The sequence below is a fragment of the Janthinobacterium sp. EB271-G4-7A genome (assembly GCF_020858075.1).
GTDB classification, from domain to species: Bacteria; Pseudomonadota; Gammaproteobacteria; order Burkholderiales; family Burkholderiaceae_D; genus Janthinobacterium; species Janthinobacterium lividum.
The window spans coordinates 3052223-3108627 of record NZ_JACYMI010000001.1 but is presented as its reverse complement, the minus strand read 5'-3'; the positions used below and the strand labels follow the sequence as shown (position 1 = coordinate 3108627).

At 62.7% G+C, this 56405-nt stretch carries 54 protein-coding genes and 1 tRNA gene (2 of these 55 running past the window's edge); 30 read left to right on the top strand and 25 right to left on the bottom strand.

The window, feature by feature from the left end:
* Together IGS58_RS14075 and IGS58_RS14070 are read right to left on the bottom strand one after the other, a co-directional pair.
* On the bottom strand, positions 1-171 hold the beginning of the coding sequence (locus IGS58_RS14075; RefSeq protein WP_230521770.1) for a TonB-dependent receptor. Its footprint begins 2160 nt before the window's first position; only the first 171 of its 2331 coding nucleotides appear in the window; the start codon lies at positions 169-171; its stop codon lies off the left edge, out of view.
* Between the two features lie 320 nt (positions 172-491).
* A complete protein-coding gene (locus tag IGS58_RS14070; RefSeq protein ID WP_230521769.1) occupies positions 492-1739 on the bottom strand; it encodes a PepSY-associated TM helix domain-containing protein in 1248 nt (415 codons plus the stop codon).
* Between the two features lie 250 nt (positions 1740-1989).
* Here IGS58_RS14070 and IGS58_RS14065 point away from each other — a divergent pair, with 250 nt between their 5' ends.
* From IGS58_RS14065 to IGS58_RS14025, 9 genes are all read left to right on the top strand, one after another.
* Positions 1990-2820 (top strand): alpha/beta fold hydrolase, encoded by an 831-nt coding sequence (locus IGS58_RS14065; RefSeq protein WP_230521768.1) that lies wholly within the window; start codon positions 1990-1992, stop codon positions 2818-2820.
* 11 nt (positions 2821-2831) lie between these two features.
* A complete protein-coding gene (locus IGS58_RS14060; RefSeq protein WP_230521767.1) occupies positions 2832-4367 on the top strand; it encodes a hybrid sensor histidine kinase/response regulator in 1536 nt (511 codons plus the stop codon).
* Between the two features lie 26 nt (positions 4368-4393).
* Positions 4394-4567, top strand: coding sequence for a hypothetical protein (locus IGS58_RS14055; protein ID WP_230521766.1), 174 nt, complete (start codon positions 4394-4396; stop codon positions 4565-4567).
* 84 nt (positions 4568-4651) lie between these two features.
* Entirely contained in the window at positions 4652-5323 is a 672-nt protein-coding gene (locus IGS58_RS14050) for a hypothetical protein (RefSeq protein WP_230521765.1), read from the top strand.
* Between the two features lie 67 nt (positions 5324-5390).
* A complete protein-coding gene (locus IGS58_RS14045) occupies positions 5391-5909 on the top strand; it encodes a hypothetical protein (protein WP_230521764.1) in 519 nt (172 codons plus the stop codon).
* Positions 5910-5926: 17 nt separating this feature from the next.
* Positions 5927-6412 (top strand): hypothetical protein, encoded by a 486-nt coding sequence (locus IGS58_RS14040; protein WP_230521763.1) that lies wholly within the window; start codon positions 5927-5929, stop codon positions 6410-6412.
* A 15-nt stretch (positions 6413-6427) separates the two neighbouring features.
* Positions 6428-6832: a hypothetical protein gene (locus IGS58_RS14035; RefSeq protein ID WP_230521762.1), complete on the top strand. Its 405-nt coding sequence runs from the start codon at positions 6428-6430 to the stop codon at positions 6830-6832.
* 60 nt (positions 6833-6892) lie between these two features.
* Positions 6893-7336 carry a hypothetical protein gene (locus tag IGS58_RS14030; RefSeq protein ID WP_230521761.1) on the top strand — a complete coding sequence of 148 codons (444 nt, stop codon included), beginning with the start codon at positions 6893-6895 and terminating at the stop codon, positions 7334-7336.
* Between the two features lie 121 nt (positions 7337-7457).
* Positions 7458-8156 (top strand): aspartate/glutamate racemase family protein, encoded by a 699-nt coding sequence (locus tag IGS58_RS14025; RefSeq protein ID WP_230521760.1) that lies wholly within the window; start codon positions 7458-7460, stop codon positions 8154-8156.
* Between the two features lie 47 nt (positions 8157-8203).
* On the opposite strand, the gene IGS58_RS14020 is transcribed toward IGS58_RS14025, so the two are convergent.
* From IGS58_RS14020 to IGS58_RS14010, 3 genes are all read right to left on the bottom strand, one after another.
* On the bottom strand, positions 8204-9421 hold the full coding sequence (locus IGS58_RS14020) for an MFS transporter (RefSeq protein WP_083299622.1): 1218 nt from the start codon (positions 9419-9421) through the stop codon (positions 8204-8206).
* A gap of 294 nt (positions 9422-9715) precedes the next feature.
* Complete coding sequence (locus IGS58_RS14015; RefSeq protein ID WP_230521759.1) at positions 9716-10132, bottom strand: SRPBCC family protein; 417 nt, start codon at positions 10130-10132, stop codon at positions 9716-9718.
* Positions 10133-10151: 19 nt separating this feature from the next.
* Positions 10152-11168, bottom strand: a complete 1017-nt coding sequence (locus IGS58_RS14010) for an aldo/keto reductase (protein ID WP_230521758.1) — start codon at positions 11166-11168, stop codon at positions 10152-10154.
* Between the two features lie 102 nt (positions 11169-11270).
* Between IGS58_RS14010 and IGS58_RS14005 the strand changes: the two genes are divergently transcribed.
* Positions 11271-12173 carry a LysR family transcriptional regulator gene (locus IGS58_RS14005; protein WP_070256201.1) on the top strand — a complete coding sequence of 301 codons (903 nt, stop codon included), beginning with the start codon at positions 11271-11273 and terminating at the stop codon, positions 12171-12173.
* On the opposite strand, the gene IGS58_RS14000 is transcribed toward IGS58_RS14005, so the two are convergent.
* The 3 genes from IGS58_RS14000 to IGS58_RS13990 all read right to left on the bottom strand — a co-directional run bounded on the left by IGS58_RS14000 (position 12170) and on the right by IGS58_RS13990 (position 13767).
* Positions 12170-12643, bottom strand: a complete 474-nt coding sequence (locus tag IGS58_RS14000; protein ID WP_070256198.1) for a DUF6328 family protein — start codon at positions 12641-12643, stop codon at positions 12170-12172. The two genes, IGS58_RS14005 and IGS58_RS14000, sit on opposite strands and share 4 nt — an antisense overlap.
* Positions 12644-12716: 73 nt before the next feature.
* Positions 12717-13445, bottom strand: a complete 729-nt coding sequence (locus IGS58_RS13995) for a hypothetical protein (RefSeq protein ID WP_230521757.1) — start codon at positions 13443-13445, stop codon at positions 12717-12719.
* Positions 13446-13554: 109 nt separating this feature from the next.
* The gene (locus IGS58_RS13990) at positions 13555-13767 is read right to left on the bottom strand and encodes a hypothetical protein (RefSeq protein WP_034751103.1); all 213 of its coding nucleotides are present in this window, start codon (positions 13765-13767) and stop codon (positions 13555-13557) included.
* A gap of 292 nt (positions 13768-14059) precedes the next feature.
* Here IGS58_RS13990 and IGS58_RS13985 point away from each other — a divergent pair, with 292 nt between their 5' ends.
* Positions 14060-14446 carry a YidB family protein gene (locus IGS58_RS13985; RefSeq protein ID WP_051991132.1) on the top strand — a complete coding sequence of 129 codons (387 nt, stop codon included), beginning with the start codon at positions 14060-14062 and terminating at the stop codon, positions 14444-14446.
* Positions 14447-14498: 52 nt separating this feature from the next.
* Here IGS58_RS13985 and IGS58_RS13980 read toward each other — a convergent pair whose 3' ends face one another.
* Together IGS58_RS13980 and IGS58_RS13975 are read right to left on the bottom strand one after the other, a co-directional pair.
* Positions 14499-15524, bottom strand: a complete 1026-nt coding sequence (locus IGS58_RS13980) for a LacI family DNA-binding transcriptional regulator (protein ID WP_230521756.1) — start codon at positions 15522-15524, stop codon at positions 14499-14501.
* 253 nt (positions 15525-15777) lie between these two features.
* Positions 15778-17853, bottom strand: coding sequence for an Ig-like domain-containing protein (locus tag IGS58_RS13975; protein ID WP_230521755.1), 2076 nt, complete (start codon positions 17851-17853; stop codon positions 15778-15780).
* A gap of 179 nt (positions 17854-18032) precedes the next feature.
* Here IGS58_RS13975 and IGS58_RS13970 point away from each other — a divergent pair, with 179 nt between their 5' ends.
* From IGS58_RS13970 to IGS58_RS13945, 5 genes are all read left to right on the top strand, one after another.
* On the top strand, positions 18033-19283 hold the full coding sequence (locus tag IGS58_RS13970) for an Hsp70 family protein (RefSeq protein ID WP_034781446.1): 1251 nt from the start codon (positions 18033-18035) through the stop codon (positions 19281-19283).
* Positions 19284-19402: 119 nt separating this feature from the next.
* Positions 19403-20032, top strand: coding sequence for a 3'-5' exonuclease (locus IGS58_RS13965; RefSeq protein ID WP_230521754.1), 630 nt, complete (start codon positions 19403-19405; stop codon positions 20030-20032).
* 175 nt (positions 20033-20207) lie between these two features.
* A complete protein-coding gene (locus tag IGS58_RS13960; protein WP_070279859.1) occupies positions 20208-21596 on the top strand; it encodes a tetratricopeptide repeat protein in 1389 nt (462 codons plus the stop codon).
* A gap of 101 nt (positions 21597-21697) precedes the next feature.
* The gene (locus IGS58_RS13950; RefSeq protein ID WP_034781444.1) at positions 21698-22174 is read left to right on the top strand and encodes a DUF4262 domain-containing protein; all 477 of its coding nucleotides are present in this window, start codon (positions 21698-21700) and stop codon (positions 22172-22174) included.
* The gene (locus IGS58_RS13945; RefSeq protein ID WP_230521753.1) at positions 22171-22614 is read left to right on the top strand and encodes a DUF6386 family protein; all 444 of its coding nucleotides are present in this window, start codon (positions 22171-22173) and stop codon (positions 22612-22614) included. Before IGS58_RS13950 ends, IGS58_RS13945 begins: the two co-directional genes overlap by 4 nt.
* 45 nt (positions 22615-22659) lie before the next feature.
* On the opposite strand, the gene IGS58_RS13940 is transcribed toward IGS58_RS13945, so the two are convergent.
* The gene (locus IGS58_RS13940; RefSeq protein ID WP_230522233.1) at positions 22660-24447 is read right to left on the bottom strand and encodes a GGDEF domain-containing protein; all 1788 of its coding nucleotides are present in this window, start codon (positions 24445-24447) and stop codon (positions 22660-22662) included.
* 407 nt (positions 24448-24854) lie between these two features.
* Here IGS58_RS13940 and IGS58_RS13935 point away from each other — a divergent pair, with 407 nt between their 5' ends.
* Positions 24855-27050, top strand: a complete 2196-nt coding sequence (locus IGS58_RS13935) for a prolyl oligopeptidase family serine peptidase (RefSeq protein ID WP_230521752.1) — start codon at positions 24855-24857, stop codon at positions 27048-27050.
* A gap of 88 nt (positions 27051-27138) precedes the next feature.
* On the opposite strand, the gene IGS58_RS13930 is transcribed toward IGS58_RS13935, so the two are convergent.
* From IGS58_RS13930 to IGS58_RS13905, 6 genes are all read right to left on the bottom strand, one after another.
* On the bottom strand, positions 27139-28026 hold the full coding sequence (locus IGS58_RS13930; protein WP_230521751.1) for an STM4011 family radical SAM protein: 888 nt from the start codon (positions 28024-28026) through the stop codon (positions 27139-27141).
* The gene (locus IGS58_RS13925; protein ID WP_230521750.1) at positions 28020-29399 is read right to left on the bottom strand and encodes an STM4012 family radical SAM protein; all 1380 of its coding nucleotides are present in this window, start codon (positions 29397-29399) and stop codon (positions 28020-28022) included. Before IGS58_RS13925 ends, IGS58_RS13930 begins: the two co-directional genes overlap by 7 nt.
* Positions 29396-30250 (bottom strand): STM4013/SEN3800 family hydrolase, encoded by an 855-nt coding sequence (locus IGS58_RS13920; protein WP_070256178.1) that lies wholly within the window; start codon positions 30248-30250, stop codon positions 29396-29398. Before IGS58_RS13920 ends, IGS58_RS13925 begins: the two co-directional genes overlap by 4 nt.
* Positions 30243-31313 carry an STM4014 family protein gene (locus IGS58_RS13915; RefSeq protein WP_230521749.1) on the bottom strand — a complete coding sequence of 357 codons (1071 nt, stop codon included), beginning with the start codon at positions 31311-31313 and terminating at the stop codon, positions 30243-30245. The genes IGS58_RS13920 and IGS58_RS13915 overlap by 8 nt, the downstream gene beginning before the upstream one ends.
* Positions 31314-31325: 12 nt before the next feature.
* Complete coding sequence (locus IGS58_RS13910) at positions 31326-32252, bottom strand: STM4015 family protein (protein ID WP_070279495.1); 927 nt, start codon at positions 32250-32252, stop codon at positions 31326-31328.
* Between the two features lie 91 nt (positions 32253-32343).
* Positions 32344-32919 carry a helix-turn-helix domain-containing protein gene (locus IGS58_RS13905; RefSeq protein WP_034781438.1) on the bottom strand — a complete coding sequence of 192 codons (576 nt, stop codon included), beginning with the start codon at positions 32917-32919 and terminating at the stop codon, positions 32344-32346.
* A 221-nt stretch (positions 32920-33140) separates the two neighbouring features.
* Between IGS58_RS13905 and kbl the strand changes: the two genes are divergently transcribed.
* The 3 genes from kbl (at position 33141) to IGS58_RS13890 (ending at position 36912) form a co-directional block, all read left to right on the top strand.
* Entirely contained in the window at positions 33141-34358 is a 1218-nt protein-coding gene (kbl, locus tag IGS58_RS13900; RefSeq protein WP_070279496.1) for a glycine C-acetyltransferase, read from the top strand.
* A 20-nt stretch (positions 34359-34378) separates the two neighbouring features.
* On the top strand, positions 34379-35344 hold the full coding sequence (locus IGS58_RS13895; RefSeq protein ID WP_070256169.1) for an NAD-dependent epimerase/dehydratase family protein: 966 nt from the start codon (positions 34379-34381) through the stop codon (positions 35342-35344).
* 167 nt (positions 35345-35511) lie between these two features.
* Positions 35512-36912 (top strand): L-serine ammonia-lyase, encoded by a 1401-nt coding sequence (locus IGS58_RS13890; RefSeq protein WP_230521748.1) that lies wholly within the window; start codon positions 35512-35514, stop codon positions 36910-36912.
* A 122-nt stretch (positions 36913-37034) separates the two neighbouring features.
* Here IGS58_RS13890 and IGS58_RS13885 read toward each other — a convergent pair whose 3' ends face one another.
* Positions 37035-37775 carry an AAA family ATPase gene (locus tag IGS58_RS13885; RefSeq protein WP_070256164.1) on the bottom strand — a complete coding sequence of 247 codons (741 nt, stop codon included), beginning with the start codon at positions 37773-37775 and terminating at the stop codon, positions 37035-37037.
* A 269-nt stretch (positions 37776-38044) separates the two neighbouring features.
* On the opposite strand from IGS58_RS13885, the gene thrC reads away from it, so the two are divergent.
* The 3 genes from thrC to moaD are packed head-to-tail and all read left to right on the top strand — an operon-like array spanning position 38045 to position 41059.
* Positions 38045-39541: a threonine synthase gene (gene thrC / locus IGS58_RS13880; protein ID WP_070256163.1), complete on the top strand. Its 1497-nt coding sequence runs from the start codon at positions 38045-38047 to the stop codon at positions 39539-39541.
* Between the two features lie 14 nt (positions 39542-39555).
* Positions 39556-40782: a molybdopterin molybdotransferase MoeA gene (locus tag IGS58_RS13875; protein WP_230521747.1), complete on the top strand. Its 1227-nt coding sequence runs from the start codon at positions 39556-39558 to the stop codon at positions 40780-40782.
* Positions 40783-40792: 10 nt separating this feature from the next.
* Positions 40793-41059 (top strand): molybdopterin converting factor subunit 1, encoded by a 267-nt coding sequence (gene moaD, locus IGS58_RS13870; RefSeq protein WP_092604782.1) that lies wholly within the window; start codon positions 40793-40795, stop codon positions 41057-41059.
* Between the two features lie 46 nt (positions 41060-41105).
* Here the strand turns inward: moaD and IGS58_RS13865 are convergent, their stop codons facing one another.
* Positions 41106-41339: a hypothetical protein gene (locus tag IGS58_RS13865; RefSeq protein WP_034781412.1), complete on the bottom strand. Its 234-nt coding sequence runs from the start codon at positions 41337-41339 to the stop codon at positions 41106-41108.
* Positions 41340-41494: 155 nt separating this feature from the next.
* Here IGS58_RS13865 and IGS58_RS13860 point away from each other — a divergent pair, with 155 nt between their 5' ends.
* The gene (locus IGS58_RS13860; protein WP_230521746.1) at positions 41495-42745 is read left to right on the top strand and encodes a TIGR03862 family flavoprotein; all 1251 of its coding nucleotides are present in this window, start codon (positions 41495-41497) and stop codon (positions 42743-42745) included.
* Here IGS58_RS13860 and IGS58_RS13855 read toward each other — a convergent pair.
* From IGS58_RS13855 to hpnC, 6 genes are all read right to left on the bottom strand, one after another.
* Positions 42732-43538, bottom strand: coding sequence for a head GIN domain-containing protein (locus IGS58_RS13855; protein WP_230521745.1), 807 nt, complete (start codon positions 43536-43538; stop codon positions 42732-42734). The two genes, IGS58_RS13860 and IGS58_RS13855, sit on opposite strands and share 14 nt — an antisense overlap.
* Positions 43539-43548: 10 nt before the next feature.
* Positions 43549-44346, bottom strand: coding sequence for a DUF1700 domain-containing protein (locus IGS58_RS13850; protein ID WP_230521744.1), 798 nt, complete (start codon positions 44344-44346; stop codon positions 43549-43551).
* A gap of 19 nt (positions 44347-44365) precedes the next feature.
* Complete coding sequence (locus tag IGS58_RS13845) at positions 44366-44521, bottom strand: hypothetical protein (protein WP_161789615.1); 156 nt, start codon at positions 44519-44521, stop codon at positions 44366-44368.
* A 130-nt stretch (positions 44522-44651) separates the two neighbouring features.
* Positions 44652-46031, bottom strand: coding sequence for a hydroxysqualene dehydroxylase HpnE (gene hpnE / locus IGS58_RS13840; RefSeq protein WP_230521743.1), 1380 nt, complete (start codon positions 46029-46031; stop codon positions 44652-44654).
* Positions 46024-46857, bottom strand: coding sequence for a presqualene diphosphate synthase HpnD (gene hpnD, locus IGS58_RS13835; protein ID WP_034787294.1), 834 nt, complete (start codon positions 46855-46857; stop codon positions 46024-46026). Before hpnD ends, hpnE begins: the two co-directional genes overlap by 8 nt.
* A gap of 46 nt (positions 46858-46903) precedes the next feature.
* Entirely contained in the window at positions 46904-47785 is an 882-nt protein-coding gene (gene hpnC, locus IGS58_RS13830) for a squalene synthase HpnC (protein WP_230521742.1), read from the bottom strand.
* 288 nt (positions 47786-48073) lie between these two features.
* Between hpnC and IGS58_RS13825 the strand changes: the two genes are divergently transcribed.
* From IGS58_RS13825 to clpX, 6 genes are all read left to right on the top strand, one after another.
* On the top strand, positions 48074-49237 hold the full coding sequence (locus tag IGS58_RS13825) for an efflux RND transporter periplasmic adaptor subunit (RefSeq protein ID WP_230521741.1): 1164 nt from the start codon (positions 48074-48076) through the stop codon (positions 49235-49237).
* The gene (locus tag IGS58_RS13820; RefSeq protein ID WP_230521740.1) at positions 49234-52332 is read left to right on the top strand and encodes an efflux RND transporter permease subunit; all 3099 of its coding nucleotides are present in this window, start codon (positions 49234-49236) and stop codon (positions 52330-52332) included. Before IGS58_RS13825 ends, IGS58_RS13820 begins: the two co-directional genes overlap by 4 nt.
* A 175-nt stretch (positions 52333-52507) precedes the next feature.
* A tRNA-Leu gene (locus IGS58_RS13815) sits at positions 52508-52590 on the top strand.
* 726 nt (positions 52591-53316) lie between these two features.
* Entirely contained in the window at positions 53317-54657 is a 1341-nt protein-coding gene (tig, locus tag IGS58_RS13810) for a trigger factor (protein WP_070256539.1), read from the top strand.
* An 85-nt stretch (positions 54658-54742) separates the two neighbouring features.
* Entirely contained in the window at positions 54743-55360 is a 618-nt protein-coding gene (gene clpP, locus IGS58_RS13805; RefSeq protein ID WP_369811567.1) for an ATP-dependent Clp endopeptidase proteolytic subunit ClpP, read from the top strand.
* 200 nt (positions 55361-55560) lie between these two features.
* Positions 55561-56405: the 5' portion of an ATP-dependent Clp protease ATP-binding subunit ClpX gene (gene clpX / locus IGS58_RS13800; RefSeq protein WP_034787303.1), read on the top strand. 424 nt of this gene lie beyond the right edge of the window; only the first 845 of its 1269 coding nucleotides appear in the window; it begins with the start codon at positions 55561-55563; the stop codon falls past the right edge of the window.

Below are 56405 nucleotides of genomic sequence, written 5' to 3'. Positions count from 1 at the left end.
CATGCCGCCCAGGGTCCGGTTCTGGGCTTGCGTATTCTCGACGAGGACGACGCTGTCGATGGTGGAAGGCCGGTCTGCCCGGACCTTGATGGTCTGCAAGGTAACGTCCTCTGCCGCGTAAGCGTTCTGGATACTGGACAGGATGGCGGCTGCAAGTACGTGATGGCGCATATGACTCTCTAAAAAAGGCGGAAGGTGGGGCTGGCGCTGGACGCAGGCGCCGTGCAAATGGTAAATGCAATTGAGTTGCAATAATAACTTGCGCGTAATGCTATTGCAAGTAAACTGCATTTAAGGGCGATGGAAGCAAGGAAGGGGACGTTGCCTGGCTGGCGCACGGAAAGCGCGCAGCGCAGACAGCCGGCATGTGCCGGCTACTGTGGAGCAAAGTGCGGAGGTGCGAAGGCGTTACGCGTTGCGCGTTGCGCGCGTGCGGCGCAGGCTGGATGAGTCCGCCTGCGCCGTTATGGAGTCGCGGCTTCAGGTGACTGTCAACGGCTCCTCGCCTGCAGCCGGCGCGCGCGCCGTTTCCTCTCCCAGATGACGATGCCCGTCACGGAAAGCATGGCCACCATCACGCCCATGAAGGACATCATGATGCGCCCGGGCAAGCCGAGGATGCGGCCCGAATGCAGGGGGAACTGCAGTTGCACGAAGACGTCGGCGGCCGTACCTTCCCACGGCTTGTGCTGGCCGATGATGCTGCCATCCATGCCGTCTACGTACAGGTTCGACAGGCCCATGCCGGCCGCGCCGAATTCGTCGGCGGGGTCGAAGAAGGAGACGTTGTAGAACGAATAGTTGCCGCCATAATAAATGCCGCCGATGGGCGAGGTGATGCCGCGCTGCGCGGCCTGCTTTTTGGCGATCTCCACCGCCTGCTCGAAACCGATCACGGGCGTGATATACGTGCCGTAGGGCGCCGGCGTCTGCGTTTCGTACGGCCCCGGCGTGGTGGTGGAGACCAGCGACATGACGGGATAAAACACTTCACGGTACAGGTTCAGCGAGAACGATGTAAATGCGACGACAATAATGATTATCCACACCCACAGGCCGCCCGCCCGGTGCAGATCGAAATTGAGCTTGTAGCCGCCAGCCGCCCAGCGCACCACCCACGACGGTTTCCACCGTTGCCACCAGCTGGCGGCGTCGCGGTGGCGCGGAGTTTCGTCTTGCGCGCGCGGGCGCAAGCGGCGCGGCGTGGTCAGGTAGAACGCCACCATGCTGTCGAGCAGCCAGATCAGGGCGACGCTCCCCATCAGCCAATAGCCCCAGCGGTCCGTGCCCCAGAAGGCGGGCACGTGCAGGCTGTAGTGCAGATGGCGCAAGAACGGCATCAGGCTGCGGCGCGACAGCGAAATGGCCGTCGAATCGCGCGTGCCCGTGATCTGCGCCGTCACGGGGTCGATGTAGACGGTGTTGTAGTCGAGCACGAACGGCTTGTTCGTCGTCGGATCGGTTAGCGGGCGCACCATGAAGGCGGCCGCGTGGCCTTCTTCCAGGCCCAGGGTCATGTAATTGACTTCCACGCGCGGATCGGCGGCAGCGACTTTTTGCGCCAGCGCAAATGGTTGCTGCAGGGGGCCGCGGCCCGGCGTGTCCATGATGTCGGCGTTGAGCCATTCATCCAGTTCATGGTCCCACGACGTGACGGCGCCCGTGAGGCCGGCAACGATGAGGAAGAGGGCGATGGTAAGACCGGCCCAGCGGTGTATGACAGTCCAGAAAGCGCGCATGCGGTACAAACCTTCAACATAAAACCGGCTTGTTGCCGCCAGCGGGCGCCACCGGGGCGCACAGGGAAAAGCCAAATATGGGCCGAGTGCAGGCCTGACATTTTTGATAATGGGAATCGTTCTCATTATCCGCCGTGGCGCAGCGTTTGTCCAGCGCCAATGGTGTTGCCCAATGTTAAATAGCGCATGCTAAGATGCTAGCAAGAAGTTAATTTACATTCCATGTGGAAATATTCAAGGCTGAAGCGGCATGCGCATAGAAGATAGGAACAATGTCCGCATTAGCGAACGCAGCGGTGCACCGCAGGCGGGCGCGGCAGCTACCATGGTGTTCATGCACGGCTTTGGCTGTGATCAAACCATGTGGCGCTACCTGGAACCGCTGTTTCGTGCGCGCTACCGCACCGTGCTGTTCGACCTGGTCGGCAGCGGCGCTTCGGACCTGGCCGCCTATGATTTCGATACCTATGCGCGGCTCGACGCGCATGGGGCCGATTTGCGCCAAGTCATCCATGCGGTCGGCGGCGGCCCCGTCATTTGCATCGGCCATTCGGTCAGCGCCATGAGCGCCTTGCTGGCGACGATCGCCGAGCCGGATCTGTTCGCCGCGCAAGTCATGCTGGCGCCGTCGCCGTGCTATGTCGACGATGCGGCGGCCGGCTACCGGGGCGGCTTCAGCCGTGCCGATATCGATGACTTGCTCGATGCCATGGAGAGCAATTACCTGGGCTGGTCCGCCGGCATGGCGCCCGCCATCATGGGCGCGCCCGGCCAGCCGGCGCTGGGGCAAGACCTGGTGAACAGTTTTTGCCGCACGGATCCGGCCATCGCCCGGCATTTCGCGCAAACCACTTTTTTGTCCGACCACCGCGCCATCTTGCCGCACAACAGCACACCTGCCCTGATCGTGCAATGCAGCGACGATTTCATCGCGCCGCTGCCCGTGGGCGAGTACTTGCGTGAAATGCTGCCGCACAGCAGCCTGCACGTGATCGAGAATGTCGGCCATTGTCCGCACATGAGCGTGCCCGACGCCAGCTACCGCACCATCCGTCATTTTCTCGATGGCCTGCACCTGTAATGCGCGACACGATGCCTTCCCTTCCTGATACCGGTACCCTGTTCCAGCACGCGGCCTGCGGCTTGCTGCTGTGCATGGCCGATGGCACCATCGTGCAGGCGAACGCCACCTTCTGTGGCTGGCTCGGCTATGGCGCCGGGGAGTTGCTCGGGAAAAAGAAATTACAGGATTTGCTGACCATCGGCGGGCGCGTATTCCACCAGACGCACTGGCTGCCCCTGATGCAGGTGCAGGGCAGCGTGTCTGAAATCTTGCTCGACATGCGCCAGCGCCAGGGGCATTCCATCCCCATGCTGTTCAACGCCGTGCGCCGCGTGCACGAGGGCGTGCGCTATGACGAGATCGCCGTCTTTGTCGCCAGTGACCGGCGCAAATATGAACAGCAGCTGCAGCTGGCGCGCAAGGAGGCCGGCGAGCTCAACGAGCAGCTGGCGGCCGCCGACCGGCGCAAGGACGAGTTCCTGGCCACCCTGGCGCACGAGCTGCGCAACCCGCTGGCGCCCATGCGCAATGTGCTGGAAGTGCTGCGCCTGGCGCAGCTGGACGACCCGCAACTGTGCTGGGCGCGGGACGTGCTGGGCCGGCAAGTGGGGCACATGACGCACCTGGTCGACGATTTGATGGAAGTGTCGCGCATCACGCAGGGCCGTCTGGAACTGCGCCGCGCCAGCGTGGAACTGGCGCCCGTGGTCGAAGCGGCCCTGCACAGCGTGGCGGAGCTGGCCGCGCAATCTGGCCACAAGGTGCTCGTGGAGCAATGGCCGCAGCCTATCTGGCTCGACGCCGATGCCACGCGCCTGGGGCAGATGATCGCCAACCTGCTGACCAATGCCGTCAAGTATACGCCCGCTAATGGTGTCATCGGGCTGGAGGTGGCCTGCACGGCTAACGAAGTACACATTACCGTGCGCGATTCGGGCATCGGCATCGCGCCCGGGCACCTGGACAAGGTGTTCGAGCTGTTTTCGCAGCTGGAGCCGGCCCTGTCGCGGGCCCAGGGCGGCCTGGGCATCGGCCTGTCTCTCGTGCGGGGCCTGGCCGAGTTGCATGGCGGCAGCATCAGCGCGCATAGCGATGGCGTGGGGCAGGGCAGCACGTTCGAACTGCGCCTGCCGCTGCCCGCCGTGCCTTTGCTGGCGCCGCCCGAGCCCAACCGTCGCTTGCTGGCCGGCACGCGCGAAGGCAAGGTGCTGGTGATCGATGACAGCGCCGACGCGGCCGAAAGCCTGGCGCTGGCGCTCGATATCCTCGGCTACGAAGTGCGCACGGCCTACGACGGCACGGCCGGCATGGAGGCGGCGCACAGCTTCATGCCGCAAGTGATATTGCTCGACATCGGCTTGCCGCACATGAATGGCTACGACGTGGCGCGGCTGCTGCGCAGCGAGCCCTGCGGCCAGCACGCCATCCTCGTGGCCGTCACGGGCTGGGGCCAGGACAAGGACCGCCAGATGGCGTCCGATGCGGGCTTTGATTTGCACCTGACCAAGCCCGTGGATTTTTATGAGCTTGATGCGGTGCTGCAAAAGATGCTGCAGGTGGGGTAAGCGATACATGCAGCATAAAACAGCAATTGTTCCAGAGCGTGATCCAGGAAAAATGGGATATCCTTGACTTGTCCGATGGCGCCCGCGCGCTACACGATGCCTTGCTCGATTATGAAGGCGATGGCGTGTATGCAGACCTGCTCATTCCCTGGTTGCACGATCATCCGCATGCGTTGGCCTGGCTGCGTTCATTTGCGTAAAGGCAAGGAAACCCTGTTCCGCCGGCGAGCAAAGAGGAGTTGTGGGCACTGCATGCGTTCAGCCGCATATGCCAGGTGCTGGTCTTGCCCCTGCAACAGGGGCGCGGCAATGGGGAAGGCTGGGCCGGACCGCCGCTGTCGCTCGCTGAGTATGAGGCGTTTGTCGAGGCATTGGGGATGACGGTACTACGGCCGGCACAATTTTCGCCTTTTTATCCTGAGATAGTGGAACTCAAGCCTGCTGAGTCTGCGCGTGCGCCTGCCGCGATCATGGCGTGGAGATGGCCGTGCGTCATGCTTGGCAACATGCTGTTTTCGCGTGGCGGCGTGGATGTCTGCGCCGGCAAGACAGTTTTCAAGCCAGGTATCGCCGATGCATCGACGCTGTACTGGGCTGACCGACGCAAGGGGCGACCTGTCAACGACCTGTCGCATGGGTGGGGTGGCAATTCGCAATGGCGCACGTCTTTCCGCCGGGACTATATCGTGGACGACACGCGATTTTACAATGTCGACGGCAAGCACGATCTGACGGTAAAAACGGCAGATGCAGGGTGCTCCTCGGAGTTGACCTTGGTGGAAAGAGTTGAGCTGCTGACGCAGCGATGCTTGGTCAGCAGCACGAAAGCGCATGATGATCTGTGGCCCTATGACGACTGTTGGCGCGAATCTGCGGATAACGATGGCCTGCCGGGGAGATGGTCGCGCTGGCTGTCATTCGTGCGCGATAGTGGCATGCGCGCAAAAAGAGCTTGAGACATGGGGGGCGGGATGCAACTGAAATATGCTTGGTGTGACCGTTACCGGTAATAGATGGAAAGACATGGAACAACTGACAGAACTTGAAATCGCTGTATTCCAGCTGCGCATGGGATTTGGCCATGCCGACAGCTGCGTAGACTGGGCCGTGGAGCGCTTGCGCCTGGACCAGGAGGGCGACGACCTGAATATCGTGCTGCTGGCCAGCGCCCGCAGCCGCGACGAGGTGCTGCCGCTGGCCGAGGCCATCATCGGACGCTACCGTGGCGACGCGCGCGTGGAGGAGGAATTCCTCGCTGGCAAATACATCGTCGAACTGCGCGCCGCCTACCTGGCAGGCCGCGAAAGCGTGCAGTCGCTCGACGCCAAACTGACGCGCTTGTATCCGGCGCTAGGCTATCCCGACTGGCTGGTCATGCTGAGCCGCAATTGCGAATACGCAATAGACGTATCCGATTTCGAGCAGCCATTCGAGCTGGAATTCGACTACATTGCAAGCTTGTGGGCAGAAGCCGCCGACGTCGGCGCCTTTGAACGGCGGTATGACCGCGAGAGGTCGAACCGGCAGGGCGTGCCCTGCTGAACGGAAGGAGAGTCGCCTTGTTGCCGATACCCGAAGGGGAGTTGAACGCTGAAGACATGGAAGAGTTTGCCAGTTGTTGCCTGGGCAAGCTTTTATTTGTTTTCTCCCGCATCGAATTAAATCTGACGCTCCATCTTGTGGCCATGTCTGCCACCGCCAGGATGGGCGCATCGGAAGCGGCATTGTCGAACTGCCACTTTGCCGGAAAGCTGGATTTTTTCCTGTGCTTCGTCGATGTATTGCATCAGGAGCGCACCGATTTTCTGCGGGCATGCCATGCATGGCATGCGGCAGCGAAGTCAATCAGCCTCAAGCGGAACCGTTTTGCCCATGGCCGCTGGGCCATCCTGCCTTACACGCAGCAAGTGGTGCACGTGAGCGGCTATCCTGGCGGCCATCAGGACGAAGTACGCTATGCACTGGAGGACTTGCGGGCGATTGTGCTGGAGGCGGAAAACGTCCATGCGCAATTGCTTGAACTCATCAACAAGCAACTGTGCTGATACATGATTGAATACATGAAGAAAATCGATATTTTTGTCTGTTCCGAGGCCGAGATGCGCGCATGTGCCAGCTGGCAGGATGCCTTCAATGCGTTTCCCGTCACCGGCATCACCTTGCCAGGGGAACTCGACTTTGCGTCACTGGCGCAATTGCTGACCCAGTCGGCAGAACATGCGCTGCGGCCCCTGCGGACCGAGGGGCGTGACATTTATGTATTCAATGATGCGATTGCGCAGGCGATCGGCCGGATGGCGGATGACGATCTGCTGGAGCTTGCCGTGGCATGGTCCAGAACGGCGCCATGGGCGGGTATCGATGTTCAGCCATTCGACCTGGCCGGATTTCTCCTGGAATTGAAATCGAACTGGCATCGGTCTGCCACGCCGGACAAGGCGTTGTTTGCGTGGGTAGATGCGTAAGGTGCGGCGGCATTGTGGCGGATGTCTGATGGCTCGCTGCCGCCACATCAGGGCAGGGCGATGAGTCATAGGGAATCGCTGTGCGCGCTGGGACTCAGCGAAGCCATGCTGCGTCATCTGGATGGTGACAGCGTTGCGCCGCCAATGGATTACCGTTGCCAGGCGGCGCGCGCGTGGCGATCCTCGCCCATTGCCGGGCGTGGCATCGTACCCCTGTGGGAATGCGGCATGGTGCTCGATTACTTCAATCCTGCCAATGGCCGCTTCGAGCGCTGCAGCCTGGAAAATATTGACGAGGTGTGGTGCAGCTATGTATCGCTGCAAGGCTTACTGGCAGAACTATTTCTTAATGCATACGAGGATGAGGTGGATGACGCCGCGCTGTGCGCCTGCGCCAGCCTGTTCGGCTTCCATGCGATACAGCGTTTGCTGGCGGCGGCTAACGCGGGAACGGGCTACAAGCAATGGCGTGCAGGCTTTGGCGCGAGCTGCATGGACCATTAAGGGGACTGGTGCGCCATCGTTGATATGCTTCACTTCTGACAGTCCTGTCCGCTTGCATCGCTGCAGATAAATTGATATATCTCAACGTATAATTTGCGCAATTCTTTTCGCTGGGAATAATGTGCAAAACAAGACTATCGGTTTACTTGGCGGCATCGGCTGGGCCTCGACCCTGGAATACTATCGGCTCATCAATGAAATGCTGGTGGCGCGCATCGGACCCGCGCACAGCGCGCGCATCATGCTGGTCAGCATGGACCAGGCCGATTTCGTTGCGCACGCGGCGCAGCCCGATTCGCATGCCATCGAACAATTTCTGATCGGCGAAGGGCTGCGCCTGCGAGACATGGGCGCGGACTTCTTCCTGCTGTGCGCGAATGGCGCGCACCGCTTCGCGCCGGCCGTCGTGCCGCGGATCGGCTTGCCTTTTATCAGTATCGTCGAGGAAACTGCGAAGCGGGTGCAGCAGTCGGGTGTGCGCAAGGTCGGCTTGCTGGGCGTTAAACAGACCATGACGGGGCGCTTTTATCACGATGCGCTGGAGAAGTTGGGCATCACGACCGTGACGCCCGATGAGGCCGACCAGGAAATCTTGCACGACATTATCTACAAGCAACTGGTGCAGAATATTGTTACCGACGCCAGCCGGAACATTTTCCTTGAGATCATCGAGAAACTGCGGCTGCAAGGCGTGCAGGGCGTGATTCTGGGCTGTACGGAGATTCCATTGCTGGTCAAGCCCGGCGATGTCGATTTGCCGCTATTTAATACCACGGCGATTCATTGCGAGGCGGCAGTGGCGTTTGCCAACGAAGACTAGATGCTCGCACATGAGCGGCGCCCGCAAGGGGGGCCGCTCATTCACCATCAAGCCGGCTGCGCGCCGCTCACATTGCGGCTGCGATTTTCCACCAGCACGGAAATGCCGAGCACGACGATGCCGCCGCAGGCCAGCATGGCGCCGACCCAGCCCGTCGAGCGCAGGCCCATGCCCATGGCGATGGCGATGCCGCCGGCCCAGGCGCCCAGCGCGTTGGCGATGTTGAAGGCGGAATGGTTGAGGGCGGCGGCCACGGTTTGCGCGTCGCCGGCCACGTCCATCAAGCGCGTCTGCACGGCCGGGGCGACGGCGATGCCGGCGCCGATGGCGAACAGGTTGATCGCCGTCAACCAGACATTGCTGCTGGTATAGGTAAAGGCGGCCAGGGCGGCCACGTTCCACAGCAGCACGCCGAAGATGGTCCACAGGCGCGAGCGGTCGGCCAGCCAGCCGCCGATCAGATTACCCACGGTCATGCCGATACCGATAATGGCCAGCAAGATGGAAATGACCAGGGGCGACACTTTTGTCACTTCCAGCAGGGTTGGCGTGATAAACGTGTAGACGGCGAACATGCCGCCGAAGCCGATCGCCACCATCAGCAGGGTCAGCCACACTTGCAGGCGGCGGAAGACGCCCAGTTCGCGGCGCGGGCTCGAATCGCCGGCAGCGACCATGGGCACGAAGATGCGCACCATCAGCATGGTCAGCAAGCCCAGCGCGGCGACCAGCAAAAAGGCCGAGCGCCAGCCCAGGGTCTGGCCGATATACGTGGCCAGCGGCACGCCAAAGATATTTGCCACGGTCAAGCCCATCAGGACGCGGGCCACGGCCTGGCCACGCCGGTCCGGTTCGGCCAGGGCGGCCGCCACCAGCGCCGCTACGCCAAAGTACGCGCCGTGCGGGATGCCGGCCACGAAGCGGGCGACGACCAGCAAGCCATAGTTAGGGGCGATAGCGCTGAGCAAGTTGCCGCCAGCGAACATCAGCATCAGACAGATCAGCATCAAACGGCGCGGCATGCGCGCCAGGAAGATCGTGATCAGGGGCGCGCCGATGACCACGCCCAGCGCGTAGGCGCTGATCATGTGGCTCATCTGCGGCAAGGTCGTGCCCAGGTCGTCGGCCACCACGGGCAGGATACTCATGGAAGCGAATTCGCCCGTGCCGATGGCGAGGCCGCCGATGGCCAGGGCCAGGTCGGCATAGCCAGCGCCAAAAGGCGCGGTGACGCGCGGAATCAGGGGATCTACGGAGGCGTGCATGTTCTTGTTAGTTGGGTAAAGAATGACAGGGCGGAGGGGCGCGCAGTGGCCCAGCCGGAAGTGGCAATGCGCCACCAGAATCGACGGATGGCCGGTATTTTCGGGTTAGAAGAGCTGCCCAAAGACAACATTGTAAGAGATTCGGGCAAGCTCTGCAGGGCGCTGGCTAAAATCTGCTGCACTGCACACAACAGCGTTTGCTCTTGTTGTTAACGATAACACGGAATCTGCGCGATTCCGCCACAGGGAGAGCGAAGAAAGCCTGGCTGTGGCGGAAATGGTCTTCCTTGCGTATTACTTCGCTAACGATTGCTGCAGCGCTTCCAGTCCCGCCACATAAATGCCGTGGAACAGCTCCGTCACTTCCTGCTCGCTCACGCCAACGGGCGTGAAGCGGCCCGACCAGGTGACCCGCGCGCCGTCGCTGCCGGCAATCGCGCTCACTTGCAGGGTCGACAGGTAATCGGTGGCGGGAAACGGCGCCTGCAGGATGGAATAGCTGTAGCTGCGCGCTGCATTGTCGTACGCTTCCAGCCGCTCGACGATGACGTCGCCGGCCGGGTTGGCCAGGTGGCGGATGCGGCCCCCGTCGCTTAACGTGCTGCTGGGAATATAGGGCAGCCAGTCGGGCAGCGAATTGAAGCCGCCGATCAGTTGCCACACTTGTGCCGGTGTGGCGGCGATGTCGATCGAAGTAGTCGTGTGTGCCATGATGAATTCCTTGTCTATATCAGAGAGGGCTACCGGGCAGGGGCGCGAAAGCCGACACCAGCTGCTCGGCGCGCATGTCTTGCCAGAATGTGGCGGGGATGACGCTGTTCAAGGCTGCCAGGTCTTCGGCCAGGCGTTCCGGACGGCTGGCGCCGGGGATCACGGCGGCCACGGCCGGATTGGCCAGGGAAAATTGCAGGGCGGCCGCCTTCACGCTGACGCCGTGGCGTGCGGCAATGGACTTGATGCGTTCGACTTTGGCAATGATCTCGGGCGAGGCTTTCTGGTATTCGAAGTGCGCGCCACCAGCCAGGATGCCTGAACTGTAGGGGCCGCCCACGACGATGTCGACGTTCTGTTTTGCCGCGGCCGGCATCAGCCGTTGCAGCGCCCGTTCATGGTCGAGCAGGGTGTAGCGGCCGGCCAGCAGGAAGGCGTCCGGCTGGGCTTCGGCCAGGTCCAGGGTCAGTTCCAGCGGTTCCACCTTGTTCACGCCCACGCCCCAGGCCTTGATGACGCCTTCTTCGCGCAAGCGGGTCAGCACGCGGAAGGCGCCCGTGCGGGCAATCTCGAATTGCGCCAGCCAGTTGTCGCCATGAAAATCCTGGGCGATGTCGTGGACCCAGACGATATCGAGGTGGTCCGTATCCAGGCGTTTCAAACTGTCTTCGATCGAACGCAGGGTGGCGTCGGCCGAGTAGTCATCGACAATCTTGTTCTTGCGGCCAAATTCGAACAGGCCGCCTTTTTCGCCCAGTTCGCGGGCGGCGGGGTCTTCCAGTTCATCGAGGATCAGCCGGCCGACCTTGGTGCTGAGCACGTAATCGTCGCGGCGGCGCTGCTTCAGGGCGGCACCCAGGCGCAGCTCGGCCAGGCCGGCGCCGTAGAACGGGGCCGTGTCGAAGTAGCGGATGCCCGATTCCCACGCCGCGTCGACGGTCGCCAGCGCTTCCTGTTCCGGAATGTTGCGGAACATATTGCCCAGCGGCGCCGTGCCGAAACCCAGTTTGCCTGTCAGTAAGTGTTTGATTGTCATGATGTTTTCCTTCAATGTGTGGATCAGTGAAGACAGAATAGCTGGACAAGTTAAGCCTGTCCAAGACATAATTGGCGTAACTTGAGTCCTGAAAGGTCTGACGTGCTGGACATACGCCAATTGCAATACTTCATCGCCGTCGCCGAGGAAGAACACGTGGGACGGGCCGCCGAGCGCCTGCATATTTCCCAGTCGCCGCTGAGCCGGCAAATCGCCCAGCTCGAAGACAGGCTGGGCCTGACCCTATTCGAGCGCAGCGCCCAGCGCATCCGCCTGACGCGCGACGGCCATACCTTCCTGGCCGAAGCGCGCGCGTTTATCACCCACGGGAACCGCCTGGAAGCACTGGCGAAACGGCTGGGACGCGGCGACGAGGGTGGCCTGTGCATAGGCTACATCGAAAACGCCATGCATGCGGGCGTGTTGCCGGACGGCTTGCGCGCCTTGCGAGCCACGCGGCCGCAAGTGCACATCGCCCTGTACAACCTGCATTCGGCCGAGCAGATCGAAGGCTTGCGCCAGCGCAGCCTCGATATCGCGCTGCTGTGCGAGCCGCCGCTGCCGAACGACCCGGACCTCGATTGCGCGCAAGTGCTGAGCGACCCCATGCTGCTGGCCTTGCCGGAAACGCACCCGCTGGCGCACAAGGCCGAGCTGACCCCGGACGATCTGGCAGGCGAGGAATGGATTGCCGTGCTGCACAAGGAAAGCGTGCTGAAACACGATAATTTCATCGCCGCCTGCGCGCGCGCCGGTTTTACGCCCGATATCCGCATGGAAGCAACAGAGCCGCTGACGGCGCTGGGCCTGGTGGCGGCCGGGCTGGGCATGGCCATGATCCAGCACAGCCTGCGCCAGCACGCGCCGGCCGGCGTCGTCGTAAGGGAATTGCCGTGGTTCAGCTACCGCACGCCCCTGTGGCTGGCCTGGCACAAGGTCAATTTGCGTCCGCTGGTGGGGATTTTCCGGGAAACCTTGCTGCAGCAGGCGAGCGTAGCCGCCTAGATTTTCCTCGCGTGTTTCAAGTGCAAAGGCAACCACCACCACATGCAAATGATGAGCGCTCCCATCAGCACGCAGGCGATGATGCCGGCGACGTGGCCGAACACTTCCGACATCACCAGGTTGGTGCCTAAGATAAACGCCAGCGCCAGGGAAAAGGCGCCGCACATCATGATGCGGTCGGCCACGCGCTTGAAACGCTCGCGGTCTTGCAGGGGGCGCATCACGCGGTGCTGGATGGCTGGCGCGCTGAGCAGTACCAGGCTGGTCATGGACAGGAAAAACGTCAGCAGGAAGACGATTTTTTCCGCCTGCACGATCTTCGCGAAGCCGCCGTTGAAGGGCAGGATGATGAGGAAGGCCGTCAGCATCTGCGCGCCCGGCAAGAGGATGCGCAATTCGCTGAGCAGGTCGGACAAGTCACCTGCATCGCCTGGCTGGTCATTTTCATCCTGGTGTTGCGCTGTTGGCATGGGACCGTCCTCGTGATGGTAATGGAACCAGTCTACCCGGCAGTGCCTTGCCCGACTGTGGGCGGGCGCACCTTCAGAAGCATTGCATGCCGCGCCCAGGCAGGCGGGCGGCGTATTCGCGCAGCCGCCACAGCGGTGTCGAGACGATGGCCGTGGCGCTGTGCGAGGCGTCGTGGCCGCAATGGCCGCAACTGTGGCGACGGTGCGGTGCCAGCGCGAAGTCGCCCAGGTCCAGGTGCGGGTGGCTGCAGCGGGCGCAGTCGCTGCAAGCGAGCGGCACGCCAGCCTGCAGCGCGGCGGCGAACGCCTGCGCGGCGGGCGGCGTGATATTCAGTTGCACTATGTCGGGAGGAAACAGGCCGGGCAGGGCGCGGCAGTCGATGGCCAGCGCGGCCGCGTCGCGCGCAAGCAGGGCGCCGCCGTCATTGGCCCGGGCGCGCAGTTGCAGCAGGCCATCATTGCCCAGGCGCAGGATGCTGGCGTGAAATTGCGTGGGGTCGAACAATTCCGGATACAGCACATAGCCCATGGGGCTGGCGTGCTGGCGGCAACGCATGGGCTGTGTTGCTTGCCAGCCGACCAGATCGGCTTGCGTGCCCCAGTAGCACTGGTGCGTGCGGCACCAGTGGCGCGCCGCGCCGTTGCGAAATTTTCCAGCGGGCAGCAGATCGCACAGGACGATGGCGTCCAGCCCCGCACCGGCGCGAAAGTGGCCCGTGATGTGGGATGTGGTGACGGCAAGATGGCCTGTGCTCGCTTGCAGGGGCCAGCAGATGCCGGGCAGGGTCAGCGGCGTTGCCAAGGGCGCCTCCCGGCGGCTATCGCCTTGCCAGCCGCTGGCTGTCTGGAATGAAAAAGCCCGCCGATTCGGGCGGGCTGTGCTGACGGGGATGCCAAAAGCATGGCCCGGTCTATTCTTCCGTATCGGCCAGGGTGACGATGGCGCGCGCCCATTTCGAGTATTTCAGGTTCGCCAGATCGCGCACGGTCTTGATATTGAATGCCTGCTTGAGCAGCTCCGCATCCTTCTCGCTCACGCCTTGCAGCGCGTCGACGGGGGCATCAGCGATTTCCTTGAACGTCTTTTTTTCGTAAGCCTTGTCTACCGCTTTATTGATGTTCATATGTTGATACTCCTCAGTAAGTAGGAAAATTAATTCTACACGTTTTTGCGCACGATCAATTTACGCTTGCAAGTTGTGCCGAACTAAATATGATGGAGGTGGGCGCCTCGACAGTGAGGCCGTCTGTGCGTTCGCCTTGGGATTGTAATTATGTCACTGTTATTATTCATAGTATAATGATTTCCGTGGCGGAGAATGGTCTGCGCCATACCGACGCCGCAGTCACGCGGCACTAATCGATAGCGTTCAGGAGAATACGATGAGTTTGCTAGACCAACTTGCAGGACAGGCGATGAGCGCTTTGGGCAATAAAAGTGCTGACGGGGAAGCCCCATCGGGATTGATGGCCAGCGTGATGGACCTGGTCAACCAGCATGGCGGCTTGCCCGGCCTGCTGCAGAAGTTCCAGGAAAGCGGCCTGGGCGACCAGGTGGCCAGCTGGATCGGCACCGGCGCCAATGCGCCCGTCTCCGGCGAACAGATCAAGGATGCGCTCGGCAGCGACACCATCACCCAGATCGCTGAAAAAGCGGGCGTCGCACCGGACGCGGCCTCGGGCGGCCTGGCAGCCTTGCTGCCCCAGCTGATCGACAAGCTGACGCCCGATGGTCAGGTGCCGGAAGGCAATGACCTCGTCAGCCAGGGCTTGAATATGCTCAAGGGCAAGATCTTCGGCTGATCAACCGATGCGGCAACAAAAAACCTCGCAGCGATGCGGGGTTTTTTTGTTTTCAGGCGGCGGCCATCATGCCGAAGTGGGGCTGCTCAGCAGTCAGCCGCGCCGTACTCCCCTCGACCAGATACGAGCAATACCGTCTCCGCTCGGCGATGCCGCCGCGCCGCTCCATCAGTTCACCCAGCATGGCGACGGCATCGGTGGCCATCTTTTGCACGGGCTGGCGCAGGGTGGTGATGTCGTAGCTGAGCCAGCCGGACGCTTCCAGCGCATCGAAGCCGGCCACCGACATCTGCAGCGGCACCTGGATACCCATCTGGTGGCGCGCCGTGTCCAGGCAACCGATGGCCATGATGTCGTTGCCGCAAATGACGGCATCCGGCACGCGGCCCAGGCGGTCGATGACCTTGCGCAAGCCGCGTCCGCCGCTGGCATAGTCGTAGTTGCCGCTGACGACGATGGGCGCGGGCAAGCCCAGGGTCAGCAGCCGGTCCAGCATGCCAGCCTTGCGTTCCTGCGCGACGGCCGAGTCGCCGGGGCCGTCGATGATGGCAAACTGGCGGTGGCCCGCTTCGGCCAGGCGCGAGACGAGCAGGCGCGCCGCTTCGGCCTGGTCGCACAGTACGGCGTGCACGGCGTGCTCGCGCGGGCTGCGGTTGAACAGCACCAGCGGCACGTCGCGCCGGCCGAATTCAGCCATCTGCTCGTCCGACAGGCAGGTGGCCACGACAGCGCCGTCGACCTGGTATTGCCACACATCGCACAAGACCTTGCCGATGTCTGCTTCGCGCTCCAGGGTAAACAATAAGAGACGCTTGCCCAGGCGGGCGATTTGCTGGCTCAGGTCGGACAACACTTGCGGATAGTACAGATTGGCCAGGTTGGAAATGATGACGGCCACCAGGTTCGAGCGGCGCGTGATCAGGCTGCGCGCGGCCGCGTTCGGGATGTAGTCGAGGGTGATGGCCGCCTGCATGACCTTGGCATGGGTGGCGGGCGAGATGCTGGCGCCCGGCTTGAAGCAGCGTGACACGGCCGATTGCGACACGCCGGCCAGCAGGGCCACGTCATACGAGGTCACGCGTCGTCCGGCGCCGGGTATGGCGCGGGTGGTGGTGATGGGTGTCCGGGCTACAGTATTCTTTTTTCGCATATTGGTCTGGCAAGCAACCTGTCTCAAAGTATTCCTGCAGGCCCGGCCGCTTGTGGCGGCCTGGGCGGGCAGAATGAGCATAGCGCAAAAGATTGCCTTATGGCAAGACTGCATGCTTATTCACGCTTATTGTTCATGTTGCAAAAAAATATGACTGAATGGCAAGTGCTCGGGCAGCCTCTCAATCGCTGCTGTCGCACGGCCCGCTGCCATAGGGGCTGAGGCGTCCCGGCGGATCCACGCGGCGGGCGCTGAAATCGCTGGCCAGGGTAGGCAATGGCCATTCCGCCGTGGCGCTCGCTTCCGTGCCGCTGACGGTGCCCCGCACAGTCAGGACGACGTCCACCCAGGAACCGTAGTTGCGCGGATAGCTGACGGTGACGGTGGCCATGCCCAGCGCGTCGCTCAAGCCGCTGGCGCTGACGGTCAGGGGGATGCCCGGATCGAGCACGCCATTGCCGTTGCGGTCGTAGGCGGCGTCAAATATGCCGTTGCGCAAGACGTCTTCGTTGGCGCAGCTGTAGAGGGGCAGGGCCAGGCGCCAGATGCCCGTGTCGGGGAATTCGGGCTTGTCCGCCTGCCACACGTAAGATCCCTTGGCGTAGCGGCTGGGCCAGGCGGCGGCCGTGATGGCGACGCCGGGCACGGCATTGCCGGCGCTGTCGGACACGAATACGGCAAAGTCCTTCTGCAGCACGCTGGCCGAATGCTCGCGCAGCAGGCTGCCCGTGCCCAGCTTGATCGACAGCGCTTGCCGGGCCACCGTCAGGCGCACGAGGGCCGTGGCCGCCGCCTGCGGCGCACCCTCGATGCGGGCCTGGATCAACACGCCGTCGCGGCCGCTGTCTGCCGGCCCCGCCACATACACGGCGCGCGCCAGGCCGTCGCTGCCCGTCAGCACCCGGCCCGCCTGCCGTAGATAGCCGCCGCTGGGGTCGCTCAAGATACTGAACAGCACAGGCGCGTTCTTGACCAGGTTGTTGACGGCGCCATCGCGCACGACGGCGCTGATTGTGCTGATACTTGTGCTGACGTTGTCGGCGGGCACGCCATTGCCGGGATTGGCCCGCAGCACGGCCGGGTCCGCTTGCACGGCCAGCTTGCTGGCAGGACTCAATGGCGCGATGAATTCCAGCCGCGTCTGCGCCGTGGGCCCGCCTGCCACGGCGGCCGTGATGGTGGCCACGCCCGCGTTGGCCGATTGCACGTAGCTGCGCGGCAAGTTGCCATTGCTGAAAATCAGGCTGGCAGGCAAGGCCTGGCTGCATGCGCTGTCCGCAAACAGGCTGCCGCGCGAGGTCGCCAGGCTGGCGCTGCCCGCTTGCGCCACGCCCGCCCTGTCATAGCGCGCGTCGATGGGCTGGCACGCCAGGGTGGCGATCTCGGGCAGCACGTCCGCACCGCTGGCGTCCTGGCCCACGGCCGGACTCAGGCGCAAGTCGCTGCCGGCCACGGCATATGCCTGCGTGGTGGCGGCGCCCAGTGCGCTGACGGACACGGCATCCTTGCCCAGGCTGCCCGCCGTCAGGCGCAGCACCAGCTGGCCTTGCGCATTGCTGAGCGCCGCGCCGCCATCCTTGACGCGCACGCCGTTGCCGGCGCCCGTGCTGTAGGCGATGGCGGCGCCGGCCACGGGCTTGCGCGCCGAGTCGCGTACGGTGACGGTGAGGTCGGCGCCCTGGCCCAGCATCAGGGCGGCCGGCCCCAGCACTTCCACGCTGCTGCCCGTGACGGCCACCGTGCCCTTGCCGCTGCGCGTGCCGACATGCGCCGTCACGGTGATGCTGCGGTTGCTGTTGGCGCCGCCGGTCCCCAGCAAGGCGCGCGCCTGGCCGTTCTTGTCCGTTACGGCGTCGACGTTGCCGAGGATGCCGGAATCGGCGGCAAAAGAAATCTTTGCGTTTGGCAAGGCCAGGTTGGCGCCATCCTTGACGAGGGCCGTGACGGCCACTTCGCTGCCGGCCAATCCCGCCGAGGCCAGTTCCGTGCTGGAAAAGACCAGGTTGACGGCGCTGGCCAGGCTGGCCGGCTCGGGTGGCGTGATGGGCGGAATCACGGGTGGCGTCACGGGCGGGGTGACTGGCGGCTTCACGGGCGGCACGGTGGGCGGCGGGCTGCCGCCGCAGCCTGCCGTGCTGTGCAGCGCGCAGCCGGCGCCGGCCTGGGTATCGGCGGAACCGCCGCCGCAGCCGGCCAGGGAAACGAGGAAGGCCGCCAGCAAGGCAGCGGGCAGGTGGCGCAGGCGGGCGAGGGGCACGATGGGTCTCCGGGAGCTGGCCGAGTTGCTCGGCATTAATTTCTCAAGAGTAGCTTTTGCGCGCGGCCGCTACTTGATGCAAAGCAAGTTTATGCTGTTGACCCCGTCGAACGGGTTTTGCTGGTGCAATGGCCTGCCTTCTGATAACATAACGCCCCTTTATTCAGGGAAGGGTCGACATGGCCAATGCTTGCGGCGTCGATTTCGGCACGTCAAATTCCACGGTAGGCTGGGCACGTCCCGGGCAGAGCACCATGCTCGGCCTGGAAGATGGCAAGACGACCTTACCGTCCGTCGTCTTCTTCAATGCGGAAGACGAGGAAGTCAGTTTTGGCCGCGCGGCGCTGGCCGGCTATCTGGCCGGTTACGAGGGGCGCTTGATGCGCTCGCTGAAAAGCTTGCTGGGTACCAGCCTCATCGATGGCCAGACGGAAGTGGGTGGCCGCGCCTTGCCATTTCGCATGTTACTGGCGCAATTCATTGGCGAAGTGAAACGCCGCGCCGAGCAGTCCGCCGGCCGCGAATTCTCGTCCGCCGTGTTCGGCCGTCCCGTCTTCTTTATCGACGACAATGCGCAAGCCGACCAGCTGGCGCAAGACACGCTGGCCGAAGTGGCCCGCTCCGTCGGCTTCAAGGACGTCGCGTTCCAGTTCGAGCCGATTGCCGCCGCGTTCGACTACGAGTCGCAAATCGACAAGGAAGAGCTGGTGCTGATCGCCGACATCGGCGGCGGTACCTCCGACTTTTCGCTGGTGCGGCTGTCGCCGGAACGGGCGAAAAAGACCGAGCGGCGCGACGACATCCTCGCCACCGGCGGCGTGCACATCGGTGGCACGGACTTCGATAAATACCTGAGCCTGTCATCCGTCATGCCCTTGCTCGGCTACGGCAGCCGCCTGCATAACAATAGCGAAGTACCTTCCAGCTATTATTTCAACCTGGCGACCTGGCACACGATCAACCTGGCGTACACCAAGAAGATCTGGGTGCAGCTGGCCGACGTGTGCCGCGATGCGCGTGAGCAAGACAAGATGGGCCGTTTGCAAAAGCTGATCGACGAGCGCGCCGGCCACTGGCTGGCCATGAAAGTAGAAGAGGGCAAGATTGCCCTGTCCGACGCGGCCGAAGTGCAGCTGGAGCTGGACCGCTTGTCGCCCGCGCAAAGCCTGTTGCTCAAACGCACGCAATTCGACGAAGCCATCGGCCACCTGTGCGGTTCCGTGGAAGAAACCGTGCTGCGTCTGCTGCGCGACGCGGGCGTGGCGCCGGAAGCCGTCGATACCGTGTTCTTCACGGGCGGCTCCAGCGGCGTGCGCTTGCTGCGTGAAAAGATCGCCGCCCTGGTGCCGGCCGCGCGCAAGGTCGAGGGCGATCTGTTCGGCAGTATTGGCGCGGGATTGGCGCTGGACGCCGTGCGCAAGTTCGGCTGATAAAATGTGCATGGCGGCGTTGCCGCGTCTTGCCGTACTAGTGTACTGTCTGCGACGCGGCGCCTTGCCCTGCGCATTTTATCGATACCCCCACTGTTGCACCCACGAAAGAGCGCCCCATGAATGTGTTTGACAAACCGATCGTCATGATCGACTTCGAGACGACCGGTTTATCTCCCGACATGGGCGACCGCGTCACGGAAGTGGCGGCGCTTCGCATCGAGGGCGGGCGGATCACGGACCGCTATGTAACCCTGATCAACTGCAATGCGCGCATTCCCTCGTTCATCACGGGCTTGACGGGCATCACGCAGGCGATGGTGGACAAGGCGCCGCCCGTGGCCGAGGTGGTGCCGCAGCTGCTGGATTTTATTGGCAGCGATGCCTTGTCGGCGCACAATGCCAGCTTCGATGAGAAATTCCTGCGCGCGGAAAGCGCCAGGCTGAACCTGACACCGGCGCACCAGTCGCTCGTGTGTTCCCTGAAACTGTCGCGCCGCGTGTTTCCCGGCATGGCCAGCTACAAGCTGGGCTTGTTGTCCAGCCAGTTGGGCATCGCCTTCAAGAGCGCCGCCCACAGGGCCGAGTCCGATGCGGAAGTGGCGGCGCAAGTGCTGATCCATATCGGCCGCCATTTGCGCAGCAGCTATGGCATCGCCGATGTCGACGCGGACTTGCTGGTGTCGCTGAACAAGCTGGCCGCCGCGAAAGTACCGCAATTCCTGCAAAAGCACCCGTCGCGCCGCTGAGCGCCATTCCCCTCTAAGCAGGCTCATCAAAACGATATAATTTTGTTATTTCGTTTGAGCCTGCTCAAGTCCTTCCCCCGCATCGAATTTAAAATTTAAGCAACACACGATTTCGCCGCCCTGGGCCGCCGTTTTGCGCGTGCTGCCGGCAAGCGCAATGTGGATGGGGGCGCACATGGACAAGCACCATACTGCCAGAGATAGCCATCAGGCGTATATCTGGTTCCGCACGGCGGCCGAGCAGGGCAATGCCTACGCCCAGTTCAACCTGGGATTGATGTACAAGAAGGGCGAAGGCGTGGCGCAGGACGATGCGCGCGCCTTTGTCTGGCTACGCCTGGCCGCGTTGCAAGGGCTGGCCTTCGCGCAGAACCACCTGGGCGCCCTGTATTACCACGGCCGCGGCGTGGCGCAGAGCGACGAGGACGCCGTGCTGTGGTTTCGCCGCGCGGCCGCCCAGGGCGATGCCTCGGCCCAGCAAAACCTGGGGCAGATGTACCGCAAGGGACGGGGCGTGCTGCAGAGCGACGAGCTGGCCCTGGCGTGGTTTTACCGCGCCTCCGAACAGGGTGTGGCCAGCGCGCAATCGCTGCTGGGCGAAGCCTATGCGCAGGGGCTGGGGGCGAAAAAGAACGATGCGCTGGCCCTGGCCTGGTTCCGCAAGGCCGCCTTGCAGGGCGATGCGCAGGCGCAGCTGAACCTGGGGCTCGTCTACAAGCGGGGCCAGGGCGTGGTGCAGAGCGATGCGCAGGCGCTGGCCTGGTTCCGCCAGGCCGCTGCCCAGGGCCTGGCGGTGGCGCAGCGGCAACTCGGCGTGGCGTATGCGGAAGGCCTGGGGGTGGCGCCCGACCAGCTGCGCGCGTATGCCTGGTTGCAGCGGGCGGCCGAGCAGGACGACGCCGACGCCCAGTTCAACCTGGGCCTGATGCTGGCGCGCGGCCAGGGCGTGGACAAGGACGAGGCGCGTGCCGTCGTCTGGTACCGGCGTGCCGCCATGCAAGGCCATTGCATGGCGCAATACAATCTGGGTGGCATGTTTGCGGGCGGACGCGGCGTGGGCCGCGACTTGCGCCAGGCACTGGACTGGTACGCCAGGGCGGCGGACCAGGGCGCGTCGAATGCGCAGTTCAACCTGGGCGTGATGTATGCCAATGGCCAGGGTGTGGAGCGCGACGAGGCGTGCGCCGTGCGCTGGTATCGCACGGCCGCCGAGCAGGGCGATGCGAGCGCGCAGAACAACCTGGGCGTCATGTATGCGAACGGCCATGGCGTGCCGCAAGACGATGGCCTGGCCGTGCAATGGTATGCGCGCGCGGCCGGCCAGGGCCATGCTCTGGCGCAATACAACCTGGGCGGCATGTATAACAGCGGGCGCGGCGTGGAGAAGGATCCCGTCTGTGGCTACATGTGGCTGGCACTGGCGGCCGAGGGCGGCGACAGCGGGGCTGCCAGGGCCAGGGAGGCGGCTGGCGCCAGGCTGGAGCCGGCCCAGCTGCAAGAGGCGCAGCAGCGCATGCGGCAATGGCACCAGGTGCGCTTCCCTGCGCGGCCTCCGCGCGACTGAAGCACAGGCACCGTGCGCGCGCGGACGCGTGCTGCATGCGATAATTGCCGGTAAGCATGTCGCGAAGGCGGCAAGGTTTTTGGCACAGTGAAAGGTGAACCATGGTAAGGCAGGCAGGCGAGGATGCATCCGAGCAAAAAGTCATCGACGACATCGCCACGCACGGCTGGCATGGCGTGCATATCGGTGCGGATGAAGAAGGTCCCGGCTATGCCTTCACGATAGGTGCTTGCCACAGTTTCGGCCAGCCCGAGTTCCTCATCATGGGCTTGCCGCGCGCCATGGCCCACCAGATACTCGATGTGGCGCTGGACGCCGCGCGCAGCGGCGCCATCACGGATTTCACGGCTACCACGGATGTCTTGCTGGAAGGCCATCAGTGCGCCTTCGTGCGCGTGCCCGTAGAGCAATACCGCAACTATGTCGGCTATGCGCGCTGGTATTACCAGGGCGATGATTTTACGCTGTACCAGATCGTCTGGCCGTCGCGCGATGGCCATTTTCCGTGGCAGGCGCAAGCCAGTGCGCAGTATGTGGAGAGCCAGCCCTTGCTGGGGCCGGCGCCGCTGGCCGCATGACGGCAGGCCCCGCCGTCAGCATTGTGACCGGCACGGCGACCGTGTGCGTGTTCGACCCGGCGCTCTTGCGTCACAAGCTGGAAGAGGACTGCGACTGGTGGAGCCTTCCCAGTGCGGAATTGGCGGCCGTGAATGCGGGGCAGGTGGCATTTTTCAACGTGGGCGGCGACGGCGCGTATGAACTTGTCTTGCACGCCGAACTTGCCAAACCGCATGTGGAAGTGCATCTGGCTGTCGTCTCGGGCCGCGTCTTCATCGGTGCCGGGGAGGATGTCACGGGTGGCGGCCTTGAACCGGACACGGTATACGGCGGCCTCTTCGTGGACGCGCCCGTGGGCAGCTACCGCGTGCAGGCGCGCCGCGATGGCGCGCACATCAGCCTGGCATTCGTGCCCGATGCCTGCGGCAGCAATGCGTTTGGCGACCTCGTGCGTATTTGATCATGCGTCTCCGATTCCCGTTCAGCTTCTGATTCTTGGCCCTGGCTACGCATCCATGCGCGCCACGCCCCCACCTTGCCGCCGGTCCAGGAACAGGCTGTTGCCGTGGATTTTCTTTGCCTGCTTCTTTGCTTCGGCCGCTTGCGTGGCGATCTGATGGTGCGTGTAGTACTGGTGCGCCTCCACCTTGATGACGCCCAGCGATAGGCTGATCAATGAGTAAAACACTTTCTTGCCTTGCCGGTCTTCGCTGATGTAGCCGCCCCGTTCGCAATCGCTGGTGCTGTAGTAGGCGAGGATGGCGGCCGCGAAGTCGTCCAGCATGGCCTGGCAGCGCGTTTCCCAGTCTTCGCTCTGGAACAAAATCATGAAATCGTCGCCGCCGATGTGGCCGATGAAGTCGCGGTTCGGGTCGCAATGGCTGCTGAGGATTTCTCCCGTCAGCTGGATCACGTCGTCGCCCTTGCGGTAGCCGTACACATCGTTGAAGGGCTTGAAGTGGTCGAGGTCGCAATAGCAGACCCAGAAGCGGCTACCGCTGTGCAATAAGCGGTCGATATGCTCGTTGATGGGCACGTTGCCGGGCAGTTGCGTCAGCGGGTTGGCATAGCGGGCCGCGTTGATCTGCATCTGCGTGATTTCGCGCATCAGGTCGTGTCCCGTGCCCATGCCCAGGTAGCGGCCGTGTTCGGTAATGATGAAGCCGTTGAACAGGTGGTGGGCATCCGACTGCACCATGGTGTAGCTGAGTTCCTGCAAGCTCGTCTCGTGGTCGGCGATCAGGGGCGTGGCATCCATGAACAGGCTGCATGATTTCTTGCCATACAGTTCACGCTGGTAGGGGCGGGCGAAGTGGTCGATCATTTCGAAGCGGCTGATCAAGCCCAGCGGCACGCCGTCGTCGACGACGGGAATGATCATCAGCTTCGGGTCCTTCAGGAAGATGTCGTACACCTCGTTATTGTTTTTCTCAGGCGAAACGGCGATCACCCGGTGCAGCAGCTTGCGGATGCTGGCGCCATTCTTTTCCAGGCTGCTGCGCTGCGGATACACGGCCACGCCATTGCGCCCCAGCGCCTGCACCACTTCCGCCGGCAGGGCCCGTGCCGGCACCGCATTGGGCCGGCCCAGGTGATAGCCTTGTCCGAACGCCACGCCCAGGTCGCGCAAGACCAGCAATTCCGTCTGCGCTTCGATGCCTTCGGCGATCACCAGCGTGCCCGATTTCTCCGCGATTTCCTGGATCGAGCGCACGAATTGCAGTTTCACGGGGTCATTATTGATGCCCTGGATGAAATGCATGTCGATTTTCACGTATTCCGGGCGCAGTTCGGACCACAGGCGCAGGCTGGAAAAGCCTTCGCCCAGGTCGTCGATAGCGATCTGGAAACCCATGTTGCGGTAATGTAGTACCGCTTCGCGCATCAGTTCGTAATCGTAGGTGGGCTGGTTTTCCGTCAGCTCGATGATGACACGGTCCGGATTGATGCCGATATGCTCGATGTATTCCAGGGTTTCGCCATGGCGGGCATTGCGCAGCAGCAGGCATTCGGGGCTGACATTGAGAAACAGCTTGCCCGGCAGCTGCAGTTCGGCAAAGCGCTCGAGCACCACTTGCCGGCACAGGTGCTCCACTTCCAGGGTCAGGTCATGCGCGCGCGCCACCTTGAACAGATTCATCGGCGCGTGCAGGGGGCTGTCGGACGGTCCCCGTATCAAGCCTTCGTAGCCGATGATGTCGCCGCTGTGCATGTGGATGATGGGCTGGAACAGCGCGTTGAGCTTGCGGCCTGCCAGGATCTCGTGCAAGGCATCCGTCCCTTCGATGCTCATGGTGGCCGATGGCGGCTTCAGGTAAGCCACATTCGATGGCGTCGGGCCGGGCGGCGCGGCGGTGGTGGCAGGGAGGGCGAGAGTGTGCATAGGCGGATGTGGCGGCACGGCCTCTGGACGGGCCATGAACATGTTGCCGATAGTAAAGAAGATTTATGACAACTTGATGAAACGACTTTGTTTTTGATAATGTTTCTTGCATGAACGTCAGTTTGCCGATTCCGGCGAAAGCCAGATTTATCATGGTCATTCATGTAAATTGCCCAAACAAAAGACGGCAAATCCATCCGATAACTGTGCTTTAAAAGTGGCAATCCGCGCTATGATTTCTCTTGGCGAAAGTCAACATAGGCAGCCGTGCTTGAGCGGTATGCTTTCCCCGACATCCAACAATGAGACGACAACCCATGCAATTACGTAGTGCAACCCTCATATTCAGCTTGATGGCCGCCTTCGGTGGTAATGCCCTGGCGCAAAGCGCCGCGATGCCATCGTGCCCGGCCGGCGACGGCGCTGCCGTGACGTATCCTGTCAGCAAAAAAGTCGACCAGCAAGACAGCTATTTCGGCACCACCATCGCCGATCCGTACCGCTGGCTGGAAGACGCCAACAGCGCGGAAACGGGCGAGTGGGTGACGGCGCAAAACAAGCTGACGCAGTCGTACCTGGGCACCATCCCGGAGCGCGCCGCGATCAAGCAGCGCCTGACCACGCTGTGGAACTATGAGCGTTTCTCTACGCCAACGAAGCAGGGCGGCCGTTACTTCTACAGCCGCAATGACGGCTTGCAGAACCAGGCCGTGCTGTACACGGTAAAAAAACTGACGGACGAGCCCCGTCTGCTGCTCGATCCGAATACCCTGTCCACGGATGGCACGGTGGCGCTGGCCGGCACCTCGATCAGCCCGAACGGCAAGTATTTGGCGTATGCCACGTCCGCTTCCGGTTCCGACTGGAATGAGTGGAAAGTGCGCGACATCGAATCGGGCAAGGATTTGACGGACCACATCAAGTGGGCCAAGTTCTCCGGCGCTTCGTGGACCAAGGACAACACCGGTTTCTTCTACAGCCGCTATGACGCGCCGAACGAAGCAACCAAGCTGGCCGATATCAATTACTTCCAGAAATTGTATTTCCACAAGATCGGCACGCCGCAAAGCGACGACGTGCTGGTCTTCGACCGTCCCGACCAGAAGGAATGGGCGTTTGGCGGCAGCACCGTCAGCGACGACGGCAATTACCTGATCATCACGGCCACGCAAGGCACGGAACGCAAGAACCGCATCTTCTACAAGGACTTGCGCCAGAAGAACGCCAAGGTCGTCGGCTTGCTGGAAGCGTTCGACGCGTCGTACTCCTTCATCGACAATGACGGCCCCGTATTCTTCTTCAAGACGGACAACAAGGCGCCAAAATCGCGCGTGATCGCCATCGATACGCGTAAACCGCTGCCCTCCGACTGGAAGGAAATCGTGCCGCAAAGCGCGGAAACCCTGGTGGCCGTCAACCTGATCAACAACCAGCTGGTGCTCGATTACTTGAAAGATGCGCAAACGCAGATCAAGATCGTCGACCTGAATGGCAAGCTGGTGCGCGAAGTGGCCCTGCCGGGCATCGGTTCGGCGGGCGGCTTTGCGGGCAAGCGTGGCGATACGGAAACGTTCTACTCGTTTACCAGCTTCACGACGCCAGCGACCATCTACCGCTACGACATGAAATCGGGCAAGAGCACGGTGTATCGCCAGCCGAAGGTCGATTTCGACCCGAACGCCTTTGAAACGCGCCAGCAATTCTTCACCAGCCGCGACGGCACCAAGGTGCCGATGTTCATCGTCTCGAAAAAAGGCATGAAACTGGACGGCACGAACCCGACCTATCTGTACGGCTATGGCGGCTTCAATATTTCACTGACACCGAGCTTCTCCGTGGCGAATCTTGCCTGGGTGGAAATGGGCGGCGTCTACGTGATGGCCAACCTGCGTGGCGGCGGCGAATACGGCGAAGCCTGGCACCAGGCTGGCACCAAGCTGAACAAGCAAAACGTGTTCGACGATTTTATCGGCGCCGCGCAATGGCTGGTGGACAACAAGGTCACCTCGCCATCCAAGCTGGCGATCGGCGGCGGCAGCAATGGCGGCCTGCTGGTGGGCGCAGCCATGACGCAGCGTCCCGACCTGTTCGCCGCGGCGATTCCGCAAGTGGGTGTGCTCGACATGTTGCGCTTCCATAAGTTCACCGTGGGCTGGGGCTGGGTGCCTGACTACGGTTCGTCGGACGATGCCGAGCAGTTCAAGGCGCTGGTGAAATACTCGCCGCTGCACAACCTGAAGGCGGGCGGCTGCTATCCAGCCACCATGATCACGACGGCCGACCATGACGACCGCGTCGTGCCTGCCCACAGCTTCAAGTTCGCTGCCGCTGCCCAGGCAGCGCAAGGCGGCGCGGCGCCTGTGCTGATCCGCATCGACAGCAAGGCGGGCCATGGCGCCGGCAAGCCGACGACCAAGCAGATCGAAGAAGTGGCGGATCGCTGGGGCTTCCTCAGCCGTTCGCTGAAGATGACGCCAGTGGTGGCGGAGCCGGCCAAGGTGGCGGCGCAGTAAGTCGGTAGCGGTAGGTCGGATTAGCCCGCAGGGCGTAATCCGACACCACCAGCGCCAACAATGTGTCGGATTACGCGGCCTGCCGCCGCTAATCCGACCTACTCTGACCTGCCTCCGTAATCCTCGCCAGTACCCCCTCCCCAAACACGGCCTGGAACGGCAAATCCTTGCGCTGCGCATAGCCGATATAGCAATCGCACTTGAAGCGCGGGCAGGATTTTTCTTGCAGCATGTCCGCCAGGTCATCCTCATATAAATTCCCCAGCCGCTCCGGCACGAAGTGGCAGCGCGCCAGTTCGCCGTCGCCATCGACGGATAGCGACGTTTCGCCCGCCAGGCACGGTTTGCCGCGCGAGGAAGAGGGGCGGCGGTTGTGCGCGAACCACGGGTCGACGGCGTCTAGCCAGGCCAGGTCTTCCTCGCTGTAGTAGTGGGGGCCACGCCGGTCATACGCGTTCAGCCACAGGTAGACGTGCTTGGGCAGAGCCGCGCGCAGGGCGCGGATGGCGTCCAGGTGCTCGTTCATCGCCACGACGCCGACGGAATAGCGCACGCCCATCGTGTCCAGGCGCGCGCAGCGTTCGAGAAAACGGGCCAGTGTCGTCTGGTCCGGGTGGTAGGTGCACCACAGGCCGATTTTTTCCAGCCCGTCCATCCCTTGCAGCCAGTTCAGGGGGCCGGACAGATTCGTCTGCAGCGCCACCTGGCGCACGTGGGGTAAAGCCGCCAGCGTCTGCATGGCTGCGCGGTAGTGGCGCCGCACCAGGGCTTCGCCCCACGGCGTAAACAGGATGCCGATGTCCCGCTTTTGTGCCGCCACCCAGCTGGTAAAACGCGCCACTTCGCGCGCATCGCGTGCCAAGGTGGCGCGGCTGTCGCGCTTCTTGGCAAACGGGCAGTAGCCGCAGGCGTAGTTGCAGCTCGCCAGAGTACCCCGGTACAGCAGGGACAACGTGCCCGGCGGCGGTGTCAGCACGCCTGGCCCTCTTGCGCCATCAGCGCGCGCACCGTATCGGATGCCAGCCACGGGCCGATGGTGTCGGCGTAGCTGTAGCCCCGGTCGTTCAGGCGCAGCAGGGGGCCGCTCTCTTCCACCAGTTCCAGCGCGTGCAGTTCTGCCAGCTGCGGCAGGTCTGCTTCGCAGCGGCTGCCGAAGCGCGCCGTGTAGGCGTCGCGGTCCAGGCCTGGTTCCGTCAGCAGCGACTGGATCACGTAGCGGCGGCGCTGTTCTTCGTCATCGAGCTGGTAACCGTGTTCGGCCTGCGCGAAGCGCGCTTCGTCCAGCGCCAGGTATTGTTCGATGATGCCGATGGTCTGCGTGCGCGCCACCGCGTATTCGCTCGAATAATGGAGGCTGGCCGTGTAGGAGCGGGCGCCCGCGCCCAGCCCCACCATGCCATCGTTCTGGCAGCAGTACGAGGGACCGTTCTGTTCCGGTGCATGCGGGGCGCGGAACATGCGCATCGATACCTGCTCATAGCCCTGGGCGCGCAAATGGTCGCGCGCGGCCGCGTACAGGGCCAGGCGGCTGTCGCCGTCGCGGGCCAGCATGATGGGGTTCAGCGTATCGGCGCCTTTGCGCCGCGCGATCTTGCCAAGGCCCGTCTGTTCGCGCACGTACAGCGGATACAGGTAGATTTCTTCCGGCTGGAAGGCCAGCGCGCTGTCGATGGACGCGAGCAGGCTGGCCACGGTTTGCCCGGCGATGCCGTAGATCAGATCCAGGTTCAGCGTGGGAAAGCCGGCCGCGCGTATCAGGCCGATGGCGTGGTGCACGGTGGCGTTTTGCTGGGGGCGCGCCAGCGCGCGCATCTCGCCGGCGGCAAAGCTCTGGATGCCCAGGCTGACCCGGTCAATGCCGTGCGCGCGGCACACGGCCAGGCGCTCGGTCGTGATGGTTTCCGGCGACGCCTCGATGCCGGCCGGCGTGTGCTGCAGGTCGATGCCGAGGATGTCGCGCGCGCCGCACAGCAAGGTGTCCAGCTGCGCCGGCGACAGATAGGTAGGGGTCCCGCCGCCCAGCGCGAAGCGGGCAAAGCGCCGTTCGCCCAGCGCGCCGGCCAGGGCGCGCATCTGCACCAGCACTTGCTGCACGTAGCGCTCGACCATGTCTGCACCGGGGCGTGCCATGGCGAACAGGTTGCAAAAGCCGCAGCGCATCTCGCAAAACGGGATGTGGATGTAGGCGAAGAGGGCGGAGCGGTCTTGCCGCGCCCACAGGGGCGCAAGCGGCGCCGCCTGTGGCAAGGTGCGATAGGCTGCCTTGTGCGGATACGAATATGAATACGCCTGGTAGGGCGTGTGGCGCATGCGCTGCGCCAGGGTGCCAGGTTGTTCGGCTGGGTTCACGGTGGGGATTCCTTGGGAGGTGTATCGGTATCGGTCTCGGGGACGATAAAAAAGTGCGCGTACGGTACCTGCCACACGCTGTCGTGGGCGACCCTGTGGCCCCGGTAGCCGTCTTCGCCATACGCGCTGCCATGGTCCGAACAGACGATGGCAAACGTGGGCGCGCGCGCGGCGCACGCGGTAAACAGGGGCGCCAGCGCGCCATCCACATAGCGCAGGGCCGCCGCATGGCTTTCCAGGCAGTCGGCACGGCAGCCGGGCAGGTAGGCGCGGTTCGGCGTGTGCAGGGCGGCCACATTGATGAACAAAAAAGTGCGCTCGTCGCTGGCGGCCAGGCGGGCTATGGCCAGGGCCACCTGCTTTTGCGTCGAATGGCGGCTGGCCACGCCCATGCCGGCGCTCCAGTGGCTTTCCTGGAACAGCGACGGCAGCACCGTGCCTAGCGCCGTCTGTTTATTGAAAAAACCCACGCCGCCGATGCAGATCGTGCGGTAGCCGCGCGCGGCCAGGGCGGCGGGAAGGTCCGCTTCCTCGAACGCAAACGTGTGCGGCGAAGTGGTTTCGCTGCCGGCAAAAGCGCTGGCGAACAGGCGCGGATGGCGGCCCGGTGCCGCTGGCGTGGGCAAAAAGCCGGCAAAAAAGGCCTGGTGCGCCGCATACGTGAACGTGGCGGGCGAGTGGCGCCGTTCCCAGCCGCCAGGTGGTAAAAAACGTCCCAGCACGGGCAGTTCGCCCGCTTCATGCAGCGCTTGCGCCACGTCAAAGCGCAGGGTGTCGAGCGTGATGAAGACGATGTCGTGGCTGCCCACGACGGCGCGCATGTCGGGGATGGCTGGTGTGTCTTTAAACATGTGTCAGTTGCGCTTTGTAAGTGTCCGCGCCTTGCCACAGCAGGCCTGGCAGCAGGTCGCCGAAGGCATTCGCTTCGAGCACATGAGCCTGGCCCTGGCGCACCACGAGGTCGTAGCCCGTCACGTGGCTCTCGGGGAAGGCGCGCGCGGCCAGGGCGCTGGCCGCTTCCAGCGCCGCCAGGTCGGCCGCGTTCAACAGGCCGGCCGCGTCGCCGCGCCGGTTGTCGAGGTGCAGATTCGTCATCATCCGGTCGCCGATGCGCGCCACCCGGTGCGCGGGCTGGCCCGCCAGGGTCACGACTCTCAGGTCGTAGTGGCTGTCGCCGCAGCGCGGCTTGTTCAGCCATGCCTCCGCATACAGCTGTTGCGCGGCCAGCGCGTCGACGAGGGCGGCGATGTCGTGCTGCGTCTCGTAGCGGGCCATGCGCTTGACGTTGAACAAGCGTATCTGGCCGTCCGCCCGCGATAAGGTTGCAGAGGTGGTGGCTTGCTGGCGGCCAGCTCTGTTCCTGCGGTAGGCAACGACGCCCGACGCGGACGAACCGTAGCGCGGTTTCAGGTACACGCGGTCAAGCTGGTGTTCGTGCAGCAGCGACTGGAGATGGTCATAGTCGTGCACGGGGCCGAGCAGGGCGGGAATGGCGATGCCGTGCGCGGCCAAATGGCGCTGGCAAGCCAGCTTGTCCGTCATGAGGGTGATATCGGCCGGTGCATTGAAGACGCGCGCCTGCGGCAGCTCGGCCAGTTGCGCCGCCAGCGAGGCCATGGCAGAGGCAAAGCCCGCAAACCAGGCATCCATCGCCAGCAGCTCGCCATGCGCGGGCGCATCGACCGGCGGCCGGCCCAGCCGCCGGCAACCGTCATGCAGCAACCGCAGGTGGGCGGCCGGATCGTCGCCGGGCGGCTCGATCTTGAACAGGCGGGGCTGGCGCAGGGCTTCCTCCAGCAGCGCCGGCCGCGCCAGCCAGTCGCGCCATTCCAGCACCTGTGCGGGCGGCAGGCGCAGTTGCGCGCGCGCCGCCTGCATCAGGCGCACGCGTTTGCTGCCGCTGGTGGCCAGCAAAAGCATCCTTATTTATTCGCCGACAGCGACATAGCGATAGACTTCGTCGTCGTCCTCGTCGTCTTCCTGCGGATCATCGAGCCTGACCGGGAAGGGCAGGGCCTTGAGTTTTTCCTGGTTCGCTTCCGAGATATAGTGGTGCGACAGGTCCATGCGCTTCAGATTGCCCAATTGCGTGCCGTGCAGCAGTGCTTCGGCGCCGACGTCGCCCAGGGTGCCCAGCGACAGATCCAGGGTCTCGACCGTGGCCAGCAGCGGCTCGTTGGCCAGCCAGACGGCCAGCTCGTCGGCGATCTGCGCATCGCGCAAGCCCAGGTAACGCAGGGTTGGCGTGGCCAGTTGCGCCAGTACTTTCTGGTACAGCGCCACGTCGCCCGAGAAGCCGTAGTCCTCCGTGCCCAGCCACAGTTCCAGGTATTCCAGCTTGGGCATGCTCGACTGTGCCAGCGCCTGCGCGATCTTCTGATCGAGGCCGCCGGACTCGATGGTGAACTTGCGCAGGTTCTGGTGCGCGAACGGTTCGATGATCAATTCATTGCCGCCACGGATGCGCAGTTCTTCCAGCTGCGGGAAAGCGTCCAGCAGCGGCTTGTAGCTGCCTTGCACGATCCACGAGATTTCGCATTCCTCGTACGTCATGTCGCCAATGAACAGGGCGCGCAAGTTCGGCAACTGCGGCGCGTGGCTGGCCAGCGCGGCGATCACCTCGTCGGCGCCTGCCTCGTACGGGTCGCCCCACATGCCGATGATCAGTGCCTCAAGCGCATGCTTGTCGGTTTTTTCCAGGAAGCCGGCGATCAGGTCCGGCATCTTGCGCTTGTCGTCATACTCGAGCGAGAGGCGGTAGACGATATCCTGCCCGGATTGCAGCGCAATATCAGGATCGTACTGGACGACCTTTTTTTGGTGGAAGAGGGTGGTGCTTTCGGAAATCGTCATTGCTAAGGCTCCATGAAAGACAGTGAAAATCTTGTCTAATCCAAAATCTTAGCATGGGCGAAAGAGCTTATTGCACACCGCTGAAAAGCAACTATCTATGGATTACCACCAATAAGGCCTTGCCTTCCGTCTTGCCCAGGTTGCGGATGGTATGCGGCTGGTCCGCCGGATAGCGTGCCGTGCCGCCATTCTTGACCTTTTTCTTCGCCGCGCCCACTTCCAGCTCCAGGTTGCCGTGGATCACCGTCAAATGCTCGGTGGTGCCCGGATCGTGCGGTTGCGACGCCAGTTCGCCGCCCGGCGCCAGCGTCACTTCATACCATTCGTATTTGCCGGCCAGTTCCATCGGCCCGAGGATGCGCAGCACGTAGCCCGCGTGGTCGCCGGGCAGGGTGGGGGTTTCGTGGGCGTCCGTGATGCGGATGGTTTCCACGGTTTTTTCCGCGCTGGACAGCAATTCGCCGATCTGCACGCCCAGGGCGTTGGCCAGGCGCCACGTGATGGCGATGGTGGGATTGGCTTTTTCGCGCTCGATCTGCGACAGCATGGACTTCGAGACGCCCGCGATGCGCGACAAATCCTCCAGTGTCAGGCCGCGCGCCAGGCGCAGCCGTTGCAGGGTGGCACCTACTTCAGGGGGAGAATTGGTCGAAACGCTGGTTTTCATCGGCAGGTGGCTTGCAAAGTTCAAAAGGCTTGGGTAATATCCACTATATTGAATTTCAGTTCGAAATAGTGGATTTTGAGGAAAAACACGGAAACGTGTAGACTTCAAACAGCGCTTCACGGTACAGCATACTGCGCGCACCGGTCAAGCGGCCGCTTTTCCCTATGGCGGCTGAGGTCACCCGGATACCACACATACAACAGGGACACACAAGGATCATCATGAGCGAGCAAGCGAAGAACACCTTTTTCAGCGGTCTGCAACAGAATCTCGATCAACTGCGCCAGCAGGGCTTGTACAAGCCCGAGCGCGTGATCGCCTCGCGCCAGGGCGCCGAAGTGGTGTGCGACGATGGCCGTACCCTGATCAATATGTGTGCGAATAACTACCTGGGCCTGTCCGGCGACCTGCAGACGCAGGAAGCGTCTATTGCCGCCACGCAAAAGTACGGCTACGGCCTGTCGTCCGTGCGTTTCATCTGCGGCACGCAAACCGTGCACAAGGAACTGGAACAGGCGATTTCCGCGTTCCTGGGGACCGAGGACACGATTTTGTACGCGGCGGCTTTTGACGCCAACGGCGGCGTGTTCGAGCCCCTGTTCGATGAAAACGACGCCATCATCTCGGATGCGCTGAACCACGCGTCCATCATCGACGGCATCCGCCTGTGCAAGGCTGGCCGCTACCGCTACCTGCATAACGATATGGCCGACCTGGAAGTGCAGCTGAAAGCGGCGATTGCCGCCGGCAAGCGCCATAAGGTCATCGTCACGGACGGCGTGTTCTCGATGGACGGCACGATTGCGCAGCTCGACAAGATCTGCGACCTGGCCGACCAATACGGCGCGCTGGTGATGATCGACGAATGCCACGCTTCCGGCTTCATGGGCGCGACGGGCCGCGGCACGCACGAGCACCACAATGTGATGGGCCGAATCGACATCATCACGGGCACCCTGGGCAAGGCCCTGGGCGGCGCCATGGGCGGCTTCACGTCGGCGCGCAAGGAAGTCATCGACACCCTGCGCCAGAAATCGCGTCCCTACCTGTTCTCGAACACGCTGGCGCCATCGATCGCCGGCGCCTCGCTGTCGGTACTGGAGCGCCTGGCCAAGTCGACGGAACTGCGCGACCGCCTGCATGACAACACGGCCTTCTTCCGCAGCGAGATCGAACGCATCGGCTTTACCATCAAGCCGGGCACCCATCCGGTCGTTCCCGTGATGCTGTTCGACGCTCCCGTGGCGCAGAAATTCGCCGCCCGCCTGTATGAACTGGGCGTGCTGGTGACGGGCTTCTTCTACCCGGTCGTGCCGATGGGCCAGGCCCGCGTGCGCGTGCAGCTGTCGGCTGCCCACACCCGCGAACAGCTGGTGCAAGTGCTGGCCGCCTTCGAGCAGGCTGGCAAGGAACTCGGTCTGCTGACCACTACCAATTAACAAGAAATCAGGATAAGAAGATGGAACGTATTTTAGTCATTGGCGCAAACGGCCAAATCGGTAGTGAGTTGGTGGGCGCGCTGGCGCAGCAGCACGGCGCGGACAATGTCATCGCCAGCGACATCGGCACGAACAACCTGTACCAGGCCAAGCGTTATGCGCAATTGAATGTGCTGGACAAGGAAGGCCTGGCGAAGATCATCGCCGATGAAGGCATCACCCAGGTGTACCAGCTGGCGGCCATGCTGTCGGCCACGGGCGAAGCGGCGCCGCTGAAGGCGTGGAGCCTGAACATGGATGGCTTGCTGAATATCCTGGAACTGGCGCGCGAACGCGGCGAGGCAGGCAAGCCGCTGCGCATCTTCTGGCCATCGTCGATCGCCGCCTTCGGTCCGAACACGCCGCAAGTCAATACGCCGCAAATGACGGTGATGGACCCGACCTCGATGTACGGCATCAGCAAGCTGGCCGGCGAGCGCCTGTGCGAGTACTACTTCAACAAGTACGGCGTGGACGTGCGCAGCATCCGCTATCCTGGCATCATCAGCTACAAATCGCCTCCGGGCGGCGGCACCACCGATTACGCCATCGCCATCTTCCATGCGGCCTTGCGCGGCGAGCGCTATGACTGCTTCCTCGATGCGAACACCACCTTGCCGATGATTTACATGCCCGACGCCATCCGCGCCACCATCGAACTGATGGACGCTCCTGTGTCGCAGATCAAGATCCGTTCGTCCTACAATGTGGCCGGCGTGTCGTTCAACCCCGAGCAGTTGGCCAAGGCCATCGTGCGCATGGTGCCGGACTTCAAGATCAGCTACAAGCCGGACAGCCGCCAGGCCATCGCCGACAGCTGGCCGCAAAGCCTGGACGACAGCAAGGCCAGCGCCGACTGGGGCTGGAAGGCGCAGATCGGCGTCGAGCAGATGGTCACGGACATGCTGGCCAATGTCGACGTGGGTCACGCCGCCAAGGCTGCCTGAGTCCGGCAAAATCGCACGCCTGGCAAAACCGTAGCGAGCGGATGGGAGTTGTGGCAGAGAAGCGCAGCTGTGCGGATGCACAGTGAGCATCGCAGGCCGCAAATCGCGACGCGCAGTAGGTTTGCCAGGCGTTCTAAAACAGCACCACTATAAAAAAGAGACATTCTATGGATATGAGCGTATTTGACCTGTTCAAGATCGGCATCGGGCCGTCTAGTTCCCATACTGTGGGGCCGATGGTGGCGGCGCGGCGGTTCCTGGTCGAATACGGTCCGCTGGACCAGGTGGTGGGCGTCGAAGCGGCCCTGTATGGCTCGCTGGCGCTGACGGGCGTGGGCCATGCCACGGACAAGGCCGTCATTCTTGGTCTGATGGGCGAAACGCCGCAGGACGTGGCGCCCGATGCCGTCGACACCAAGCTGGTCGCCATCGAGGCGGCCGGCGAGATCGCCTTGCTGGGTACGCACGTGGTGCCGTTCACGGCCGCCACGGGCTTGATCTGGCACAAGAGCGAATCCCTGCCCGAGCATCCGAACGGCATGCGTTTTACCCTGAAACTGGCGGACGGCAGCCGGGTCGACAAGGTGTATTACTCGATCGGCGGCGGTTTTATCCGCGAAGCGGGCGAGGCGCAAGCCGAAGCGGCCGTGGAGTCGGCCGCCAGCGCGCGGGTTGTCTTCCCTTTCGACACCATGGAGCAGTTGCTGGCGCACGGCGTGGAAAGCGGCCTGTCGATCCCTGAGATGCTGCGCGCGAACGAATGCGTCAAGCGCAGCGACGCGGAACTCAATGAAGGACTGGACCGCATCTGGCACGTCATGCGCGACTGCATCGCGCACGGCCTGGAAACGACGGGCAACCTGCCGGGCGGCTTGAACGTGAAGCGCCGCGCCGCGAAATTGTGGCGCCTGGCGCAGGAAGCGAAGGCATCCGACAACCGCGCCAACGACTTGCCGCACGACGCCGTGCACCTGGTCAGCCTGTACGCGATGGCCGTCAACGAGGAAAACGCGGCCGGCGGCCGCGTGGTGACGGCCCCGACCAACGGCGCCGCCGGCATCATCCCGGCCGTGCTGCGCTACTACGCGCAGGATTGCCGCCCCAGCGATCCGGTCGGCGGCGTGCGCCGCTTCATGCTGACGGCAGCCGCCATCGGCATGCTGTGCAAGCGCAATGCCTCGATCTCGGGCGCCGAAGTGGGCTGCCAGGGCGAAGTGGGCGTGGCGTGCGCCATGGCGGCCGCCGGCCTGGTGGCGGCATTGGGCGGTACCAATGAGCAGATCGAAAACGCGGCCGAAATCGGCATCGAACACCACCTGGGCATGACGTGCGACCCCATCGGCGGCCTGGTGCAGATCCCCTGCATCGAACGCAATGGCATGGGCGCCGTGAAAGCCATCACGGCCGCCTCGCTGGCGCTGAAGGGCGATGGCACGCATTTCGTCAGCCTCGACGAAGTCATCGAAACCATGCGCCAGACGGGCGCGGACATGCAGGACAAGTACAAGGAAACGTCGCTGGGCGGCCTGGCCGTGCATGTAATCACCGTCAACCACGCCGCTTGCTGATGTGTTGCTGGTAGTGTCGGATTACGCGCGGAGCGCTAATCCGACCTACGATACGCCACGGTCGGCGTAGGTCGGCTTAGCGCAAAGCGCGTAAGCCGACATTGCCACGCTAGCCAGCAACTTCACTCCTCCTCAAACAATTGCTCCAGCCTCCTGGGGTAGTTATTCAAAAAATCGCGCGTCACGGCGAAGTGTTCTGTGTCTTCATATGCCACCTCGTGGATGCCGCCGCCCGTAAACATCAGGATTTTCGCGTTCGGGTAGGCTAGCAGGATGGGCGAATGGGTGGCGATGATCAGTTGCGAGTCGTCCTGCACCAGCTGGTGGATCACCGATAGCGCCGCCATCTGGCGGCTCGGCGACAGGGCCGCCTCGGGCTCGTCCAGCAGATACAAGCCCTTGCCCCGCAGCTTGTTGATCAGGGTCGCCATGAACGCTTCGCCGTGCGATTGCGCGTGCAGCGACTTGCCGCCATAGCTGGCCAGGTATTCGGGCATGTCGTCCATGTAGGTGGCGACGTTGAAAAAGCTTTCGGCGCGCAGGAAATAGCTGTCCTCGGGCTTCTTGTAGCTCTTGCTCAGGCGCAAGTGCGCGTGCAAGCCCGATTCCTCGTCCGACGGCAGGGCGATGCGCACGTTGCGCGTGCCGCCATCCTTGCCGAAGCCCAGCGCCACGGCCAGCGCTTCGAGCATGGTCGACTTGCCGCTGCCATTCTCGCCCACGAAAAACGTCACGTCGCGGTGGAAGTCCATGTGCACGAAGTCGCGGATGGCGGGGATGGTGAACGGATAGTGGTCCATGTCGACGACAGCGTCGGGGCGCAGCGCGGCGCTTTGCAAATACGGTTTTTTACTGATCGGCATGGCCGGTTTTCGACTCCATGATTGGCACTTTACAGGGCAGAAAGCACAGTGTGGCGCAAATCGGCGGCGCACGCCAGTACGCACGCCGGCCATGTTTGCCTGGCTTGATCTCATGCCATTATGGCTGCATTGACAATATCCAGGCTCTCCAATTGTCACATCCTGACCTGGCTGGCGCCACGCGATTCGCCTTGGACGGCGGCTGGCACTATAATATCCGCTGCCATTCATGATTAACCGCTCTCAGCTCAACTGGACTCTTCAAATCTATGCATTACGTGTCTACCCGCGCTGATAAAGCGCCATTGCAGTCGCAACAGTCATCTTTGCAGCAATTTTCCGACATCCTCCTGGGCGGCCTCGCCCCCGATGGCGGACTGTATCTCCCTGAACACTACCCGCAAGTCACTGGTGCCGAGCTGAACGCCTGGCGCACATTGTCGTATGCCGACCTGGCCTACGAAATCCTGAAGAAGTTCGCCACCGATATCCCGGCCGCGGACCTGAAGGCACTGACGGCGAAAACCTATACCAAGGCAGTCTACAAGAACGCCCGCGCCGGCGAAAACGCGGCCGACATCACGCCGCTGCGCGTGCTCGAAGAAAACGTCGTCAAGGGCGGTCAGACCACCCTGATGCTGCAGGCGCTGTCGAACGGCCCGACCCTGGCCTTCAAGGACATGGCTATGCAGCTGCTGGGCAACCTGTTCGAATACACCTTGGCCAAGCACGATGCCGAACTCAATATCTTCGGCGCCACGTCGGGCGACACGGGCAGCGCGGCCGAATACGCGATGCGCGGCAAGAAGGGCATCCGCGTCTTCATGCTGTCGCCGCACAAGAAAATGAGCGCCTTCCAGACGGCGCAGATGTTCAGCCTGCAAGACCCGAATATCTACAACATCGCCGTCGAAGGCGTGTTTGACGATTGCCAGGACATGGTCAAGGCCGTCTCGAACGACTTGCCGTTCAAGGCGAAACAGAAGATCGGCACCGTCAACTCTATCAACTGGGCGCGCGTCGTGGCGCAGGTCGTGTACTACTTCCGCGGCTACCTGGCGGCCACCACCAGCAACGAGCAAAAAGTGTCGTTCACGGTGCCGTCGGGCAACTTCGGCAATATCTGCGCCGGCCATATCGCCCGCATGATGGGGCTGCCCATCTCGAAACTGGTGGCGGCGACGAATGAAAACGACGTGCTTGACGAATTCTTCCGCACGGGCGTCTACCGCGTGCGCAAGTCCGCCGAGACCTACCATACGAGCAGCCCGTCGATGGATATCTCGAAAGCGTCGAACTTCGAGCGCTTCGTCTACGACCTGGTGGGCCGCGACAGCGACCGCGTGCGCGCCCTGTTCACGAAAGTGGAAACGCATGGCGGCTTCGACTTGTCCGGCAAGCCTGGCAGCGACGGCGACGAATTCAAGCTGGTGGCCAAGTACGGCTTCAAGTCGGGCAAGTCCACGCACCAGGACCGCCTCGATACCATCCGCGACGTGGCCGACGACTACGGCATCACCATCGACACGCACACGGCCGACGGCATCAAGGTGGCGCGCGAGCACCTGGAGCCCAACGTGCCGATGATCGTGCTGGAAACGGCGCTGGCGGCCAAGTTCAACGAAACCATCCTCGAAGCGCTGGGCGTGGACGCGGAACGGCCAAAGGGCTTCGAGAACATCGAAGACTTGCCGCAAAAGTTCGTCGTGATGGATGCGGACGTGGAAAAGATGAAGGCGTATATCGCCGCCAACACGGGCTTGTGATGAGCGGGCCTGTGATGAACGATCCGAGCGCACAACGCAAGCCGATGCTGTCCGTGGCCGAGGCGCAAGCCTTCATGCAGGGCGCGGCGCGCCCGGTGGCCGAGGTGGAGCTGGTCGACACCATGCGCGCCAACGGCCGCGTGCTGGCGGCCGCGCAAACGTCGACCCTGAACGTCCCCGAGCGCGACAACACGCAGATGGATGGCTATGCCGTGCGCGCGCAGGATTGCGCCAGCGGCGCGGCCAGCTTGCCCGTGTCGCAGCGCATCGCGGCCGGCCACGTGGGCCAGCCCTTGCAGCCGGGGACGGCGGCGCGCATCTTCACGGGCGCCCTGATCCCGGACGGCGCCGATTGCGTCGTGATGCAGGAGCAGTGCACCTTGCTTGATGGCGTAGTGACGGTCAATCACGTGCCGCAGGCCGGTGAATGGGTGCGCCGCCAGGGCGAGGATATCCGCGCCGGCGGCGAGATCCTCGGTGCCGGCCGCCGCCTGCGCAGCCAGGAAATGGGCCTGGCCGCCTCGGTGGGCCTGGCGCAGCTGCCGGTGCTGCGCAAGCTGCGCGTCGCCGTCTTCTTCACGGGCGACGAGCTGGCCATGCCCGGTGAGGCCCTGGCGCCGGGCGCCGTCTACAATTCGAACCGTTTTACCTTGCGCGGCCTGCTGGAGAATTTGGGCTGTGAGATCACGGACCTGGGCATCGTGCCCGACAGCCTGGAAGCGACCAAGGCCGTGCTGCGCCAGGCGGCCCAGGGCAATGATCTGATCATCACCTCGGGCGGCGTGTCCGTGGGCGAGGAAGACCATATCAAGCCGGCCGTGGAAGCGGAAGGGCGGCTGAACATGTGGCAGATCGCCGTCAAGCCGGGCAAGCCGCTGGCGTTTGGCGAAGTGCAGGATGCCTTCTTTATCGGCTTGCCTGGCAATCCCGTCTCCAGCTTCGTCACGTTCCTGCTGTTCGTGCGCCCCTTCATCCTGCGCCTGCAAGGCGTGGCGGGGAATCTGGCGCCGCGCAGCTACAAGCTGCCGGCCGCGTTCGAGCGCCTGAAGGCGGACAAGCGCAACGAGTTCTTGCGCGCCAAGGTCAATGAGGAGGGCGAGCTGGAACTGTTCGCCAACCAGAGTTCGGGCGTGCTGACGTCCACCGTGTGGGGCGACGGCTTGATCGATTGCCCGCCGGGGCTGTCGATTGCGCGCGGCGACATGCTGCGGTTTATTCCGTTTAACGAATTGCTGTACTAAGGAAGTAGCGATGAAGATCAATCTGCGATTTTTTGCCAGCGTGCGCGAGCTGGTGGGAACCGGCCATGAAGTGCTGGAAGTGAGCGCGGAGGCCGCGTCACGGCTGACGGTGGGCGAGGTGCGCAATCTCCTGATCGCCCGCGGCGGCAACTGGGAATACGCGCTGGCGCAGGGCCGTGCGCTGCGCATGGCGCATAATCAGGTGATGTGCGATGCCGCTACCGTGGTAGGCGACGGCGACGAGGTGGCGTTCTTTCCACCCGTGACGGGCGGCTGATCCCGCTTCCCAGTGAGACGGCCACTTCATCGAAGTGGCCGTTTTTTCATGAAGACTTGGTTTTCGGTTTGTCCCCGCTGCACGTGGCGCAGGCGATGGCTTTCTTGTAGCGCCAGTATTTCGAACCGATGAAGATGGCCGACGCCACCAGCGACCAGGCCAGCGCGCTGAGGATGTCGGCCTGGCTGGTGGTGCCCTTGCTGTACTCGACCACCGTCAGGATGATGAATAAGATCGAACTGGCCAGCAAATAACGGGAAATCCAGAATCCTGCACCCATGTGTTTCTCCTCTTGTCGTCTCGTTGTCTCGTGAAGTCAAAGTGCCGATCGCTGCAGCATGTTGGCGCAGTATGCATCATTTTTCGGCATTCTTGCCATCCCCGCGCCTTATCTCGACTAAAATGCCGGGGTTTTCACCGTCTTTCCTGCCTGCCATGACCCATTCCAGCCTTCCTCCCTTTCACATCGCCGTCATCGGCGGCGGCCCTGCCGGCCTGATGGCCGCCCAGGCTGCCACCGACCAGGGAGCCAGGGTGGAGCTGTTCGACGCCATGCCGTCCGTCGGCCGCAAATTCCTGCTGGCGGGACGCGGCGGCATGAATATCACGCATGCGGAAGACTACCAGTCCTTCGTCTCGCGCTACGGCAGGCAGGCCCGCTGGCTCAAGCCGGCGCTGGACCAGTTCGGCCCGCAAAAGGTGCGCGACTGGGTGCACGGCCTGGGCGTGGATACTTTCGTCGGCTCCTCGAACCGCGTCTTCCCGACGGACATGAAGGCGGCGCCCTTGCTGCGCGCCTGGCTGCACCGCCTGCGCGAGGCGGGCGTGCAATTTCACATGCGCCACCGCTGGACGGGCTGGCGCGACGGCCAGCTGGCCTTTGCCACGCCGGACGGCGAACGCCTGCGCGGCTTCGACGCCGTGATCCTGGCGCTCGGTGGCGGCAGCTGGGCGCGGCTCGGATCGGACGGCGCCTGGGTGCCGCTGCTGCAAGAGCGCGGCGTGGCCGTGACGCCCCTCGTGCCGGCCAATTGCGGCTTCGACATAGACTGGAGCGGGCATTTCAGCAGTCTCCATGCCGGCGAACCGCTGGCGACGGTGGCCATCACGGCGCGCGATATCGATGGCTTGCTCATCAAGCGCCAGGGCCAGTTCGTCATCACGGCGGGCGGCGTCGAGGGCAGCCTGATCTACGCGCTGTCGGCCGCGCTGCGCGAGCAGATCGCCGCCGAGGGCAGCACCACCATCTGGCTCGACCTGGCGCCCGACCACAGTCATGAACGCGTGTTCGAGGAAGTGACGCGCCCGCGCGGTTCCCGCTCCATGTCCAGCCACCTGAATAGCCGTCTGGGCATCAAGGGCGTGAAATCGGGCTTGCTGCGCGAATGCCTGAGCGCGGCCGACTTCGCCGATGAAGCCAGGCTGGCGGACGCCATCAAGCTGCTGCCCGTCCGACTCGTGCGTCCGCGCCCCATCGATGAAGCCATCAGCAGCGCCGGCGGCGTGGAATTCGACGGTGTCAAAGGCAGCATGCTGCGCGCCATGCCGGGCGTGTTCCTGGCGGGGGAAATGCTGGACTGGGAAGCGCCGACGGGCGGTTACCTGCTGACGGCCTGCCTGGCGCAAGGCAAGGCGGCCGGCGAGCAGGCGGTCAGTTGGCTGGAAGAGAACGTTAGTGCCAGGTAATTTCGCCCGAGCCGCTTTTCTGGGTTTCGCGCTGGCGCGGGTTGCCGTGGACGTGGATGTCGCCGCTGCCGCGCAGGGTCAGGTTGCTGGCGTCGCGCACGAAGACGGTGCTCGTGCCGGAGCCTTGCAGGCTGACGCTGGCCTTGTCGGCGGCCAGGTGCTCGGCATCGATATCGCCTGAACCGCTCAGATCGGCACGCAGGAACTTGGTATTGCCGCTGGCGGCGATGCGTCCGGAGCCCACCATTTCCAGCACCACGCTGTCGCTGTTGCCGCCATTGATGTCGAGGTCGCCGCTACCGTTGACGGTGGCGGCAACCTGCTTGTAGCGTCCCGTGAAACTGACATCGCCCGAACCCGTCAATTCCAGGATGAAACTGTCGCCGGAAAATCCCGTGATCTTGCTGTCGCCATTGCCGTGCACTTCCACGCGGACGAGGGTGGGCAGCACCAGTTCCACCTGCAGGGGCTGGCGGTGGTGGAACAGCATGCCTTTCGGGCCGATATGCAGGGTCGTGCCATCCTGCGTGGTGTCGACGTTCGACAGCAGACGCTGCTCGCCGCTGACCTTCAGCGAGGGCGTAGCGCCGCGGCGCAGCACCAGGTCGATGGGGCCGGCCAGGTCGATGCTGTTGATATTGGGGGAAACCGGGCGCGTTTCGCTGCGCACGGCACGGCCGGCGGCGCTGCTGGGATTGCTGATTCCCTTGGCGCGCAGCGCGGCATACGACATGGCGATCAGGACCAGTGCCAGCAAGAGCATGGACAGGCCAACTTTGAGCAAGCGTTTCATGGCAGCCTTTCTAGTGACCTTTGAGCAGGGAAACATTCATGGCAACGTAGCGCTTGATGCCGATCAAGGTATAGCGCGTTACGACCAGACTGAGCAGGAAGATGGCGATGCCGCCGAGCAGCATACCCACGCCAAAGACGGTTTGCGTGGTGCGCGCATCGCGGTCCATGTCGGTGGAGATGCGGATGCCCCCGCCGGCCAGCGCTTCGGCCCGCTCCATCATGCGCGAGGAGGCGCCGGGCGCCCCGGGCTCGGACTCGGCCGGGTCATGCTGCAAGCGGCCGGGCAGGTGATCGACTTCGATGCCCGTGTCGCCGATGGTGATGCGCGTTTCGCGCCGTTCGCCATTTTCGCCGCCGTCATCGTCGTGGATGAAGACGTGGCGCAGAGGACCGTCGAGCACCAGTTCGTTGGCGCCGGACAAACCGCTGGCCGTGATGGCGATGCCGGCCAGGTAAAAGCTCAGGCCGACGGCGTACAGGGTGGCCAGCAGGGCCGCGTACACGGCGGCAGGCACGACCATGAACAGGTTGAAGATGGCCAGGCCCACCAGCGAGACGAGCAGGCGCAGCAGGTTGACGGGGGTTTTCTTTTGCTCGAAAGCCTGGCGGTGCGTGCTGTTGCGCAAGGTAAGGGCGATTTTTTTCGGGTCGCCCAGGTCTTCTGCGATCTCGTGCTCGCTGCGGCCGGCCGCAGCGCCTTCGATGAAGGTCTGTTCGTAATAGTCGAGCGTTTTGGCGACCAGGTCCGGTGGCAAGCCTGCCAGCGCGCGCCGCAGTGCGTCGAGATAATCTTGTTTGTTCATCATATTCTTCCTGTCCGCCGCTTCAGCCCATGGCCGGCAGCAGCATGCTTGCCTGGCTCAGCAGCAATGGTGCCTGTGGCGCCTGCTGTGCGTGAATGACGATGAATGTGGCCAGCACCACACCAGCCAGCAGCGCCAGGGCTTTCAAGCTGTTTTTCAAGTGCAAGGTGGTGTGCATGGTATTCCCCGTGGCATGGCCGTTGTCGATGATCAGACTGTACCCAAGCGCACGCGGGCGCACCAGCGCGGTGCGACAGAATGCAATTTCGCGGGGGCGAGCGACACCAGGGGAGGATGCACCGTCAAGTCTACTTTGCCACCTTGCCCGTGGTAATGGCCTTTGCCGCCGCCACGCCGCTGCGCACGGCGGCCTCGATGGTGGCCGGATAGTCTTGCGTCCGGTCATCATTGGCCGTGTAGTCGCCTGCCAGCAGCAAGCCAGGCATGCCGCTGGCGTTGCCGGGGCGAGCCAGGTCGGGCGTGCAGGCAAAGGTGGCGCGCTTTTCCGTGATCAGCTGGGTCCACAGGGGCTGCGCCAGGGCAGGGCGCTGCAACACCTGGGCCAGCTGCGCCGCGATGGCTTGCGCCAGCGGTCCATGGCCTTGCTCGGCGGCATAGCTGGAGGCGCTGATGACGACGGCCAGCAAGCCCGCCTGGTTGCTGTCGAGCTGGCCCCGATCGAAGACGAACTGGCCCCAGTGCTGTTGCTCCGGCGCATCGACGAGGGCGTAGAACGGCAAGTCCAGGTGCACCGAGGCATCGTACTGCAGGTAGCAGGTGCTGATGGCTTCCGGCGTGAACGCTTGCATGCGGTTCACCGCTTCGTCAAGGTGGGCGTCGTGCAAGCCTTGCAGCAGGCTGGCCGCCTGCACGGACGAGGTGGCCACGATCACGCCATCATAGTGCTCGCCGTCATCGACGCCGTCATCAAGCCCCCAGCGGCCATCGGGCAGCGCCTGCAAAGCGGTCACCTTGGCGCCCGTGCGGACTTCACCGCCATGCTGCACCACGTAGCGGCTTGCCGCGTCGGGTAACAGGGCACTCAGGTCCGCCTTCGGGATCAGCATGTCGGAGGCGCGGCGACGGCTCGCGCCCAGGCTGTCGCGCAGCACGTTGAGGAAGACGCGGGCCGAGGCACGCTCGGGCGGGGTATTCAATGCGGCCAGGCACAGCGGGTGCCACATCAGCCGGTTCAGGCGGTCCGTCTGGTCGAAGCGCTGCAGCAATTCGCTGACCGAGCAATCGTTATACAGCTGCCAGCCCATCGTCCGCATGGCGGTGGAAAAGCGCATCAGGGCCAGCTTGTCGGCGCGCAATAATCCCTGGGCGCGCAGCAGGGCCCATGCCAGGTGCAGTGGCGCGGGCAGGCGCGGCGCGATGAAATCCATGCCGCCCGAGCCGGCCGGATAGCGCATCTGCAGGGGCAGGGTGAGGATCAGCTCGTCCGGGTCTTGCCCCGCCAGCTTGATCAGGCGCAAGGTTTCCGTGTAAGCGCCCAGCAGGATGTGCTGGCCGTTGTCGAGCACAGTGCTTTCGCGTTCGACCCGGCGCGCCCGTCCGCCCAGGGTGCGCGCCGCCTCGAATACGCTCACTGCGTGACCGGCGCGCGCCAGTTCCATGGCCGCCGCGCAGCCAGCCCAGCCGGCGCCGATGACGGCGTAGCGCTGCTTCACGGCCTTGTCAGCCACGAACCCAGGTCTTCCAGGCCAGCCACAGTTTGCGGATCGGCGTGAGCGAGATGCGCTGTTTCAGCACGTGGTAGCCGTCGCGCTCGACTTCATTGAGCAGGGTGCGGTAGATGGCGGCCATGATCAGGCCCGGGCGCTGGGCGCGGCGGTCTTCTGCCGGCAAGAGCGCGAAGGCTTCGTCATACGCCTTTTGCGCGCGCGCCACCTGGAAACGCATGAGGTTTTCAAAGTTTTCGCTGTGGCGCGCATTCAGCAAGTCGGCCGCCGTCACATTGAATTGCTGCAATTCGCTGATCGGCAGATAGATGCGCCCCTTGCGCGCGTCTTCGCCCACGTCGCGGATGATATTGGTGAGCTGGAAGGCATGGCCCAGCTTTTCCGCATACAGCAGGGTTTCCGGGCGGGTCGCGCCGAAGATGCTGGCCGACAAGATTCCCACCACGCTGGCCACGTGCCAGCAGTAGCGGCTCATGGCCTGGTAGTCGAGGTAGCGGGTCTGGTTCAAGTCCATTTCCATGCCGTCGATGATGGCCTGCAAATGCTTTTCTTCCAGTTGATATACGTCCAGGTGCGGCTGCAGCGCGCGCATCACGGGATGCGTGGGATTGCCCTCGTACATGGCCTTGACTTCCTTGCGCCACCAGACCAGCTTGGTGCGTGCCACGGCTTCGTCCGTGCATTCGTCGACCGTGTCATCGACTTCGCGGCAGAAGGCGTACAGGGCCGTGATGGCCTTGCGGCGTTCGGCGGGCAGGAACAGGAAGCTGTAGTAGAAGCTGGAGCCGCTCTGGGCGGCCTTTTGTTGGCAGTATTCGTCGGGAGACATAGTCAAAAGAGCAAGGGTTGCAGATCGAAGCCGCTATTCTATCGTCTTACAGAGTGGGCGACGGGGGAAAAGCCGTTTTTACTTGTGTCTCTTGATGCAAGCTTTTGCGCGACATGCGCAGGGCGCGCCAGAAAATGATCAGCCAGTCGCGTTTCTCCAGCTTGGGACGGCGCCGGAACACGTCGTAATTGACGGCTTCGATGGCTTCCAGGATGCGCAATCCCCCTTGCACCACCAGGCGCAACTCCCAGCCGATGCGCCCGCGCAAACGCAGGGCCAGCGGCGCGCCGGACAGCATCAGGGCGCGCGTGCGGGCCACTTCAAAGCGCATCAGGGCGCTCCACTTGCCGTGCGCCTCGGGCCGCTCGAAGGCGGCGGCGGAGACGGCAAAGCGGGTCAGGTCTTCCATCGGCAGGTAGATGCGCTCTTTTTGCTGGTCGATGGCGACGTCTTGCAAGAAATTAATTAGTTGCAAAGCTGAACATATGGCATCGGAATCGCGTACATTCTGTTCATCGGCCGCGCCATACAGGTGCAGCATCAGCAGCCCCACGGGGTTGGCCGAGCGGGCGCAGTAATCGAGCACGTCGTCATAGCTGGCGTAGCGCGTCGTTTCCACATCCTGCTTGAAGGCGGACAATAAATCGTGGAATGGCTTCAGCGGCAACTGGTGTTTGGCAATGACGGCGGCCAGGCGTTCGAACATGGCGGCGTTCTCGCCCCCATGGCCTTCGTGGCGCGCGATGCGGCCCAGCGCCTCTTCGTAGGCGTGCAGGGCCGCCAGGCGCTCGGCCGGCGTGGCGTCGCCTTCGTCGGCCAGGTCGTCGGCGCTGCGGGCGAAGGCATAGATGGCTTCGACGGCGGGCACCAGGCGGCGCGGCAGTAAAAATGATGCAACAGGAAAATTTTCGTAATGGTCTACAGGCATGAACACACTTCTCTAGTCTTGCGTTTGTCCGGCACCCTCAAACGCTGGAATGTGGCCGGGCGTTGTACGTCTCAAGATTAATGACGCATAAGTCACTAAAAACTTTTACGCACGATTATAATTAATAACCAGAAAGTCATTAGGCGAAGAGTACTTCCGCCATGACCAAACTGATATTGTCACAAATTTAAGGATATCGCGTGCGAAAAAGTTTGGCCTGGCCCAAAGGACAGGCAAAAAGTTTCTCCGCATAAAAATATTACAGCCCGCATAGTAAAGGAAAATACCTTGTTTGCCCTGAAAACCCTGCGCCGCGAGACCGGCGCTTCCGCACTTCCTGCCCTGCGGCTGATCGCCGCCGCCGCCCTGGCGATGACATTGGCGGCCTGTTCCAAGCCTGCCGTCAAAGTGGAAGACGTGCGCCCCGTGCGCGCGATTGTGTTGTCTAGTAGTAATGTTGACGTGAGTGCCGAGCTGTCGGGCGAGGTCGTGCCCCGTGTCGTATCGCAGCTGGGCTTCCGCGTGGGGGGCAAGATTGTGGCGCGCAAGGTCGACGTGGGCGCCAGCGTGAAGAAGGGGCAAGTGCTGATGCAGCTCGATCCTGTCGACTTGCAGCTGTCGCAGGCGCAGGCCAAGGCCTCGCTGGTCAGCGCGGAGACGAGCCGCGACCTGGCGCGCGCGGAATTGAAGCGCTACCAGGATTTGCGTGAGAAGAACTTCGTCAGCCAGGCCGTGCTCGACGGCAAGGATGCCACCTACAAGGCGGCGCAGGCGAACGTGGAAGCGGCCCAGGCCCTGTACCGTGGTCAGGCGAACCAGTCCGGCTATGCCAGCTTGCTGGCTGACGTCGATGGCGTCGTCACGCGCATCGAGGCTGAAGTGGGGCAGGTGGTGGCGCCCGGCGCGCCCGTGGTGCAAGTGGCCAGGAGCGGCGAGAAGGAAGTCGTGATCGGCATTCCCGAAGATAAGGTGGAAACCTTGCGCGGCGTCAAGGATGTGGTGGTGCGCCTGTGGGCCGACCCGAAGCAGGCGCTGCCGGGCAAGATCCGCGAAGTATCGCCCGTGGCCGATGCCGCCACGCGCACCTATCTGGCGAAAGTCAGCATCCCGGACGCGCCGCAGGCACGCCTGGGCATGACGGCCGTGGTGCAGTTCGCCTCGCAGACGGCCACGCCGCAGATCAAGGTGCCGTTGACGGCCCTGTTCAATGAAAAGTCGCAAAGTTCCGTGTGGGTGGTGGAAAACGGCGCCGTGAAGCTCGTGCCGGTGACGGTGGGCGGCGTCGCGGGCAATGAGTTGCTGCTGACCTCGGGCGTGAAGGAAGGCCAGACGGTCGTCACGGCCGGCGTCAACCTGCTCAAGCCGGGCCAGAAAGTGACCATTCTCGGCGCCGAACTGGCCAGCAAGCCTGAAGTGGCCGCTGCCCCCGTCAGCGTGGGTGCGGCCAAATGAAGGGCGGCTTCAATCTGTCGCGCTGGGCGCTCGAACACATCCCGCTGACGCGCTACCTGATGGCCGTGCTGCTGATTGGCGGCATGCTCAGCTACGCCAGCCTGGGCCAGGATGAAGATCCCCCGTTCACCTTCCGCGCCATGGTCTTGCAAGCCTACTGGCCCGGCGCCACGGCCTTGCAGATGGCCGAGCAGGTGACGGACAAGCTGGAAAAGAAACTGCAGGAAACGCCGTACATCGACGAGATCACCAGCTATTCGAAGCCGGGAGAAACCTTGATCCTGCTGGAGCTGCGCGAATCGGCGCCGCCCAAGGAAACGGCCGCCGCCTGGTACCAGGTGCGCAAGAAGATCGGCGACATCCAGGGCACCTTGCCGGCCGGCGTCGTGGGCCCGTTCTTCAATGACGAGTTCGGCGACACGTACGGCTCCATCTTCGCCCTGTCCGGCGATGGTTTTACGTACGCGGAAATGAAGGATTACGCGGACAAGGTGCGCCAGGAACTGCTGGCCGTGGGGCAGGTATCGAAGGTGGAGCTGTTCGGCGTGCAGGATGAAAAGATCAATATCATCTTTTCGCACAAGAAATTTGCCCAGCTGGGCATTCCGTTCGACGCCATCGTGCAGCAACTGTCCGCGCAAAACAGCATCAACGCCACCGGCGTGCTGGTGACGCCGACGGACAATCTGCAAGTGCGCGTGACGGGCGCCATGGTGACCGTCAAGGACCTGGAAAACCTGGAACTGCGCGCCAACGGCACGACTTTCCGCCTTGGTGATTTTGCCACAGTAAAACGTGAACTCGTCGATCCTCCCAAGGACAAGATGCGTTTCAATGGCAAGGAAGTGATCGGCCTGGGCGTGTCGATGGAAAAGGGCGGCAATATCATCGACATGGGCAAGGCCTTGCAGGCGACGGTGACGCGCATGAAGGGCGAATTGCCGGTCGGCATAGAGCTGCAGCGCGTGTCGAACCAGCCGGAAGCCGTGTCCGCCTCCGTGGGTGAATTCGTGCATACCCTGATCGAAGCCATCTTGATCGTGCTGGCCGTCAGCTTCGTCGCGCTGGGCTTGCACACCAAGCCGCTGCGCATCGACGTGCGGCCCGGCCTGGTGGTGGCGCTGACCATCCCGCTGGTGCTGGCCGTCACCTTCCTGTTCATGCGCCTGCTCGACATCGACTTGCACAAGATTTCCCTGGGCGCCCTGATCATCGCGCTGGGCTTGCTGGTCGATGACGCCATCATTGCCGTCGAGATGATGGTGCGCAAGATGGAAGAGGGCATGTCGCGTTTCGACGCGGCCACCTTCGCCTACACATCGACGGCCATGCCCATGTTGACGGGCACCCTGATCACAGTGGCGGGCTTCTTGCCCATCGGCCTGGCCAAGTCGGCCGCCGGTGAATACACGTTCTCCTTGTTCTCCGTCAATGCGTTGGCCTTGATCATCTCGTGGGTGGTGGCGGTCGTATTCACGCCCTACATCGGTTATGTCTTGCTGAAAGTCAAACCGCACGCGCACAACGACCATGAATTGTTCGATACGCCGAACTTCCGCCGCTTCCGCCGCGCCGTCACCTGGTGCGTGGAATGGCGCAAGACGACGATCGCCGCCACCCTGGCCATCTTTGCGCTGGGCATCTATGGCTTTAACTTTATCGAAAAGCAATTCTTCCCCGATTCCAGCCGTCCTGAGCTGATGGTGGAACTGTGGTCGCCCGAAGGCACGACCTTTGCTGCGAATGAAAAGCAGGTCAAGAAATTCGAGGCGTTCGTCGGCAAGCTCGACGGCGTGGAAAGTGTGACCAGCTATGTCGGTACGGGCAGCCCCCGTTTTTACCTGCCGCTGGACCAGATATTCCCGCAGACCAATGTGTCGCAAGTGGTGGTCTTGCCGAAGAGCCTGGCCGACCGCGAACGCCTGCGCCAGCAAATCGTCGATGTCTTCAAGAAGGATTTTCCGGAAGTGCGGGGCCGTGTAAAACTGTTGCCGAATGGGCCGCCGGTGCCGTATCCGGTGCAGTTTCGCGTCACTGGACCGGAAGTGGCCGGTGTGCGGGCCATCGCTGACCAGGTCAAGGACATCATGCGCGCCAATCCGAACACCCTGGGCGTGAACGACAACTGGAATGAATCGGTGAAAGTGCTGCGCCTGGACCTGGACCAGGACAAGATGCGCGCGCTGGGCGTCACCTCGAAAACGGTGATGCAGGCGGCCAATACGATTCTGTCGGGTACCGTCATCGGCCAATTCCGTGAAGACAATAAGCTGATCGACATCCAGGTGCGCCAGCCGCTGGAAGAGCGGGCGACGATTTCCGTGCTGAATGACACGAATATCCCGACGGCAACGGGCAAGTCCGTGCCCATTTCGCAGCTGGCCCGCGCGCATTTCGTGTGGGAGCCGGGTGTCGTCTGGCGCGACAAGCGCGAATGGGCCATTACCGTGCAATCGGACGTGATCGATGGTATCCAGGGCGCGACGGTGTCGACGCAGCTGGCGCCGCAGCTGGACGCCTTGCGGGCCAAGTTGCCGGCCGGCTATCGCATCAATGTGAAAGGCGTGGCGGCCGACAGCGGCGAGGCGGAAGCGTCGATCTCGGCGAACTTGCCGCTGGCTATCTTCATCATCTTCACCTTGCTGATGCTGCAGTTGCACAGTTTCTCGCGTTCCCTGCTGGTATTCCTGACGGGGCCGCTGGGCGTGGCCGGTGCCGCGTTTGCCTTGCTGCTGCTGCACCGCCCGCTGGGTTTCGTGGCCAACCTGGGCGTCATTGCGCTGTTCGGCATGATCATCCGCAACTCGGTGATCCTCGTCGACCAGATCGAGCAAGACATCCGCGATGGTTCGGCCCCATGGGACGCCATCATCGACTCGGCCGTGCGCCGCTGCCGTCCCATCGTGCTGACGGCCGCCGCCGCGGCGCTGGCCATGATCCCGTTGTCGCGTTCCGTGTTCTGGGGGCCGATGGCAGTCGCCATCATGGGCGGCCTGATCCTGGCGACGGCCTTGACCTTGCTGTTCTTGCCGGCCCTGTATGCGGCCTGGTTCCGGGTCAAGAAGCCGGAGCCGGCGACCGCAAAAGAAGGCTAGCAGCCAGCGCCAGGGCGCGGGCATAAAAAAGGCGGCATTCCTCTGGGAAATCCAGTAGAATGCCGCCTTTGCTTTACCGAGGGCTTGCCCGTTGAGTCCACGGTAGCCAGATCGCTCCCGAGTTGTTAAAATCAGGGAAGTCGCCTGTGGCAAGCAGTGCAAAGTAGTACAAAATGCGGATGTGGTGGAATTGGTAGACACGCTGGTCTTAGAAGCCAGTGCTTCGGCTTGGGAGTTCGAGTCTCCCCATCCGCACCAATCCGGGTTGTTCCAGCCCGGACGTGCAGCACCATCAAGTTGTTCTTCAGCCTCGTTGCAGGCGTCTTTCCTGTTTTTCTTGCTGCCTTTCCTGTATTTCCGTCATCCCGGCTGCCTTTGCTTGCGCCATTTTTCGCCAGAGATCGGGCGGCAGGGAAGAGCCCGGGCGGAGATTTGCCTGAAAAATGGCCAAATTGAGGTAAATCAAAGGTTTTTTGCCCGAAATCTTCGCTCTGGGCGCATTTCTTTGTTTCGGACGGGGCGCCAGTTCGCATATACTAATGAACGAAGCAGGCTGGAAAGCCTGTCTCTGGCGAAATAAAGAATGCCGGGGCAAGAGTAAAGACAGGGCACCCCCAGGCTGTGGCGATTCATTCGCCGCCGCTGGTATCCTCTGTGGCCGGGCTGCAAAGCCAGCCACTTTCCCGAAGTCCTTTGTTATAATGCCACGCTTTACCGAATGATGGCCGGCCCTGCATTTACTTAGAAGCAAGGCTGGACGCTCGGAGCCCTGTCGCAGTACTGGAAGCGGCGGATTGTTTGGTGCCTGGTGCGGGTTTTTCCCTCAGCCGGGTAGACCAGGTCCATTGTCCTGCTTGCAGTACTTTTACAGATGAATATGCGAGCGAGTGAAGCTGGACCCATGTCTTGTTGCCAGTGATGGCGCAAGGGGTCGGGTCTTCTTTTCTCGCACCAACAGTGTTTATTTTTTGGACGATTTTTTACATGGCAACTGCAGTCGAAACCTTGGGCAAACTCGAACGTCGTATCACGATCTCCTTCCCGCTGACGGACGTCCGCACGGAAGTTGAGAAGCGCCTGAAAGTGCAAGCCCGTACGGCTAAGGCACCGGGCTTCCGTCCGGGCAAAGTGCCGTTGAAAATGGTCGCAGCACAATACGGCTACCAAATTGAATCCGAAGTGCTGAACGACAAAGTCGGCCGCGCGTTCAACGACGCCGCCAACGAAAACAATCTGCGCGTGGCCGGTTTCCCGAACATCGTGCCGAAAGAAGAAGCAGCCGAAGGCCAGCTGGCTTTCGACGCAACGTTCGAAGTGTATCCGGAAGTCGCCATCGGCGACCTGACGGCCGTTGAAATCGAAACCGTGCAAGCCGACGTGTCGGAAGCCGAAATCGACAAGACCATCGACATCCTGCGCAAGCAGCGCGTGCACTTCCACACCAAGGGCGAAGCTGGCGAACACGGCGACGGCGGTGAGCCGATCGCTGCCAACGGCGACCGCGTGACCGTCGACTTCGTCGGTTCGATCGACGGCGTTGAATTCCCAGGCGGCAAAGCTGAAGGCTACGCTTTCGTGCTGGGCGAAGGCCGCATGCTGCCAGAATTCGAAGCAGCGACCCTGGGCCTGAAAGTAGGCGAGTCGAAGACTTTCCCACTGTCGTTCCCAGAGGACTACCACGGTAAAGACGTTGCCGGCAAAACCGCTTCGTTCACCATCACCCTGCAAAAGCTGGAATGGGCGCACCTGCCGGAAGTCGATGCCGAATTCGCAAAGTCCCTGGGCGTTGCCGATGGCGACCTGGCCAAAATGCGCGAAGACATCAAAGTCAACCTGCAACGTGAAGTCGCTGGCCGCGTAAAAGCACGCAACAAGGAAGCCGTCATGGACGCGCTGATCAAAGTTGCTGAGCTGGAAGTGCCAAAAACGCTGATCGCTCAGGATTCCGAGCGCCTGGCCGAAATGACCCGCCAGGACATGGCGCAGCGCGGCATGAACGTCAAGGACGTGCCTTTCCCAGCAGAACTGTTCGCAGAAAAAGCCGAGCGTCGCGTACGCCTGGGCCTGATCCTGTCGCAACTGGTTGGCGACAACAAGCTGCAGGCTACGCCTGAGCAAGTCAAGGCGCAAATCGAAGATTTCGCCCAAAGCTACGAAGATCCACGCGAAGTGCTGAAGTACTACTACAGCGACCGTCGTCGTCTGGGTGAGATCGAAGCCCTTGTATTGGAAGAAAACGTCGTCACCTACGTGTTGGGCCTGTCGAAAGTCACGACGAAAGCAGTTGCTTTCGACGAACTGATGGGAAGCAACGCACAAGCGTAAACCAGTTGGTATCCGGGTGCCGGCTCTTGCCGCAAGGTAGTGGCGGCATCCCCTAACTGCTTCACAAGGAAATGAAATGACAGGTATGAACCGTAATCCGGCGCTGGACACAGAGATGCTCGGCCTGGTGCCGATGGTGGTGGAACAAAGCGGTCGCGGCGAGCGCTCGTATGATATTTACTCGCGCCTGCTGAAAGAACGCTTGATTTTCATGGTCGGCCCGGTCAATGACCAGATGGCCAACCTGGTTGTCGCCCAGCTGCTGTTCCTGGAAAGCGAAAATCCGGAAAAGGAAATCTCGCTCTACATCAACTCGCCAGGTGGTTCGGTCTCGGCCGGCATGGCCATCTACGACACCATGCAGTTCATCAAGCCGGACGTCTCGACCCTGTGCACGGGCATGGCTGCTTCGATGGGCGCTTTCCTGCTGGCCGCTGGCGCCAAGGGCAAGCGTTTCTCGCTGCCGAACTCGCGCATCATGATTCACCAGCCGTCCGGTGGTTCGCAAGGCATGGCGTCCGATATCGAGATCCAGGCGAAGGAAATCCTTTACCTGCGCACCCGCTTGAACGGCATCATGGCCGAGCGCACGGGCCAGACGATCGAACAGATCGCCAAGGACACCGACCGCGACCGTTTCATGTCCGCCGACGAGGCCGTTGAGTATGGTTTGATCGACAAAGTGTTGACCAGCCGCGCTTGATGAGCCCCTACCGGTATTGCTAAGTACGTAAGTTAACGCCCGGGCGCTCAAACGTTCGGGCGTTTCGCTTTTATTTCGGGTAGCATGGAGCTTGTGCGCGTTGTTGACTTGCGCCATGGCTAGCGGCCTTTACGGGCAGCAACCATCATCCGGCTTGCGATTTTGCAATATTGTTAATGCAGTTCCAACCAAAATGCCTTATGTCAGACAAAAAATCCTCTAGCGGCGAAAAATTACTGTATTGCTCGTTCTGCGGCAAAAGCCAGCACGAGGTGAAGAAACTCATCGCCGGCCCGTCCGTGTTCATTTGCGACGAGTGCATCGACTTGTGCAACGACATCATCCGTGATGAAACGTCGAGCATCGAGACGGTGACCGGTACCAAATCGGACCTGCCGACACCGCAAGAAATTGCCGCCTTGCTCGATCAGTACGTGATCGGCCAGCAGACTGCCAAGCGCATCCTGTCGGTGGCGGTGTACAACCATTACAAGCGCCTCAAGCACCTGGGCAAGAAAGACGACATCGAACTGGCCAAGAGCAACATCTTGCTGGTCGGTCCTACCGGTTCGGGCAAGACCCTGCTGGCACAGACCCTGGCGCGCATGCTCAACGTGCCGTTCGTGATCGCCGATGCCACCACCCTGACCGAAGCCGGTTACGTGGGTGAAGACGTGGAAAACATCATCCAGAAGCTGCTGCAAAGCTGCAACTATGACGTCGAGAAAGCCCAGCGCGGCATCGTCTATATCGATGAGATCGACAAGATTTCGCGCAAGTCCGACAATCCGTCCATCACGCGCGACGTGTCGGGCGAGGGCGTGCAGCAAGCCTTGCTCAAACTCATCGAAGGCACGATGGCTTCCGTGCCGCCACAAGGCGGCCGCAAGCACCCGAACCAGGATTTCGTGCAGATCGACACGACCAACATCATGTTCATCTGCGGTGGCGCCTTTGACGGCTTGTCGAAAGTGATCGCCAACCGTTCCGAAAAGAGCGGCATCGGCTTCTCGGCCACGGTGCGCAGCAAGTCGCAAAGCACGGC

Excerpts from the sequence above, each read along its gene's own strand:
- IGS58_RS14070 (WP_230521769.1), bottom strand. The coding sequence starts at position 1,739 with ATGCGCGCTTTCTGGACTGTCATACACCGCTGGGCCGGTCTTACCATC.
- moaD (WP_092604782.1), top strand. The coding sequence starts at position 40,793 with ATGAAGATCAATCTGCGATTTTTTGCCAGCGTGCGCGAGCTGGTGGGA.
- IGS58_RS13885 (WP_070256164.1), bottom strand. The coding sequence starts at position 37,775 with ATGCCGATCAGTAAAAAACCGTATTTGCAAAGCGCCGCGCTGCGCCCC.
- IGS58_RS14030 (WP_230521761.1), top strand. The coding sequence starts at position 6,893 with ATGAGTCATAGGGAATCGCTGTGCGCGCTGGGACTCAGCGAAGCCATG.
- IGS58_RS14020 (WP_083299622.1), bottom strand. The coding sequence starts at position 9,421 with ATGCACGCCTCCGTAGATCCCCTGATTCCGCGCGTCACCGCGCCTTTT.
- IGS58_RS13920 (WP_070256178.1), bottom strand. The coding sequence starts at position 30,250 with ATGTTTAAAGACACACCAGCCATCCCCGACATGCGCGCCGTCGTGGGC.
- IGS58_RS13850 (WP_230521744.1), bottom strand. The coding sequence starts at position 44,346 with ATGATGAACAAACAAGATTATCTCGACGCACTGCGGCGCGCGCTGGCA.
- IGS58_RS13950 (WP_034781444.1), top strand. The coding sequence starts at position 21,698 with ATGGTAAGGCAGGCAGGCGAGGATGCATCCGAGCAAAAAGTCATCGAC.
- IGS58_RS14035 (WP_230521762.1), top strand. The coding sequence starts at position 6,428 with ATGAAGAAAATCGATATTTTTGTCTGTTCCGAGGCCGAGATGCGCGCA.
- IGS58_RS13960 (WP_070279859.1), top strand. The coding sequence starts at position 20,208 with ATGGACAAGCACCATACTGCCAGAGATAGCCATCAGGCGTATATCTGG.
- IGS58_RS13945 (WP_230521753.1), top strand. The coding sequence starts at position 22,171 with ATGACGGCAGGCCCCGCCGTCAGCATTGTGACCGGCACGGCGACCGTG.
- IGS58_RS13845 (WP_161789615.1), bottom strand. The coding sequence starts at position 44,521 with ATGCACACCACCTTGCACTTGAAAAACAGCTTGAAAGCCCTGGCGCTG.
- clpP (WP_369811567.1), top strand. The coding sequence starts at position 54,743 with ATGAACCGTAATCCGGCGCTGGACACAGAGATGCTCGGCCTGGTGCCG.
- IGS58_RS13905 (WP_034781438.1), bottom strand. The coding sequence starts at position 32,919 with ATGAAAACCAGCGTTTCGACCAATTCTCCCCCTGAAGTAGGTGCCACC.
- IGS58_RS13860 (WP_230521746.1), top strand. The coding sequence starts at position 41,495 with ATGACCCATTCCAGCCTTCCTCCCTTTCACATCGCCGTCATCGGCGGC.
- IGS58_RS13895 (WP_070256169.1), top strand. The coding sequence starts at position 34,379 with ATGGAACGTATTTTAGTCATTGGCGCAAACGGCCAAATCGGTAGTGAG.
- IGS58_RS13910 (WP_070279495.1), bottom strand. The coding sequence starts at position 32,252 with ATGACGATTTCCGAAAGCACCACCCTCTTCCACCAAAAAAAGGTCGTC.
- IGS58_RS13820 (WP_230521740.1), top strand. The coding sequence starts at position 49,234 with ATGAAGGGCGGCTTCAATCTGTCGCGCTGGGCGCTCGAACACATCCCG.
- IGS58_RS13855 (WP_230521745.1), bottom strand. The coding sequence starts at position 43,538 with ATGAAACGCTTGCTCAAAGTTGGCCTGTCCATGCTCTTGCTGGCACTG.
- IGS58_RS14010 (WP_230521758.1), bottom strand. The coding sequence starts at position 11,168 with ATGACAATCAAACACTTACTGACAGGCAAACTGGGTTTCGGCACGGCG.
- hpnC (WP_230521742.1), bottom strand. The coding sequence starts at position 47,785 with ATGCCTGTAGACCATTACGAAAATTTTCCTGTTGCATCATTTTTACTG.
- IGS58_RS13940 (WP_230522233.1), bottom strand. The coding sequence starts at position 24,447 with ATGAGCATCGAAGGGACGGATGCCTTGCACGAGATCCTGGCAGGCCGC.
- hpnD (WP_034787294.1), bottom strand. The coding sequence starts at position 46,857 with ATGTCTCCCGACGAATACTGCCAACAAAAGGCCGCCCAGAGCGGCTCC.
- IGS58_RS13890 (WP_230521748.1), top strand. The coding sequence starts at position 35,512 with ATGGATATGAGCGTATTTGACCTGTTCAAGATCGGCATCGGGCCGTCT.
- IGS58_RS14045 (WP_230521764.1), top strand. The coding sequence starts at position 5,391 with ATGGAACAACTGACAGAACTTGAAATCGCTGTATTCCAGCTGCGCATG.
- IGS58_RS14000 (WP_070256198.1), bottom strand. The coding sequence starts at position 12,643 with ATGCCAACAGCGCAACACCAGGATGAAAATGACCAGCCAGGCGATGCA.
- IGS58_RS13935 (WP_230521752.1), top strand. The coding sequence starts at position 24,855 with ATGCAATTACGTAGTGCAACCCTCATATTCAGCTTGATGGCCGCCTTC.
- IGS58_RS13970 (WP_034781446.1), top strand. The coding sequence starts at position 18,033 with ATGGCCAATGCTTGCGGCGTCGATTTCGGCACGTCAAATTCCACGGTA.
- tig (WP_070256539.1), top strand. The coding sequence starts at position 53,317 with ATGGCAACTGCAGTCGAAACCTTGGGCAAACTCGAACGTCGTATCACG.
- IGS58_RS14060 (WP_230521767.1), top strand. The coding sequence starts at position 2,832 with ATGCCTTCCCTTCCTGATACCGGTACCCTGTTCCAGCACGCGGCCTGC.
- thrC (WP_070256163.1), top strand. The coding sequence starts at position 38,045 with ATGCATTACGTGTCTACCCGCGCTGATAAAGCGCCATTGCAGTCGCAA.
- IGS58_RS13990 (WP_034751103.1), bottom strand. The coding sequence starts at position 13,767 with ATGAACATCAATAAAGCGGTAGACAAGGCTTACGAAAAAAAGACGTTC.
- IGS58_RS13875 (WP_230521747.1), top strand. The coding sequence starts at position 39,556 with ATGAACGATCCGAGCGCACAACGCAAGCCGATGCTGTCCGTGGCCGAG.
- IGS58_RS14015 (WP_230521759.1), bottom strand. The coding sequence starts at position 10,132 with ATGGCACACACGACTACTTCGATCGACATCGCCGCCACACCGGCACAA.
- IGS58_RS14065 (WP_230521768.1), top strand. The coding sequence starts at position 1,990 with ATGCGCATAGAAGATAGGAACAATGTCCGCATTAGCGAACGCAGCGGT.
- IGS58_RS13965 (WP_230521754.1), top strand. The coding sequence starts at position 19,403 with ATGAATGTGTTTGACAAACCGATCGTCATGATCGACTTCGAGACGACC.
- IGS58_RS13865 (WP_034781412.1), bottom strand. The coding sequence starts at position 41,339 with ATGGGTGCAGGATTCTGGATTTCCCGTTATTTGCTGGCCAGTTCGATC.
- IGS58_RS13985 (WP_051991132.1), top strand. The coding sequence starts at position 14,060 with ATGAGCGCTTTGGGCAATAAAAGTGCTGACGGGGAAGCCCCATCGGGA.
- kbl (WP_070279496.1), top strand. The coding sequence starts at position 33,141 with ATGAGCGAGCAAGCGAAGAACACCTTTTTCAGCGGTCTGCAACAGAAT.